This is a genomic window from Polaribacter butkevichii (genome assembly GCF_038024105.1).
Lineage (GTDB): Bacteria > Bacteroidota > Bacteroidia > Flavobacteriales > Flavobacteriaceae > Polaribacter > Polaribacter butkevichii.
The window spans coordinates 2,288,430-2,346,100 of the sequence record NZ_CP150661.1 but is presented as its reverse complement, the minus strand read 5'-3'; the positions used below and the strand labels follow the sequence as shown (position 1 = coordinate 2,346,100).

The 57,671-nt window shown below is 30.5% G+C and carries 58 protein-coding genes (2 of these 58 cut by a window edge); 46 read left to right on the top strand and 12 right to left on the bottom strand.

Annotated elements, in window-relative coordinates:
• Both pflA and pflB read right to left on the bottom strand, forming a co-directional pair.
• A protein-coding gene (pflA, locus tag WG951_RS09960; protein ID WP_245893540.1) for a pyruvate formate-lyase-activating protein crosses the window boundary here: on the bottom strand, positions 1 to 383 show its 5' portion. Its footprint begins 340 nt before the window's first position; 383 of the gene's 723 nt are visible here — the first part of the coding sequence; it begins with the start codon at positions 381 to 383; the stop codon falls past the left edge of the window.
• Between the two features lie 111 nt (positions 384 to 494).
• The gene (gene pflB, locus WG951_RS09955; RefSeq protein WP_105049947.1) at positions 495 to 2,750 is read right to left on the bottom strand and encodes a formate C-acetyltransferase; all 2,256 of its coding nucleotides are present in this window, start codon (positions 2,748 to 2,750) and stop codon (positions 495 to 497) included.
• Positions 2,751 to 2,974: 224 nt separating this feature from the next.
• On the opposite strand from pflB, the gene WG951_RS09950 reads away from it, so the two are divergent.
• The 16 genes from WG951_RS09950 (at position 2,975) to WG951_RS09875 (ending at position 16,438) form a co-directional block, all read left to right on the top strand.
• Positions 2,975 to 4,006 (top strand): rhodanese-related sulfurtransferase, encoded by a 1,032-nt coding sequence (locus WG951_RS09950; protein WP_105049948.1) that lies wholly within the window; start codon positions 2,975 to 2,977, stop codon positions 4,004 to 4,006.
• A gap of 46 nt (positions 4,007 to 4,052) precedes the next feature.
• Positions 4,053 to 4,301, top strand: coding sequence for a type II toxin-antitoxin system Phd/YefM family antitoxin (locus tag WG951_RS09945; protein ID WP_105049949.1), 249 nt, complete (start codon positions 4,053 to 4,055; stop codon positions 4,299 to 4,301).
• On the top strand, positions 4,302 to 4,562 hold the full coding sequence (locus WG951_RS09940; protein ID WP_105049950.1) for a Txe/YoeB family addiction module toxin: 261 nt from the start codon (positions 4,302 to 4,304) through the stop codon (positions 4,560 to 4,562).
• Between the two features lie 51 nt (positions 4,563 to 4,613).
• Positions 4,614 to 5,861 (top strand): peptidase U32 family protein, encoded by a 1,248-nt coding sequence (locus WG951_RS09935; protein WP_105049951.1) that lies wholly within the window; start codon positions 4,614 to 4,616, stop codon positions 5,859 to 5,861.
• A complete protein-coding gene (locus WG951_RS09930) occupies positions 5,861 to 6,091 on the top strand; it encodes a ferredoxin (RefSeq protein ID WP_105049952.1) in 231 nt (76 codons plus the stop codon). Before WG951_RS09935 ends, WG951_RS09930 begins: the two co-directional genes overlap by 1 nt.
• Positions 6,092 to 6,504: 413 nt before the next feature.
• Positions 6,505 to 8,019 (top strand): PSP1 domain-containing protein, encoded by a 1,515-nt coding sequence (locus WG951_RS09925; protein WP_105049953.1) that lies wholly within the window; start codon positions 6,505 to 6,507, stop codon positions 8,017 to 8,019.
• Positions 7,994 to 8,488: a gliding motility lipoprotein GldH gene (locus tag WG951_RS09920; RefSeq protein WP_105049954.1), complete on the top strand. Its 495-nt coding sequence runs from the start codon at positions 7,994 to 7,996 to the stop codon at positions 8,486 to 8,488. Before WG951_RS09925 ends, WG951_RS09920 begins: the two co-directional genes overlap by 26 nt.
• Positions 8,489 to 8,559: 71 nt before the next feature.
• Entirely contained in the window at positions 8,560 to 10,827 is a 2,268-nt protein-coding gene (locus WG951_RS09915; RefSeq protein WP_105049955.1) for a penicillin-binding protein 1A, read from the top strand.
• A gap of 147 nt (positions 10,828 to 10,974) precedes the next feature.
• Positions 10,975 to 11,676: a CoA transferase subunit A gene (locus WG951_RS09910; protein ID WP_105049956.1), complete on the top strand. Its 702-nt coding sequence runs from the start codon at positions 10,975 to 10,977 to the stop codon at positions 11,674 to 11,676.
• A 117-nt stretch (positions 11,677 to 11,793) separates the two neighbouring features.
• Positions 11,794 to 11,976 carry a four helix bundle protein gene (locus WG951_RS09905; protein WP_340916166.1) on the top strand — a complete coding sequence of 61 codons (183 nt, stop codon included), beginning with the start codon at positions 11,794 to 11,796 and terminating at the stop codon, positions 11,974 to 11,976.
• 111 nt (positions 11,977 to 12,087) lie between these two features.
• On the top strand, positions 12,088 to 12,741 hold the full coding sequence (locus WG951_RS09900) for a 3-oxoacid CoA-transferase subunit B (RefSeq protein ID WP_105049957.1): 654 nt from the start codon (positions 12,088 to 12,090) through the stop codon (positions 12,739 to 12,741).
• 1 nt (position 12,742) lies between these two features.
• Positions 12,743 to 12,970 (top strand): hypothetical protein, encoded by a 228-nt coding sequence (locus WG951_RS09895; RefSeq protein WP_105049958.1) that lies wholly within the window; start codon positions 12,743 to 12,745, stop codon positions 12,968 to 12,970.
• A gap of 15 nt (positions 12,971 to 12,985) precedes the next feature.
• Entirely contained in the window at positions 12,986 to 13,216 is a 231-nt protein-coding gene (locus WG951_RS09890; RefSeq protein WP_105049959.1) for a hypothetical protein, read from the top strand.
• 45 nt (positions 13,217 to 13,261) lie between these two features.
• Complete coding sequence (locus WG951_RS09885) at positions 13,262 to 14,023, top strand: exodeoxyribonuclease III (protein WP_105049960.1); 762 nt, start codon at positions 13,262 to 13,264, stop codon at positions 14,021 to 14,023.
• An 8-nt stretch (positions 14,024 to 14,031) separates the two neighbouring features.
• The gene (locus WG951_RS09880; protein ID WP_105049961.1) at positions 14,032 to 15,348 is read left to right on the top strand and encodes a lytic transglycosylase domain-containing protein; all 1,317 of its coding nucleotides are present in this window, start codon (positions 14,032 to 14,034) and stop codon (positions 15,346 to 15,348) included.
• 106 nt (positions 15,349 to 15,454) lie between these two features.
• The gene (locus WG951_RS09875) at positions 15,455 to 16,438 is read left to right on the top strand and encodes a DUF4837 family protein (RefSeq protein ID WP_105049962.1); all 984 of its coding nucleotides are present in this window, start codon (positions 15,455 to 15,457) and stop codon (positions 16,436 to 16,438) included.
• Between the two features lie 64 nt (positions 16,439 to 16,502).
• On the opposite strand, the gene trpS is transcribed toward WG951_RS09875, so the two are convergent.
• The gene (gene trpS / locus WG951_RS09870; RefSeq protein WP_105049963.1) at positions 16,503 to 17,471 is read right to left on the bottom strand and encodes a tryptophan--tRNA ligase; all 969 of its coding nucleotides are present in this window, start codon (positions 17,469 to 17,471) and stop codon (positions 16,503 to 16,505) included.
• A gap of 315 nt (positions 17,472 to 17,786) precedes the next feature.
• On the opposite strand from trpS, the gene WG951_RS09865 reads away from it, so the two are divergent.
• Together WG951_RS09865 and trhA are read left to right on the top strand one after the other, a co-directional pair.
• Positions 17,787 to 18,473 (top strand): lysophospholipid acyltransferase family protein, encoded by a 687-nt coding sequence (locus tag WG951_RS09865; RefSeq protein ID WP_211296746.1) that lies wholly within the window; start codon positions 17,787 to 17,789, stop codon positions 18,471 to 18,473.
• On the top strand, positions 18,470 to 19,108 hold the full coding sequence (gene trhA / locus WG951_RS09860) for a PAQR family membrane homeostasis protein TrhA (RefSeq protein ID WP_105049964.1): 639 nt from the start codon (positions 18,470 to 18,472) through the stop codon (positions 19,106 to 19,108). The genes WG951_RS09865 and trhA overlap by 4 nt, the downstream gene beginning before the upstream one ends.
• Before the next feature lie 4 nt (positions 19,109 to 19,112).
• On the opposite strand, the gene WG951_RS09855 is transcribed toward trhA, so the two are convergent.
• The gene (locus WG951_RS09855; RefSeq protein WP_105049965.1) at positions 19,113 to 19,586 is read right to left on the bottom strand and encodes a CYTH domain-containing protein; all 474 of its coding nucleotides are present in this window, start codon (positions 19,584 to 19,586) and stop codon (positions 19,113 to 19,115) included.
• Between the two features lie 48 nt (positions 19,587 to 19,634).
• Positions 19,635 to 20,612, bottom strand: coding sequence for a class I SAM-dependent methyltransferase (locus tag WG951_RS09850; RefSeq protein ID WP_105049966.1), 978 nt, complete (start codon positions 20,610 to 20,612; stop codon positions 19,635 to 19,637).
• 246 nt (positions 20,613 to 20,858) lie between these two features.
• Here WG951_RS09850 and WG951_RS09845 point away from each other — a divergent pair, with 246 nt between their 5' ends.
• The gene (locus WG951_RS09845; RefSeq protein ID WP_105050618.1) at positions 20,859 to 23,219 is read left to right on the top strand and encodes a hypothetical protein; all 2,361 of its coding nucleotides are present in this window, start codon (positions 20,859 to 20,861) and stop codon (positions 23,217 to 23,219) included.
• Position 23,220: 1 nt separating this feature from the next.
• Positions 23,221 to 23,943 carry a DNA repair protein RecO gene (gene recO / locus WG951_RS09840; protein WP_105049967.1) on the top strand — a complete coding sequence of 241 codons (723 nt, stop codon included), beginning with the start codon at positions 23,221 to 23,223 and terminating at the stop codon, positions 23,941 to 23,943.
• Here recO and WG951_RS09835 read toward each other — a convergent pair whose 3' ends face one another.
• The 3 genes from WG951_RS09835 to WG951_RS09825 are packed head-to-tail and all read right to left on the bottom strand — an operon-like array spanning position 23,944 to position 26,384.
• Complete coding sequence (locus WG951_RS09835) at positions 23,944 to 24,297, bottom strand: SdpI family protein (protein WP_105049968.1); 354 nt, start codon at positions 24,295 to 24,297, stop codon at positions 23,944 to 23,946.
• A 44-nt stretch (positions 24,298 to 24,341) separates the two neighbouring features.
• Complete coding sequence (locus tag WG951_RS09830) at positions 24,342 to 25,208, bottom strand: acyl-CoA thioesterase (RefSeq protein WP_105049969.1); 867 nt, start codon at positions 25,206 to 25,208, stop codon at positions 24,342 to 24,344.
• A 9-nt stretch (positions 25,209 to 25,217) separates the two neighbouring features.
• Positions 25,218 to 26,384, bottom strand: a complete 1,167-nt coding sequence (locus WG951_RS09825) for a peptidogalycan biosysnthesis protein (RefSeq protein WP_245893541.1) — start codon at positions 26,382 to 26,384, stop codon at positions 25,218 to 25,220.
• Positions 26,385 to 26,860: 476 nt separating this feature from the next.
• On the opposite strand from WG951_RS09825, the gene WG951_RS09820 reads away from it, so the two are divergent.
• The 7 genes from WG951_RS09820 (at position 26,861) to trxA (ending at position 34,795) form a co-directional block, all read left to right on the top strand.
• Positions 26,861 to 27,973 carry an efflux RND transporter periplasmic adaptor subunit gene (locus tag WG951_RS09820; protein WP_105049970.1) on the top strand — a complete coding sequence of 371 codons (1,113 nt, stop codon included), beginning with the start codon at positions 26,861 to 26,863 and terminating at the stop codon, positions 27,971 to 27,973.
• A 4-nt stretch (positions 27,974 to 27,977) separates the two neighbouring features.
• Positions 27,978 to 31,178: an efflux RND transporter permease subunit gene (locus WG951_RS09815; RefSeq protein WP_105049971.1), complete on the top strand. Its 3,201-nt coding sequence runs from the start codon at positions 27,978 to 27,980 to the stop codon at positions 31,176 to 31,178.
• Entirely contained in the window at positions 31,165 to 32,484 is a 1,320-nt protein-coding gene (locus tag WG951_RS09810) for a TolC family protein (RefSeq protein ID WP_105049972.1), read from the top strand. Before WG951_RS09815 ends, WG951_RS09810 begins: the two co-directional genes overlap by 14 nt.
• A 66-nt stretch (positions 32,485 to 32,550) precedes the next feature.
• Positions 32,551 to 32,682 carry a hypothetical protein gene (locus WG951_RS09805; protein WP_262510187.1) on the top strand — a complete coding sequence of 44 codons (132 nt, stop codon included), beginning with the start codon at positions 32,551 to 32,553 and terminating at the stop codon, positions 32,680 to 32,682.
• Positions 32,683 to 32,779: 97 nt separating this feature from the next.
• Positions 32,780 to 33,412, top strand: coding sequence for a Crp/Fnr family transcriptional regulator (locus WG951_RS09800; RefSeq protein ID WP_105049973.1), 633 nt, complete (start codon positions 32,780 to 32,782; stop codon positions 33,410 to 33,412).
• A 52-nt stretch (positions 33,413 to 33,464) separates the two neighbouring features.
• The gene (locus tag WG951_RS09795; protein ID WP_105049974.1) at positions 33,465 to 34,484 is read left to right on the top strand and encodes a c-type heme family protein; all 1,020 of its coding nucleotides are present in this window, start codon (positions 33,465 to 33,467) and stop codon (positions 34,482 to 34,484) included.
• A gap of 11 nt (positions 34,485 to 34,495) precedes the next feature.
• On the top strand, positions 34,496 to 34,795 hold the full coding sequence (trxA, locus tag WG951_RS09790) for a thioredoxin (protein WP_105049975.1): 300 nt from the start codon (positions 34,496 to 34,498) through the stop codon (positions 34,793 to 34,795).
• Positions 34,796 to 34,846: 51 nt separating this feature from the next.
• Here the strand turns inward: trxA and nadB are convergent, their stop codons facing one another.
• Both nadB and nadA read right to left on the bottom strand, forming a co-directional pair.
• A complete protein-coding gene (nadB, locus tag WG951_RS09785) occupies positions 34,847 to 36,436 on the bottom strand; it encodes an L-aspartate oxidase (RefSeq protein WP_105049976.1) in 1,590 nt (529 codons plus the stop codon).
• 9 nt (positions 36,437 to 36,445) lie between these two features.
• Positions 36,446 to 37,441: a quinolinate synthase NadA gene (gene nadA, locus WG951_RS09780; protein ID WP_105049977.1), complete on the bottom strand. Its 996-nt coding sequence runs from the start codon at positions 37,439 to 37,441 to the stop codon at positions 36,446 to 36,448.
• A 105-nt stretch (positions 37,442 to 37,546) separates the two neighbouring features.
• Here nadA and WG951_RS09775 point away from each other — a divergent pair, with 105 nt between their 5' ends.
• Positions 37,547 to 38,128, top strand: coding sequence for a methyltransferase domain-containing protein (locus WG951_RS09775; RefSeq protein ID WP_105049978.1), 582 nt, complete (start codon positions 37,547 to 37,549; stop codon positions 38,126 to 38,128).
• A 73-nt stretch (positions 38,129 to 38,201) separates the two neighbouring features.
• Here WG951_RS09775 and WG951_RS09770 read toward each other — a convergent pair whose 3' ends face one another.
• Both WG951_RS09770 and WG951_RS09765 read right to left on the bottom strand, forming a co-directional pair.
• Positions 38,202 to 40,304: a TonB-dependent receptor domain-containing protein gene (locus WG951_RS09770; protein ID WP_105049979.1), complete on the bottom strand. Its 2,103-nt coding sequence runs from the start codon at positions 40,302 to 40,304 to the stop codon at positions 38,202 to 38,204.
• A 66-nt stretch (positions 40,305 to 40,370) separates the two neighbouring features.
• Positions 40,371 to 40,745 (bottom strand): hypothetical protein, encoded by a 375-nt coding sequence (locus tag WG951_RS09765; protein WP_105049980.1) that lies wholly within the window; start codon positions 40,743 to 40,745, stop codon positions 40,371 to 40,373.
• Between the two features lie 188 nt (positions 40,746 to 40,933).
• Here WG951_RS09765 and WG951_RS09760 point away from each other — a divergent pair, with 188 nt between their 5' ends.
• From WG951_RS09760 to WG951_RS09675, 18 genes are all read left to right on the top strand, one after another.
• Positions 40,934 to 41,656, top strand: a complete 723-nt coding sequence (locus WG951_RS09760) for a peroxiredoxin (protein ID WP_105049981.1) — start codon at positions 40,934 to 40,936, stop codon at positions 41,654 to 41,656.
• A 116-nt stretch (positions 41,657 to 41,772) separates the two neighbouring features.
• Entirely contained in the window at positions 41,773 to 42,216 is a 444-nt protein-coding gene (locus WG951_RS09755; protein ID WP_105049982.1) for an OsmC family protein, read from the top strand.
• 97 nt (positions 42,217 to 42,313) lie between these two features.
• Positions 42,314 to 43,645, top strand: coding sequence for a cytochrome ubiquinol oxidase subunit I (locus WG951_RS09750; protein WP_105049983.1), 1,332 nt, complete (start codon positions 42,314 to 42,316; stop codon positions 43,643 to 43,645).
• 3 nt (positions 43,646 to 43,648) lie between these two features.
• Positions 43,649 to 44,722: a cytochrome d ubiquinol oxidase subunit II gene (cydB, locus tag WG951_RS09745; protein WP_105049984.1), complete on the top strand. Its 1,074-nt coding sequence runs from the start codon at positions 43,649 to 43,651 to the stop codon at positions 44,720 to 44,722.
• A gap of 18 nt (positions 44,723 to 44,740) precedes the next feature.
• Positions 44,741 to 45,052 (top strand): hypothetical protein, encoded by a 312-nt coding sequence (locus WG951_RS09740; RefSeq protein ID WP_105049985.1) that lies wholly within the window; start codon positions 44,741 to 44,743, stop codon positions 45,050 to 45,052.
• Between the two features lie 83 nt (positions 45,053 to 45,135).
• Complete coding sequence (locus WG951_RS09735) at positions 45,136 to 45,747, top strand: TetR/AcrR family transcriptional regulator (protein WP_105050620.1); 612 nt, start codon at positions 45,136 to 45,138, stop codon at positions 45,745 to 45,747.
• A gap of 1 nt (position 45,748) precedes the next feature.
• The gene (locus WG951_RS09730; RefSeq protein ID WP_105049986.1) at positions 45,749 to 46,999 is read left to right on the top strand and encodes a TolC family protein; all 1,251 of its coding nucleotides are present in this window, start codon (positions 45,749 to 45,751) and stop codon (positions 46,997 to 46,999) included.
• A 102-nt stretch (positions 47,000 to 47,101) separates the two neighbouring features.
• Positions 47,102 to 47,995, top strand: coding sequence for an HlyD family secretion protein (locus WG951_RS09725; RefSeq protein ID WP_105050621.1), 894 nt, complete (start codon positions 47,102 to 47,104; stop codon positions 47,993 to 47,995).
• Positions 47,996 to 48,898, top strand: coding sequence for an ABC transporter ATP-binding protein (locus WG951_RS09720; protein ID WP_105049987.1), 903 nt, complete (start codon positions 47,996 to 47,998; stop codon positions 48,896 to 48,898). It begins immediately after the preceding gene.
• A gap of 74 nt (positions 48,899 to 48,972) precedes the next feature.
• Positions 48,973 to 49,701: an ABC transporter ATP-binding protein gene (locus tag WG951_RS09715; RefSeq protein WP_105049988.1), complete on the top strand. Its 729-nt coding sequence runs from the start codon at positions 48,973 to 48,975 to the stop codon at positions 49,699 to 49,701.
• Positions 49,702 to 49,908: 207 nt separating this feature from the next.
• Positions 49,909 to 50,295 (top strand): GxxExxY protein, encoded by a 387-nt coding sequence (locus tag WG951_RS09710; RefSeq protein WP_105049989.1) that lies wholly within the window; start codon positions 49,909 to 49,911, stop codon positions 50,293 to 50,295.
• A 184-nt stretch (positions 50,296 to 50,479) separates the two neighbouring features.
• Positions 50,480 to 51,586, top strand: coding sequence for an ABC transporter permease (locus WG951_RS09705; RefSeq protein WP_105049990.1), 1,107 nt, complete (start codon positions 50,480 to 50,482; stop codon positions 51,584 to 51,586).
• Between the two features lie 39 nt (positions 51,587 to 51,625).
• Positions 51,626 to 52,747 (top strand): ABC transporter permease, encoded by a 1,122-nt coding sequence (locus WG951_RS09700; protein ID WP_105049991.1) that lies wholly within the window; start codon positions 51,626 to 51,628, stop codon positions 52,745 to 52,747.
• 68 nt (positions 52,748 to 52,815) lie between these two features.
• Positions 52,816 to 54,273 (top strand): NAD(P)/FAD-dependent oxidoreductase, encoded by a 1,458-nt coding sequence (locus WG951_RS09695; RefSeq protein ID WP_105050622.1) that lies wholly within the window; start codon positions 52,816 to 52,818, stop codon positions 54,271 to 54,273.
• Positions 54,274 to 54,328: 55 nt separating this feature from the next.
• Positions 54,329 to 54,466 (top strand): hypothetical protein, encoded by a 138-nt coding sequence (locus WG951_RS09690; protein WP_170062922.1) that lies wholly within the window; start codon positions 54,329 to 54,331, stop codon positions 54,464 to 54,466.
• Positions 54,467 to 54,627: 161 nt separating this feature from the next.
• A complete protein-coding gene (locus WG951_RS09685; RefSeq protein ID WP_105049992.1) occupies positions 54,628 to 55,263 on the top strand; it encodes a DUF2202 domain-containing protein in 636 nt (211 codons plus the stop codon).
• A gap of 135 nt (positions 55,264 to 55,398) precedes the next feature.
• Positions 55,399 to 56,709: a TolC family protein gene (locus WG951_RS09680; RefSeq protein WP_105049993.1), complete on the top strand. Its 1,311-nt coding sequence runs from the start codon at positions 55,399 to 55,401 to the stop codon at positions 56,707 to 56,709.
• Between the two features lie 131 nt (positions 56,710 to 56,840).
• On the top strand, positions 56,841 to 57,671 hold the 5' portion of the coding sequence (locus tag WG951_RS09675; protein ID WP_105049994.1) for an efflux RND transporter periplasmic adaptor subunit. The gene runs 249 nt beyond the window's last position; 831 of the gene's 1,080 nt are visible here — the first part of the coding sequence; it begins with the start codon at positions 56,841 to 56,843; the stop codon falls past the right edge of the window.

Sequence of the window (57,671 nt, the reverse complement as noted above, 5' to 3'; positions counted from 1 at the left end):
TCGGTCATATGCTTAATATCTAGCATTACCAAATCTGCATACTCATCAATTAATTCTATGGTAGGATGATTTAATAAGCGTCCATTAGTATCTATATTGGTATGAATACCTTCTTCTTTTAATCTTTTAAAGAAAGGAATAAGATTATGTGCTTGTAATAAAGGTTCTCCTCCAGAAACAGTAACTCCACCTGTTTTACCAAAGTAAGATTTCATTTTGATGGCTCTTTGTACTAAATCTTCTATAGGATATTCTTCTCCTCCATGGGTGTCTATTGTGTCTGGATTATGACAGTAAAGGCATTTTAATTTACAACCTTGTAAAAAAACAACCATTCTTATCCCTGGGCCATCATGAGTACCAAAAGACTCAATCGAGTGCACGTTTAATATGTTTTCTAAAGTTTTGATTGTTTTGAAATTTAAGTGAATAAAAAAAAGGGGATTCAAAAAATATGGTTACTTTTTTAAATCCCCTGTAAATACATAAAAATACTACATAGATTCGTGGAATGAACGCGAAATAACTTCCATTTGTTGTTCTCTAGTTAATCTTATAAAATTAACAGCATATCCAGAAACTCTAATTGTTAATTGGGGGTGATTTTCTGGGTGTTCCATTGCATCTAATAAAGTTTCTTTGTCTAAAACATTTACATTAAGATGTTGTGCTCCATGATCAAAATATCCAGTTAATGTAGCGGCTAAATTGTCTATTCTTTCTTCTTCAGTAGCTCCCAAAGATTTAGGAACAATAGAAAATGTATTTGAAATTCCGTCTTGAGAATCTTTATAGTCTATTTTAGCTACAGAGTTTAAAGAAGCAATTGCGCCATTAGTATCTCGTCCGTGCATTGGGTTTGCACCTGGTGCAAAAGGAACACCTAAAGCTCTACCATCTGGTGTTGCACCTGTTTTTTTACCATAAACTACATTAGAGGTAATTGTTAATACAGACATTGTTGGATCTGCATCTTTATAAACTTTTAACTTTTTAAGTTCATTATTAAAATCCTCTACACCATTATGTGCAAAAATATCTACTCTGTCATCATCATTTCCATATTTAGGAAATTCTCCTTCTATTTTAAAATCTACAGTTAAACCCGCTTCATTTCTTATTGGTTTTACTTTTGCGTATTTAATAGCTGATAAAGAATCTGCTACAATAGATAAACCTGCAATACCGTAAGCAATATTAATTTGAGGATTTGTATCAATTAAAGCCATTTGAGCTTTTTCGTAGTAATATTTATCATGCATGTAATGAATAATATTCATAGCATCATTATAAACACGAGCAACTTGTTTCATTGCTATTTTAAAGTTTGCCATTACTTTGTCGAAATCTAAAAACTCATCTGTAGATGGTTCAATACCATCAACCATTTGAGTTCCTGTAATTTCACATTTCCCTCCGTTAATTGCTAATAGTAACGTTTTAGCCAAGTTTGTTCTTGCACCGAAAAACTGAATTTGTTTTCCAATTTCTTGATAAGAAACACAACAAGCAATTCCGTAATCATCAGATCCTCTTAAAGTTCTCATTAAATCATCATTTTCAAACTGAATAGATGACGTATCGATAGCTACCTTAGAACAAAATTTTCTAAAATTTTCTGGTAATAAAGGAGACCATAAAACGGTAATATTTGGCTCTGGTGATGGGCCTAAATTGTATAAAGTGTGTAAGAAACGGAAAGCTGTTTTTGTAACTTTAGATCTTCCATCGTTTAACATACCACCAATTGCTTCTGTTACCCAAGTTGGGTCTCCAGCAAAAATTTCATCATAAGCAGCCATTCTTAAGTGACGTACCATTCTCAATTTCATAACAAATTGATCGATGTATTCTTGTGCTTCTACTTCTGTAATTGTTCCGTTTTGTAAATCTCTTTCAATATAAATATCTAAAAAAGTAGAAACATTACCCAAAGACATTGCAGCTCCGTCTTGCTCTTTTACAGCAGCTAAATAAGCCATGTATGTCCATTGTACTGCTTCTTGTGCAGTTTCTGCAGGTCTATTTAATTCTAAATTGTAATGATTACCCATTACAATCATATCTTTTAATGCTTTAATTTGTTCAGAAACTTCTTCTCTTAAACGAATTACAGCATCTGTCATTGGCCCTTCAATATTAGCTAAATCGTATTTTTTAACGGCAATTAACTTATCAATTCCGTACAAAGCAACACGTCTATAATCACCAATTATTCTACCACGAGCATAATTATCTGGCAAACCAGTTAAAAAGCCTAAAGATCTAAACTTTTTAATTTCTGCGTTGTAAGCAGAAAAAACACCATCATTATGAGTTTTTACATATTTGGTAAATAATGTATTAATATCTTCACTAGGTTTTAAACCTTGTTCTTCTAATGCTTTTTGAACAACTTTGTAACCTCCAAAAGGTTTCATTGCTCTTTTTAGTAATGTATCTGTTTGTAAACCAACAATTACTTCATTTTCTTTATCGATGTAACCTGCTTCAAAGTTAGAAATCCCAGAAATAGTTTCTGTGTCTACAGAGTGAACTCCCCCGTTTTTTCTTTCAATTTGAGTTTCTTTTTTACAACGATCCCAAAGTTTTTGAGTTTTTTTACTGGCACCAACCAAAAATCGGTCATCTCCATAATAAGATACAATGTTTTTTAGAACAAAATCTCTAACGTTAATAGAGGTGTTCCATACACCTTCATTAAAGGCAACTTTTTGCGGTTTTTCTAAGATTAATTCTTGTACTGCCATATTAATTATTTTATATTTTTATGTATTTCTTAATAATATTGCAAATTTAGCTTTGATGTTAATTTTAAAACATGATAAAAGTTAGTTTTTAGTTTTACTTAAGAAAACGATGTAGTTTTTGTTGCTTGAAAATCAGCTGTCTGAAAGATTTTGTTTTTGTATAAATCAATTTTAAAAATTAACTACATTTGCAAAAATATTTAGTTTAACCTAATTCGTATAGCATGCAACTGTACAATAAGTTAAGCGCCATAGAACGCGCTGCATTAATAGATGAGGCAGGCAAAGACCGCCTCACAATTTCTTTTTATCAATATTATAAGATAGAAAACCCACAATTATTTAGAGATAAATTATTCTTAGAATGGAATGCTTTAGATGTACTTGGTAGAATTTATGTTTCTTACGAAGGCATTAACGCTCAATTATCTGTTCCGTCAGAAAACTTTTATGCATTAAAAGATCAATTAGATAGCATTTCTTTTTTAAAGGATATTCGTCTAAATGTTGCTATAGAGCACGATAATAAATCGTTTTTAAAGCTAAAAGTAAAAGTTAGAAACAAAATTGTTGCTGATGGTTTAAATGACGAAACTTTTGATGTAACTGCAAAAGGTGTTCATTTAAATGCAAAGGAGTTTAACGAAATGTTGGCAAACCCAGATACTGTTTGTGTAGATATGCGTAATCATTATGAAAGTGAAATAGGTCATTTTGATGGTGCTGTAACTCCTGATGTAGATACCTTTAGAGATTCTTTAGACATTATAGAAGAAGATTTAAAAGACAACAAAGAAGACAAAAACTTGTTGATGTATTGTACAGGTGGTATTCGTTGCGAAAAAGCATCTGCTTATTATAAACACAAAGGTTTTAAGAATGTTTTTCAATTAGAAGGCGGAATTATAGAGTACACGAGGCAAGTAAAAGAAGAAGGTATCGAAAATAAATTTATTGGTAAAAATTTTGTGTTCGATCATAGAAGAGCAGAACGTATTACAGATGATGTGGTTGCTAACTGTCATCAATGTGGTAAACCTTGCGACACACATACAAACTGTGCCAATGAGGCGTGTCATTTATTATTTATTCAATGTGATGAATGCGCAGAAAAAACAGAAAACACTTGTTCTACTGATTGCCAAGAAATAATCCATTTGCCTTTTGAGGACCAAAAAGAGTTAAGAAAAGGCAAAGGAAATAGCAATAAGATTTTTAAAAAAGGAAGATCGGAAGTTTTAAAATTTAAAAAGTAAATTTAAAACGTACTTAAATAAGTTCTTTTTTTAATATCTTTGTATTATGGAAACAGTAAATTACACAGATTTTCGTTCTAATTTAAAACATTGGTTCGATAAAGTTTTTAATGATGTAAGTGATATTGTCATTAAAAGAAAAGGAGGTAAAGATTTAGTTCTAATTTCATTAGATGAATATAATTCATTAAAAGAAACTACTTATTTACTTACAGGTAAAAATAGAGATGTTTTGTTAAATTCTATCAAAGAACTAGAAGCAGGTAAAGGAGTTGAAAAGGAAATAATAGACTAAATGAAATTAATTTGGTCTACATCTTCTTGGAATGATTATATCTATTGGCAAAAGGTAGATAAGAAAATTCTTAAAAGAATTAATGAACTTATAAAAATTTGTACTAGAACACCTTTTGAAGGTATTGGAAAACCAGAAGCTTTAAAAGGAGATTTACAAGGCTATTGGTCTAGAAGAATAACATCTGAACATAGGTTGGTTTATAAATATGAGAATGAAGAGTTGTTAATTGCTGCTTGTCGTTATCATTATGGCCAGTAAAATTTATAAAATAAAATTACATATAGTAATAAAAAAAATAAAAAATAAGACATGCAAAAAATCGAATTAATGGCGCCTGCTGGTAATTTTGAATCTATGCAGGCTGCTTTAGATAATGGTTGCGATTCTATTTATTTTGGAGTAGAGCAACTAAATATGCGTGCAAGAGCATCTATCAATTTTACTTTAGATGATTTGGAAGAGATTGCAAGAAGATGTTCAGAGAAAAATGTTAGAACGTATTTAACCTTAAATACAATTATTTATGATCATGATTTATCAATTGTAAAAACATTGATAAAACGTGCCAAAGAAGCTAATATTACAGCTGTAATTGCCATGGATCAGGCAGTGATTTCTATGGCAAGAGAACAGGAAATGGAGGTTCATATATCTACACAAATCAATATTACAAATATTGAAACTGTTAAGTTTTATGCACTTTTTGCAGATACTATTGTGTTGAGTAGAGAATTGAGTTTGCGTCAAGTAAAAAAAATTACAGAACAAATAGAAAAAGACCAAATAAAAGGGCCTTCAGGCAAATTAATTGAAATTGAAATTTTTGGTCATGGAGCTTTGTGTATGGCTGTTTCTGGTAAATGTTATATGAGTTTGCATTCTTATAATTCATCAGCAAATAGAGGTGCTTGTAAACAAAATTGCAGAAAAAAATATACTGTAATCGATCAAGAAACTGGTTTTGAAATGGAACTTGATAATGAGTATATTATGTCTCCAAAAGATTTATGTACTATCGATTTTTTAGATCAGGTTGCAGATGCAGGAATCAAAGTTTTAAAGATTGAAGGTAGGGGAAGAGCGCCAGAATATGTTGCCAAAGTAATAAAATGTTACAGAGATGCTATAGATAGTTTGGCTAACGGAACATATGATAAAGAGAAAGTAATTTCTTGGATGCAAGAATTAGAAAAAGTCTACAATCGTGGTTTTTGGAATGGCTATTATTTAGGTCAGAAATTAGGAGAGTGGAGTAAAGAATCGGGTTCTCATGCAACGCAAAAGAAAGTGTATTTGGGTAAAGGAGAACACTACTTTGATAAAGCAAAAATTGGTCAATTTAAAATTGATGCCTATGATGTTGCTATTGGAGACACTATTTTAATTACCGGTCCCACAACAGGTGCACAAGAAATGGAAGTAAAACAAATGTATGTAAATGATGCTTCTGCCCAAAAAGCAACAAAAGGAGACGAAGTTACCATGAAGTTAGATTTTAAAATTAGACGATCTGACAGGTTATATAAAATTGTAAAAACAGAATTCGCAGAAAACTAATGGTGGTAATTACATTACAAAGAAACAAATGTATTGGTTGTAATTACTGTGTAGAAGTAGCACCAAATCAGTTTCAGATGTCAAAAAAAGATGGTAAAACAGTGCTGTTACATTCCGTAGAAAAGAAAGGCTTTTTTACCATAAAATCTTTTGATGAATCTATTTTTGATTGTTCTAACGAAGCAAAAAAAGCTTGTCCTGTTAAAATTATAGAAGTAAAACAGGTTTAATAAGCACATAAATAAAATATAGAAAGACCTCATTTTTTGGGGTCTTTTTTTGTGCCTATTTTTTAATAGAAGTAAATTAAAATTATTTGTTATGCAACAAACAAATAGCTACACGAATTCTAATTTAATCGTTACAAATTCTAAAACGAATAAAAGTTACACAAACGTTCAAGCTATATTTGAAGTGTAATAAAATAAAAAATTAGTTATAATAACTTTACAGTAACCTATTTTTTCATTCTTCGAGAATGCGTATATTTACGAATTAGTGAAGATTAGGCTGTGTTTATGTATCTGTCTGATAATCAATTTATGAACCAAGAGGTTTTTAGTCTTTCTGGCGTCTTTTTTAGTGGATTTGCTGCTTAAAATAAACCTTAAAGAATATCAACTATAAAAATATATATACTTACATGGCATGTGGAAGTTGTGGTACAACAGAAAATGGAGTACCAAAAGGTTGCAAGAGTAATGGTAATTGTGGGTCTGGAACCTGCGGAAGTGGTAGTAATAAACTAGCTGTTTTTGATTGGTTGGCAAATATGACGTTGCCAAGTGGACAAGAAAGATTTAATATTTTTGAAGTCCGTTTTAAAAACGGAAGAAAACATTTTTATAAAAATCCAGAAAATTTACCCATAACAATGGGGGATATTGTGGCTGTAGAAGGATCTCCAGGACATGATATTGGTACAGTTTCTTTGGCAGGAGAATTGGTAAAAGTGCAAATGAAAAAGCACAAAATTACTGAAGATCATGAAGATGTAAAGAAAATTTACAGAATAGCAAGTCAGAGAGATATTGATATTTGGCAACAAGCAAGAGCAAAAGAAGAAGAAACACAACGAAAAGGAAGAGAAATCTTAGGTCGTTTAGGTTTGCAAATGAAATTATCTGATGTAGAATATCAAGGTGATGGAAACAAAGCTACGTTTTATTATACTGCAGATACAAGAGTAGATTTTAGACAGTTAATTAGAGATTTGGCAAGTGCTTTTTCTATTCGTGTAGAAATGAAGCAAGTAGGAGCAAGACAAGAAGCAGCTCGTTTAGGAGGTGTAGGTTCTTGCGGTAGAGAGTTGTGTTGTTCTACGTGGTTAACAGATTTTAGAAAAGTAACAACTTCTGCGGCACGTTATCAACAATTATCATTAAATCCTTTAAAATTAGCGGGTCAATGTGGTAAATTAAAATGTTGTTTAAATTTTGAATTAGACACCTATTTAGATGCTTTAAAAACGTTTCCTAAACAAGATTTAGTTTTAAAAACAGAAAAAGGAGATGCTGTCTTTGTTAAGATGGATATCTTTAAAAATCACCTTTGGTACACTTATAAAGAAGAGCGTTTTAAGTGGTTTAGACTTACATTAGAACAAGTTTTAGAAATAATAGATCTTAATAAAAATAATGAGAAATCTATTTCGTTAGAAGAGTATGAAGCAGACGTAGAAATTCCTGTAAAAGTAGATTTCGAAGATGCAGTTGGGCAAGATAGTTTAACTCGTTTTGATGCTCCTAAAACAAGTAATCGTAAACGAAATAACAGAAATAGAAATAAGAAAAAACCGGTTGCGGTTGCAAATTCGAATAATAATAGAAGTAAGCCAGCGGCAAAGGTAAATCCTAATCAAAAGGCAAAACCTAACCCGAATCAAAAGCCAAATCCGAATCAAAAAAGAAAGCCACAAGCTAAAAAACAATCAAATACAAACCCAAATCAGAAACCAAAGCCGAACGCTAACCCAAATCAAAAGGTTGCACAGAAGCCAAAGCCTAAACCAAGACCTAAACCAAGACCAAGACCAAAAGCTCAGGGAAATGAAAACAAACCAGAGGGAGAAGTTAAAAAGGTAAACAAACCAAGAAGAAATAATAGAAACCGTAAAAACAACAACCCGAAAAATGATGACAATTCTGAAAAGAAATAATTTTTCAATTGTTTTAGCAACTCTTTTTTTGTTACTTTCTTGTGATGATGTTACTGATTTTAATCAATACAAATCAATAGGATCAGAAGGTTGGAAAGCCAATGAAAAAGTAGTTTTTGAGTTTGATGTAAAAGATACAATATCAAAAAAAAACCTATTTATCAATATTAGAAATAATAACACGTATGCTTATAGTAACTTATATTTAATTACAGAGCTTGTTTTTCCTAACGAAACCAAGGTAATTGATACGTTACAATATGAAATGGCAGATAAAACAGGACGGTTTTTAGGCGCAGGCTTTACTGAAATTAAAGAAAATAAATTATTTTATAAAGAAAAAAAGGCATTTCCTATTTCGGGAAAATACATTTTTAATGTGCGCCATGCAATGAGAAAAAATGGTGATGTAAATCCAATTGAGTTTTTACAAGGAATTCAGGATGTTGGTTTTAGCATCGAAAATTAAATAAGGTTCCCGTTTACACGAGAAAGACAAATTAATGAAATCTCAACCATGTTGGGAAACAGTTTTTTATTATGACACAGAAGAAAACAACAGATTTTAAAAAATATATAAAATGGTTTTGGTTGCTAGTTCTTGGCGGATTTGCAGCAATACTATTATTGTTTTTAATAGCTTCTTGGGGTGGTTTAGGAAAGTTACCAACCTTTGAAGAATTAGAAAATCCAGAAAATAATTTAGCAACAGAAATTATTTCTTCGGATGGTAAAACCTTAGGAAAGTACGCTACAGAAAATAGAACACCCATTAAATTTAAAGACTTGCCAGATAATTTGATAAAGGCATTGGTTGCAACAGAAGACGAACGTTTTTTTGAGCATTCTGGTATCGATTTTAAAGGAACTGCAAGAGCTGTTTTAAAACCAGGAAGTGGTGGTGCAAGTACTATTACACAACAATTGGCTAAAATGCTATTTACGGGTAGAGCTTCTAGAAATATCTTTTTAAGAGTTGGTCAGAAAGTTAAAGAATGGGTAGTTGCTCTTAAATTAGAAAAACAATATACCAAAAACGAAATTCTAACCATGTACTTAAACAAGTACGACTTCTTAAACCAAGCAGTAGGTATTCGTTCTGCAGCACGTATTTATTTTGGTAAAGAACCAAAAGAATTAGAGGTTCAAGAATCTGCTATGCTAATCGGGATGTTAAAAAATTCATCTTTATATAATCCTTTAAGAAGAGCAGAACGTGTAAAAAACCGTAGGGATGTTGTTTTAAAACAAATGAATCGTAGTGAGTTTATTTCAGAACAAGAAAAAGATTCTTTACAACAATTAGACTTAGGTTTAGATATTAATAAAGAAGGCCATAGTGATGGTTCTGCAACTTATTTTAGAACCTATTTACAAAAATATTTAAGAAAATGGGTGCAAGAAAACCCTAAACCAAATGGCGAAGAGTATAATATTTTTAGAGATGGTTTAAAAATTTATGTAACCATAGATTCTCGTATGCAAAAATATGCAGAAGAAGCTATAGATGAGCATATGTCTAATTTACAATCTTACTTTTTTAAAGAACAAGAAAGAAATAAAACAGCACCTTTTTACGATTTAGAGAAAAGTGAAATCGACGGAATTTTAGAAAGAGCTAAGAAAAATTCTGAAAGATATAAACGATTAAAAATAGCAGGAAAATCTAAGAAATATATTGATGAAGTTTTTAAAACAAAAACCAAAATGAGTGTTTTTTCTTGGAAAGGAGATAAAGATACCATTATGTCTCCAATGGATTCTTTAAGATATTACAAGTATTTTTTACGTGCCGGATTGTTATCTATAGAACCTCAGTCTGGGCATATAAAAGCTTGGGTTGGTGGTATTGATAATAAACACTTTAAATATGATGCAGTTGCGCAGCAAAAAAGACAAGTAGGTTCTACTTTTAAACCTTTTGTATATGCTACAGCTATTAATCAATTAAAATTATCTCCTTGTGATGAGTTTCCGAATATTCCATACACAATTCCAGAAGGAAAATATGGAATTCCAAAAGCTTGGACACCAGAAAATGCGAATAAAAAATACGGAGGAATGTTAACTCTAAAAGATGGTTTGGCAGGTTCTGTAAATACAATGTCTGCTAGGTTAGTAGATATGGTTTCTCCAGAAAATGTGGTTCGTTTGGCAAAATCTGCGGGTATAGAAAGTGATATTCCTGCAAATCCATCAATTGCATTAGGTGCAGTAGATTTATCATTATTAGAAATGGTAAGTGCCTACTCTACCTTTGCTAACAAAGGTTTACGAGTTGCACCAATGATTTTAACAAGAATCGAAGATAAAAACGGAACCGTTTTACAAGAATTTACACCAGAAACAAAAGAGGTTTTAAGTGAAGAATCTGCTTATGTAGTTTTAGATTTATTAAAAGGAGTTACCCAATCTGGTTCTGGAGTTCGTTTACGTTTACCTTGGAAAAAAGCAGATTATATTACTGGTCATCCTTATAAATTTACCAATCCTATTGCAGGTAAAACCGGTACCACTCAAAATCAATCGGATGGTTGGTTTATGGGAATTGTACCTAATTTAGCAACTGGTGTTTGGGCTGGTGGAGAAGATAGATCTACCCATTTTGCAGGTATTGCAAAAGGACAAGGAGCAACTATGGCTTTACCTTCTTGGGCGTTGTATATGCAAAAATGTTATGCAGATAAGGCGTTAAATATTAGTAAAGAAGATTTTGAAAAACCAGAAAACTTATCAATCAATATTAATTGTGATGATAAATCTGATGAAAAAGAAATAAAAGAAGAAGAAGAGGATACCGATTTCTAAAAGAAAAATATTTTCGGAGTCTTGTTTTAAACATTGTTGATTTCAATTTTTTTTTTTTTGATAAAATTTCTTGTACTAAATATTTTTTAGTAAATTATTGCATTGTCATTTTTTTGGATAGTTGATATATTATAAAAAAGAAACATTATGATTAATAAAAAGGTAAACAATGTACAAGAAGCACTGCAAGGTGTTAAAAACGGAATGACTTTTATGTTGGGTGGTTTTGGTTTATGTGGTATTCCAGAAAATGCTATTGCAGCATTAGTTAAGCTAGATGTTAGAGAGGTAACTTGTATTTCTAACAATGCAGGAGTAGATGATTTTGGCCTGGGTTTATTGCTTCAAAATAAACAAATCAAAAAAATGATTTCTTCTTATGTAGGAGAAAATGATGAGTTTGAACGTCAAATGTTATCTGGCGAGTTAGAAGTAGAGTTAACTCCGCAAGGAACATTGGCAGAAAAATGTAGAGCTGCACAAGCCGGTTTTCCTGCATTTTATACACCTGCAGGATATGGAACAGAAGTTGCCGAAGGCAAAGAAACCAGAGAGTTTGATGGCAAAATGTATGTCTTAGAACCTGCTTTTAAAGCCGATTTTGCCTTTGTAAAAGCTTGGAAAGGAGATGCCGCAGGTAATTTAATTTTTAAAGGAACATCTAGAAACTTTAATCCTAATATGTGTGGAGCAGCAACCATTACCGTGGCAGAAGTAGAAGAGTTGGTAGAGGTTGGTGAATTAGACCCAAACAATATTCATATTCCAGGAATATTTGTACAACGTATTTTTCAAGGAAAAAATTACGAGAAAAGAATTGAGCAAAGAACGGTTCGTATGAGTAATTAATCAATATAGAAATTTAATAATGTAACAATGAAAAATCCAGTAGTTGACAAATCTATAGAAGTTGCATTATTAATAATTGAGTATTGTGAAATTTTATAAGTTGAAAGAAAATAGGTTATTTCTCGTCAATTATTAAAATCGGGAACAAGTATTGGAGCTAATGTTCATGAAGCTCAAAATGCAGAAAGTAAAGCCGATTTTATTCATAAAATTAAAATTGCAACAAAAGAATTAGAAGAAACAAAATATTGGTTAGTTCTTTGTGAAAGATCAAAAACATATCCTAATAAAAAAAATTAGTTGAAAAAGTTAATGAATTAGGGTTAATTTTATATAAAATTCTAAGTACTGGTATTAAATCTCGTAAACAGAATTGATACATTTTTAAATTGTTTAATTGAAACATTATATATGTTAGATAAAATAGGCATTGCAAAAAGAATTGCGCAGGAAGTTCAAGATGGATTTTACGTAAACTTAGGTATTGGTATTCCAACTTTAGTTGCTAATTACGTTCGTGATGATATAGAGGTTGAATTTCAAAGTGAAAACGGCGTTTTAGGGATGGGCCCCTTTCCTTTTGATGGAGAAGAAGATGCAGATATTATTAATGCAGGTAAACAAACCATAACAACAATGCCTGGAGCAAGTTTTTTTGATTCTTCTATGAGTTTTGCTATGATTCGCGGTAAACATGTAGATTTAACTATTTTAGGGGCTATGGAAGTTGCAGAAAATGGTGATATTGCCAACTGGAAAATTCCGGGTAAAATGGTAAAAGGAATGGGCGGAGCCATGGATTTAGTAGCTTCTGCCGAAAATATTATTGTGGCAATGATGCATACTAATAAACGCGGAGAATCTAAGATTTTAAAAAAATGCTCTTTGCCTTTAACAGGTGTTGGTTGTGTAACTAAAATTGTTACAAACCTAGCCGTTTTAGAAGTAAAAGAGAATGGTTTTCATTTATTAGAAAGAGCTCCAGGAGTTACTATTGATGAAATTAAAAAAGCAACAGAAGGTACTTTGGTGATAAATGGAGAGATTCCGGAAATGAATATTTAAGATGGCATTATTTAAAAAAATATATTGGTTAATTTATCCAATGCTTATTGGATTGTTTATGTTGATTTTTGATCTAGTTTATAAAACAGATAATTTTATTCTAAAAATAGGAGTTTGTAGTGTTATCGCCTTTATTTTATCGCCAAGAAAAAAAATTATACTTACACAAACAGGAAAAATAAAACAAATTACTTGGCTCTTTTTAAAAAAGCCAATTAGTTTAGATTAGAATTTTAAAATTAATATGGATTTTCTTGCCAAAAGACCAAGTTTAGTAATTTTTTTGTTTGTACTTATTTTTATTGCAATTTTAGATTTTGGCTTTAAAATAGACAATTCTATTATGCGCATTGTTATAGCAGCACCTTTGGCAGGATTTTTGTCGCCAAGAAAAAGGAAAATAAGTACACAAACAGGAGATAAAACTCAAATTACTTGGATCTTTTTAAAGAAACCAATTATTATAGATGCATAATTAAAATTAAGAATACGTTCTCTTTTAGAGGATTAAAAAATATAAATGAAGATAATATCATACAACGTAAACGGAATTAGAGCAGCCTTAAAAAAAGGATTTTTAGATTGGTTAGAAGCCGCAAACCCAGATGTAATTTGCATACAAGAAACCAAAGCGCACAAAGAACAATTAGATCTTACTGATTTTGAAAATGCAGGGTATCCGTATCATTATTGGTTTTCTGCTCAGAAAAAAGGGTATTCTTCGGTAGCCATTTTTTGTAAAGAAAAACCAAATCATATTGCATACGGAACCGGAATAGAATCGATGGATTTTGAAGGTAGAAATTTACGTGTAGATTTTGATAATGTTTCTATAATGAGTTTGTATTTACCATCCGGAACAAATTCTGAAAGGTTAAGTTTTAAGTTTAATTATATGGATGAATTTCAAGAATACATCAATACCTTAAAACAAGAGATTCCTAATTTAGTTATTTGTGGCGATTACAATATTTGTCATGAAGAAATAGATATTCACAATCCTAAAATGAAAGGAGTTTCTGGTTTTTTACCTGAAGAAAGAACTTGGATTGGTAATTTTATTAAAAGTGGATTTATAGATAGTTTTCGTTTTCTAAATCAAGAAAAACAAGAATATTCTTGGTGGAGTTACAGAGCAAATTCTAGAGCAAATAATAAAGGTTGGCGTTTAGATTACGCTATGGTTTCTGAGCCCTTAAAAGATCAAATTTCTAGAGCATATATCTTGCCAGAAGCAAAACATTCAGATCATTGTCCAATTGCTGTAGAACTTAAATTTTAAAATTAAATATGAAGCAACTAATTATATTCCTCCTAATAACTAGTTCTATTTTTTCTCAAGAGAAAAAAGACACTTTATCTTTAAATACAAAAGCAGATACTGTATTTATTGCCAAAGATTCTATAAAAGAACCTATAGATCAATCGTTTTTTTCTGATAGCGATTTAGATCTTATTGATAGTTTATTAGTAAATGAAAAATTTAACTCATTATTAGTAGATTCTCTTGCTTATGTTATCAATGATAAAGATATTGTAGGGAATACCTCTACGGTTTTAACAACAGATTTATTAAAGTTACGTCTTGCTGCATTAAACAATAAAACGCCTTTTAATTTAGCTTTTAATCCGTCTTTAGAAAATGTAATTAATAGTTATTTATTGTATCGAAAAAAATATTATCCAGCATTGTTTGCAAAAGCAAAGTATTATTTTCCAATGTTTGAGCAATATCTAGATCAATATGATATTCCTTTAGAAATGAAATATTTAGCTATTGTAGAATCTGCTTTAAGACCTAAGATAAAATCGCGTGTTGGTGCAACAGGTTTGTGGCAATTTATGTATGGTACAGGTATAGAGTTTGATTTAAAAGTAAGCTCTTATGTAGATGAGCGTCAAGACCCTGTAAAGGCAACCATTGCAGCATGTAAATATTTAAGTCAGTTATTTACTGTTTTTGGTGATTGGGATTTGGCTTTAGCAGCATACAACTCAGGACCAGGAAACGTAAGAAAAGCCATAAAACGTTCTGGAGGTTATAAAAATTATTGGAATATTAGACCCTATTTACCAAGAGAAACGGCAAGTTATGTGCCTGCTTTTTATGCAACCATGTATATTTTTGAGTATGCAGATGAACATAATATTTATTCTGATTTACCTCAATTCTTTAATTTTCAAACCGATACAATTCAAATAAAAAGAACCATTAGTTTCGATCAAATTTCAGAAAAAATAGATGTTGATGAAGAAGTTTTATCAGAATTAAACCCATCTTATAAGTTAGATATTATTCCGTTTATAAAAGATAGAAAATATGCTTTAAGATTACCTAGCGATAAGATTATAAACTTTTTAGATAAAGAAAAAGAAATTTATGCTTTAGCAGACACAGATGATGCGCAAAGAGAAAAACCTTTGCCTAAATACTTTGAAATGGATCAGCGTATTCGTTATAAAGTAAAAAGTGGCGATTATTTAGGTAAGATTGCAAATAAATTTGGAGTGCGTGTAAGTGATCTTAAACGTTGGAATGGTCTAAAAACAAGCCGATTAAAAATAGGGCAAAGATTATCTGTTTATCCCAAAAAATTAGGTAGTTAACTACTATTTATAAATAAAGAAGGTTTCTTTTGATTAAACTTAAAAATGGAACAATATTTGGAGTGCTAGGTTTAAATACCTAGAACGAAATTTAAAAGCTAAACTTATGAAAAATATATTTACCCTATTTGCAATTGTACTTTTATTAACTTCTTGCGGAGGCAATGAAAAAATTACACTACGATCATCTGTAGGTAAAGTAAACAAAGTAATGGTAGTTACCAAAGCCAGTGATTGGAATGGTGATATTGGTAAAGAAATAAGAAACTCTTTTGGCGAATTGATGGTGGGTTTACCGCAACCAGAATCTCTTTTATCTGTGTCTCAAGTGGCTCCAAATGGATTTGGAAACATGATGAAAGTGGGTAGAAATATTATGATTATTGGGGTTGGTGACGAAGAGCAATACTATGTAAAAAAGGATGTGTACGCTCAACCACAAACAATTGTTTATGTATATGCAAAAGACAGAGCAGGTGTTGTAAAAATGTTTAAAAAGCACGAAAAAGAAATCATCAAAACATTTATAGAATCTGATATTAGTATGGTTCAGCATTTATTTGCAAAACATAAATTAGATGATTCTCAATTTAAAACATTGCAAAATTTAGGAATTTCATTAACCATCAACAAGAATTTTAATACGGTAGATGATACAGGTGATTTCTTATGGTTACGTCAACATTTATCTAGCGGAATTGCAAAAACAGGAAGTAATAATATTTTAGTGTATTCTGTTCCTTTAGAAGACGAAACAAAAGTGGCAGACAGTATTGTGGCTGTTAGAAATAGAATTGGTAAAAAATACATTCCGGGTTCAGACCCAGAAACCATGCACATGATTACAGAAAAAGCATATACACCTTTTACTTTTGATGCGGTTATAGATGGCAAAAAAGCTTATGAAACTCGTGGTAAATGGGAGGTAAAAAACGATTTTATGGCGGGGCCTTTTTTAAATTATACCGTGGTTGATAAGAAAAATAATAGACTCGTTATTTTTGAAGGATTTACATATGCTCCTTCGGTAAACAAAAGAGCCTTTTTGTTTGAATTAGAGGCTATTGCTAAATCTATGAAGATTAAATAAAAGAAATAAAAGCATAAAAAAACCGAAAGAATTTACTTTCGGTTTTTTTTATGCTTTTATTTTACTAGTAACCAATTTTGGTTCTTACTCTTTTTAAAACTCCTTTAGCAACTTCAGATGCTTTTTCTGCTCCAATTTCTAAAGCAGCATCAATTTCATGCTTGTTTTCCATAAAATGATTGTAACGTTCTCTTATAGGAGAAAATTGTTCTAAAATCAATTCGTACAAAGCTTGTTTAGCGTGTCCGTAACCATAATTACCACCTTCGTAATTAGCTCTCATTTCTGCAATTTGAGCCTCAGAAGCTAATAATTTATACAAGCCAAAAACATTATCTGTATCAGGATTTTTAGGATCTTCTAAACCTAAACTATCCGTTTTAATAGACATTATTTGTTTCCTTAATTTTTTGTCTGGTAAAAAAATATTGATAATATTATTTCTAGATTTACTCATTTTTTCTCCATCAGTTCCAGGAACTAATTTGGTGCCTTCTTTAATTTCTGCTTTTGGTGGTACCAATGTTTCGCCAACAATATGATTAAACCTATTGGCAACATCTCTTGTCATTTCTAAATGTTGCAATTGATCTTTACCTACAGGAACAATTTCTGCATCATATAATAAAATATCTGCCGCCATTAACATTGGGTATGTAAATAAACCTGCGTTTACATCACCTAACCTATCTGCTTTGTCTTTAAAACCATGTGCTAAAGTTAGCCTTTGGTACGGAAAAAAACAGCTTAAGTACCAAGTTAATTCTGTAGTTTGTGGTATATCACTTTGTCTGTAAAATAGTGTTTTATCAATATTTAAACCACAAGCAAGCCAAGTAGCAGCAACACTATAAGTGTTTTCTCTTAATAGATTTCCATCTTTAATCTGTGTTAAAGAATGCATATCTGCTATAAATATAAAAGATTCATTTTCTGGGCTATTTGCCATTTCTATAGCAGGTAAAATAGCTCCTAATAAATTTCCTAAATGTGGTGTTCCTGTACTTTGTACACCTGTTAAAATTCTTGACATTATGCTGTGTTTATTTTATTTTTAAAAAAAGGTATCTGAAACTTATCAAAAAAATAAATAATATTTGAGTGAGATACAAAAACCATTTCGGATAGCAAAAATAAGGTTTTGTTTAAGAAAACCAATCAAACAAAAGAATATTAGTATTTTTGTTTTTAGAGAGCTCTTTGCGGTCTCATTTTTTATTCTTTTTTAATGATAGATACTTAAAGATACTATTAAACGTTTATGAATATTGTGAAGTATATTAAAATTCCTTTTCTTTTAATTTGGCGCTTGTGGTTCTACATTTTAATGTTTACAACGGTTATATTAATGTCTCCTTTATTATTTATTTTTACAATAAAGGAAGATTCTTATCACTTATTATGGAAACTAATTAGAATTTGGTCTAAAGTACTTATTTACGGTATGGGTTTTCGGTTAGACATTCAATTAGATGAAGAAATTGAGCCTAACAAAAGTTATATGTTTTGTCCCAATCATACTTCTTTAATGGACCCGTTTGTGTTGGTTGTTTTAAGTAAAAACCCAATTGTTTTTGTGGGTAAACACGAGTTGGCTAAAATACCTGTTTTTGGTTTTTTTTACAAAAGAGCAGTTATTATGGTAGATAGAACAAACCCAGAAAGTAGAAGAAGGGTGTATAGAATGGCTAAAAAAAGACTGCAAAACGGAGTAAGTATGGCTATTTTTCCGGAAGGATTAGTACCTGAGGAAGAGGTAGTTTTAGCACCTTTTAAAAAAGGAGCTTTTAGTTTGGCAATAGAATTTGAGATGCCAATTGTGCCTCAGGTTTATTACGATTGCAAACGTTTTTTTTCTTGGGATGTTTTTAAAGGAGGTATCGGAACAATTAGAGTACATCAACATTCGTTTATTTCAACAACGGGATTGTCTATACGTGATATGAATACTTTAAAAGATAAAACATTTGATATTATTTACAATGATTTGGTAAATGATAAAAAATATATGAAAGACACAAATAGCAAAAAATGAGCGAAAAATTAAATCATGGATATTCTGAGACCGAAGAACGATTAAATGTTTGGTCTCATGGTTTAGGTTTGTTTGCAAGTATTTTGGTTTTTCCTTTTTTAATTATAAAAGCGAGTACATATGCTAACTTTTGGAATATTACTAGTTTTGTAATTTATGGGATGAGTTTAATAATCTTGTACGCAGCTTCTACGTTTTATCACGCAGCAAAAAATCCGAAGAAAAGAAGACGGTTAAATATTTTTGATCATGCAGCTATTTATGTGCTAATTGCGGGTAGTTATACTCCTTTTTGTTTGGTTGCTTTACACTCTAATTTAGGTTGGTATATGTTTATTGCTGTTTGGGTTTTTGCTTTAACAGGTGTTATTTTAAAGTTGTTTTTTACAGGAAGGTTTGATAAACTTTCTACAGCAATGTATCTTTTAATGGGGTGGCAAGTGGTGTTTTTTATAAAACCTTTAATGGGTGCGTTAACCAGTTTTGGTTTTAATTTATTAATTGCAGGAGGTGTTTTTTATACAATAGGCGCCATTTTATATTCTATTAAGAAAATGCCTTACAACCATGCTATTTTTCATGTGTTTGTATTGTTGGGCAGCTTAAGTCATTTTTTGGCAATCTATTATTTGTAGATTTTTATGCCCAATCTTTAAAAGGTTTTTTGCTAATACTAGAATTATAGTATTTTACATTACCAGTTACTTCTTTGTCTAGCCAATTTGGTTTGGTAAATTCTTCAGATTCAGAATTTAATTCTACTTCTGCAACCACTAAACCCTTGTTATCACCATAAAATTCATCAACCTCAAAAGTATGCGGACCAACTTTTATCAAATACCTGGTTTTATCAATAATACTAGGTTCGCACAATAAAAGTAAATTTTCTGCTTCGTTTTTGTCAATTTCTTTTTCCCACTCAAAACGTGTTGTGCCAGAAATATTAGATTGTCCTTTAATTGTTATATAAGCTTTATCGTCGGCAATTCTAATGCGTACTGTTCTGCTTTTATCAGAATTTAAATAGCCTTGTTTAATGCTTTTTTGTGCGTAACTATCACTTTTAAAATCATCGTTTTTTACTAAAAATTTTCTTTCTATTTCTACACTCATACATTCTAATTATTAGTTCTTTAAAGTAAGCTTTAGCAATTAAATAAGTTATTTTTTATTGTTATAAACTCCAAATACAAAATCAGATTGATTTGTTTTTAAATAAGCATCTTCTAAGGTAAAAAGGTTTTTTAAAACTTTTTCTTTTTCTGAGTCTAGATCAAAAAAATGATGAGAAATATCTCTTAATGCACTCATCAATAAGTTTCCACCGTACGGTTTTTCTACAGTGATATTATATTGTTTGTGTATGGCCGGAAGAATGCTTTGAGAATCGATACATTCTGATGGATCTGCCATTATCATTCTAAGCACACCAACACCTCTGTATTTGTTTTTATGTAGTTTACTTTTAAACCGTGTTCTAAATTTTTTAGGAATTAAATTTAAAGCTTCATTAATTGCTTTTATTTGGTTTTTAGTAAATTGATGCCTTGTGGCACCTACAAACTCATTTATTATTAAAAAACCATTAGGCTTTAAGGCTGTTTTTATTCTACCAGACAATAGCGATTCTATTTTATCGAAATGATGCAAAGACGATTTAAAGAATACAATATCAAAATCATTTTCTTTAAACTCAAAATCGTCAATATTTTTAGCAACAAACGTAATATTTTTTACATTGTTTTTTGCTGCTTTTTTTGCTGCAATTTCTAATAGATTATCAGCAATATCTACACAAACAACTTCTTTAAAAATGGAGTTATTTTTAGCCAATTCAATTTCTGGATTGCAAATTCCAGAACCAAGAGAAAGCAATCTTAAGTTCGTTTTTTCTTTTAATACATCTTCTAATATATAATCGATGTAATCTTTATTTTTATCACCAGAAATTAATAAATTCCATCTTTCCCTTATTTTAGGAATAGACCAAAAGTTAGAAGAAACAAAAGAAGTATTATCAAAAGCACTTTTAGTTCTATTTTCTTTATTAAACGTAAATTTTGAAAAGAAAAATTTATGGCCTCTTTGTACTGCTTTAAAGTATGTGTCTATAAAGTCATCTAAAGTAATTATTTTCATTTTTTTTTTTGATGTAATATGCTTTTTTTAGAACTTTAGAAGGCCAATTTTTTATTAAGAAAATACTAATTGTTACAAAAGTACTTTTTTTTATTAAAAGGAAATGTAAAAAGAATTCTTTCTCTAGTTTTTAGGCTGCTATTAAAAAAAGAGTTGGTTTAAAAATAAAATTAAACATGTACTAATAGTGGCATGTTTACGTTTTATGATAAAAAAGAAATATCTTTGAAATATCAAATTAAAACAATGAGAAAACTCTTTTCACTCTATATTTTATTTTTTACAGTATTCTATTCTGCACAAACAGATTATAGCGATTCTTGGGAAGACTTTTATTCTTATAACAATGTAAAAGATTTTGTTAAGGTAGACGATGTTATTTATGCCTTGGTAGATAATGCTGTTTTTACCTATGATATAGTGTCAGAGGAACTTAACAAGTTGTCTTCTGTACAAGGTTTGTCTGGAGAAACAACAAGTTCCATTCATTATAGCAGTGCCTTTAAAAGGCTTGTAATTGGTTATGAGAATGGATTGGTAGAAGTTGTAGATAATGACGGGCAAATAACGATTTCATCGGATATTGTAAGTTTTAATCAATTTGGAGAAAAAAGTATAAATGATATTACAGAATTTAATAACAATTTATACTTGTCAACCCCTTTTGGTATAGTTGTTTATGATATTGATAAATTAGAATTTGGAGACACTTATTTTATTGGTAATGGCTCTAGCTCTTTATTAGTGCACCAAACAGAAGTTTTTAATGGGTTTATTTACGCAGCTACAGACAGAGGAATTTATAAGGCAGATGTAACCAGTAATTTATTGATTGATTTTAACAATTGGCAAGAGCAGTTTTCTGGTAGAGACTTTACCCAAATTACATTGTTAAGCAATCAATTATACGTAGTAGAAAATTATTTAGTAGGTAGCCAAAAAAACACCACATTATTTGGTTTAAATGGAAGTGTGTTAACGCCAAAACAAACATTTGCTGGTGATATTATTTCAACCATAAAAGCATCGGAAGCTAATTTAGCTTTAACTTTAAATAATACGGCTATTATTTTAGATTTAACAATGAATGAAATCTTTAGGGTTAGTGCAAATACAGAAACTAACTTTACCTTAAATACTTCCTATTTTGAAAATGATACCGTTTTTTTAGGAACCAAAGAGTTTGGTATTTTAAATACAACTTCTGGTCAATTAACAAGTTTTAAAGAAGTGCATCCAGAAGGGCCGTTGTTTAATGATGTCTTTTCTATAGCTGCTAGTAATGATAATGTTTGGGTAGTTTATGGAGGGTATAGTAGTGTCTACGGTCCAATTCAAAATAGAAAAGGGTTTAGCCATTTTAATGGAGAAAATTGGATAAACACTAAATTTAATCCAAATTTTCCTGTAATAGATTTAAACCATGTTTCTATAGATCCTAATGCGGAAAATAGAGTGTATATTAGTTCTTTTGGAGATACAAATGATGTTAATAGTGTTTCTACAGGAGGTTTGTTAGTGGTAGAAAACGATGAAATTAAAACATTCTATAATCATTTAAATAGTCCTTTAGAAGATATTGAAGCAACAGATCCAAATAGGGTTACCGTAAGGGTTAGTACATCTGTTTTTGATGCTCAAGGAAATTTATGGGTTACAAATATTGGTTTTGGTAACGAATTAAAGAAACTTTCTACAACTGGTCAATGGTCTAGTTTTGATATGAAACCTGTAGAAACTAGTGCTGGATTTGGTTTAAGTGAGATTGTTATAGACAGAAACAATAGTCTTTGGTATGGCTCTAGAGCAAACGGTGTGTATGTTTTTAATGAAAACGGAAATAGAAAAAAAGCGCTAATTGCAACACCTAACTTAGGAAACCTTCCAGATATAAATGTAAGAACGGTTGCTGTTGATGGTAATAATAGGGTTTGGTTGGGTACTAAATCTGGCTTGGTAATGTATAATAATGCGTCTGGAGTTTTTGATGATGCAACGCCAAATGCCAATGCAGTAGTTATTAATGGAAATGATGAAGGTTTTGGAGAAAGACTTTTAGGGGACCAAACCATTAATTCTATTGTGGTTGATGGTGCAGAAAATAAATGGTTTGGTACAGACAACGGAGGGGTTATTTATACAAACCCTAATGGACAAACAACTTTGGCTAATTTTAGCATGCAAAACTCGCCATTACCCTCTAATAAAATTGTAAAAATAGCGGTAGATAATAGTACAGGTAAAGTATACTTTGCCACCAATAAAGGTGTTGTTGTTTACAATAGTAAAGTTGCCCCTTTTGGGGATGTTTTAGGAGCCGTATATGCGTACCCAAACCCTGTATTAAAAAATCATGAGACAGTTACAATTGATGGTAGAAACGGAACACATTTACCCAAAGGAACAAACGTAAAAATAATAGATGTTGCAGGCAATTTAGTGTATGAATCTAATGTTGTAGAAGGACAAGAATTACAAGGAGGAAAAGTGGTTTGGGATAAAAAAAATCTTGCAGGTACCAAAGTTGCTTCTGGTATTTATATTGTTTTACTTTCTAATGATGATGCTTCTGAAACAGCGGTTACAAAAATTGCAATTGTAAATTAAAATGGCAGTTGTAACAACTAAAGCAATTATTTTAAGCTCTTTAAAATATGGCGATTCTAGTTTAATAGTAAAATGTTATACGGAAGAAGAAGGTGTAAAATCGTATTTAATTAGAGGAATTTTAAAAGCAAAAAAAGGTGGGCTAAAAGCGGCTTATTTTCAACCTCTAACACAGTTAATTATTGTTGCAAGCCATAACAATAAAGGAAATTTAAATTCTATTAAAGAGGTTCAAATTTCTAATCCATATCAAACCATTTATAAAGATATTGTAAAACAATCTGTAGTTATGTTTTTATCTGAAGTTTTATCTTATGCGATAAAAGAAGAAGAAAAAAATGAAGAACTTTTTGAGTATTTAGAATCTGGACTTATCTGGTTAGATCTACATGATAAAATTTCAAATTTTCACTTGTTATTTTTATTGAATTTAACTCGTTTTTTAGGCTTTTATCCAGACTTGTCTGAAAGTGATAAATTAGGGTTTGATTTGGTTGAAGGAAGTTTTACAGATTTAACTCCATATAAAAATATTATTTCTGGAAACAGTTATTATCAATTTAAAAAGCTGTTAGACATCAATTTTGATGCAATAGAAAACGTGTCTTTTGGTAAACAAGAAAGACAAATAGTATTAAAAATAATAATTCAATATTTCGAGTTGCATTTAGATGGTTTTAGGAAACCGAAATCATTACAAATTTTAGAAACCGTTTTTAGTTAATTATTTAAGTTTCTTCTTTTTTCCTTCTTCGGTAAAATGATCGTTTAATGCTCTTTCTGTTTTTATAACACTTACTAAAACAGATAAAAGTACCAGAACCATTGGTTGCCAAGTTAATTCTTTGGTAGCAAAATTAGCAAAAACCAAACCACCTAGAAAAGAAATTCCTGCGTAAATAACCAATTTTTTATTAAATATGCTATTTGCAAAATCCCAAATTTGTTGGTTTAGCATTGCTTTAGGAGTTCTGTAACCGTACCAATTGTTTATTTTTTTTGGTGGAAATTTCCAAAAAATAATACTCAATATAAAAAGTAATCCGTTTGTGGTTAAAATATAAATAATAGGACTCATTTGTTATAGTTTTTTAATTTTGCTTACTGCTTACTGCTTACTGCTTACTTTTTAATCGGTCTTAACAGGCCTTCTTGTGTTACAGAAGCTATTAATTTACCATCTCTTGTAAATATATTTCCTTTAGATAAGCCTCTTGCTCCAAAAGCATTTGGAGATTCTACTGTATATAACATCCAATCGTCAAAGTCAAAATCTCTAAAAAACCACATAGAATGATCTAAACTAGCAGTTTGAGTGTTTCCAAAATTATGATTACTTGCATTGGGGTTAAAGGCAGGATTTAGTATGTTATAATCAGAAATATAAGTAAGAATTTCTTGTTTTGTTCTAAAATCTAAATCTTGTTTTTCTCCTTTTAAACGAAACCAAACTTGTTCTGTTGGTGGTAAATCTTCTGGTTGTAAAGGATTGGGGATTCTTACGGGTTTAAACTCTATGGGTCTTTCTATACTTAAAAAATATTTCATAGATTTTGGTAAAAAATCACCAAACTTTTCTAATATATTGTCCCAACTTAACAACTTTTCGGGTTGTTTTATTGTTGCATCAAAAGCTACCTGATGCTCAAAGCCTTCTTCTTTTTTATGAAATGAAGCGGCTAGAATAAAGATTGTTTTATCATTCTGACTAGCTGTAACTCTTCTTGTAGAAAAACTACCTCCGTTTCTAACTTCTTTTACAAGGTAATTTATAGGAATTGTTAAATCTCCTGCTTCTAAAAAATAAGAATGTAAAGAGTGTAAAATTCTATCTTGTGGTATTGTTTTGTAGGCAGCATTTACTGCTTGTGCTAATACTTGTCCGCCAAAAACATGTGGACTTCCAATGGTTACACTGTTTCCACTAAAATTATGATTTCCTAAATCTTTTAAGTTTAACAGGGCAATTAATTCTTTAGTGTTTTTCATGCTTCGTTTCTACAGTTTAAAAGGAAATTTTTGTTGAAATGGAGTTGGTTGAACTCTTTGCAAAAATAACTTTAAAATTTTGTTTTTTATAGTTTTCTTGTGACGAAGATACATGGTTAAATCTTGAGGAACTGCACCTACAGAACTTTTTATCTCGCTAGCAGTTCTACCAAAATTTAAATTTTTTAGTTTTTTACTGATGGCAATTTCTATATAATTATATAGCATTCGTTGATAAATAGCATGTTCTCTATTTAGCTGATAATCGATACCTACAAAATGTGCGTCTAAAGAATCTTTATTGATGATGCCAGAGATAAAACCTACTACTTTATCTTCTAGATGATAAGATTTTAGAATATAATTTTCTCCGAATTTTTCTTTTAAATCTCTGTATGTTTCTAAGTTAAAAATTCCTAAATTAAAACCAGCATTTAAAGCCACTTTTTCATATAAAGCAGTCATTTTAGGTAACACTTCATCGATGTTTTCTAAAGTAACTTCTTTAATTTTAATTTTTGCGCTTTGCTTAAAAGCTTTTTTAGCTTTAACCCTAAATTTTGTTTTCATCGAGGCTAAATAATCATCAAAGTTTTGCCAATTTTCATCAATTTCTAGTTTCATGTTTGGTTCTACAGAAAACGGATGGTAGCTAAAGTCTTTTAACTCATCAGAAATAAATAAAGACTCTTTGGCAAAGTCTTTTAATAAAAAGGCATCAATTTGTTTTTTTAGCTTTTTATCAGAATTTACAAAATGATTAATGCTTTCTGCCAATTCTTTTATGATGGCTTTTTTATCTTGATTTTCCTTTATAAAAACACCATGTTCTCCACTTACAAAAGTGTTGCCGCAAATTAAGAGTTTTAAGGGTTTTTTATCTGGAAATACATGTAGTTTTCTACCAATATTTTTTAAAAGTTCAAAATCATTTTTAATGGAATTTAATTCGAAATCAATAATTTTTAAACTAGCAAAAGCAGTTGGTTCTTTTTTATCATCCACTAAAACAATATAAGAAAAGGTTATTTCTGGATGATTTTTTTCTAACGATTTTAAAAAATTTGGATGAAAGTAACTATTGTTTGTGCAGCCTAGTGTTTTCCATATTTTAGAAGGAATTTCATCTAAAGTAGCGTAAAATTGTGCGGTATTTGTGTTGGTGCAGCAAATCAAATTAATTGGTGTTTTGTAGTAAGCTTTTTAATATTTATAAAAGTGGTTTCTTTATTTGCAAAGTTCCGTTTTTTTAAGGTTATAATAAGGTGTTTTGTGTAAAATTGTTGTGGCTATGCTATTTTAAAGGTTTTATATAAACGTTTTGATATTAGATTAAAATCATTTAAAAATTAATTTATACCTAACAAGAAAAGTTGCTAAGTACAAGTGTAGATAGTGCATTAAAACAAAATGTTTTCTAACTTTTTAAAATTGATTGCTATTCTAAAACGAGCGTATAGTTTTATTATTTTACATAGATTTAAAGATGTAAAAAAGAGTAATCCTATCAGTTTTAGAGCCAAAATCATCAATTATAACGTTTCTTTAACATTCTTAAATGTTAACTCTTTAAGGTACTGTGCGTCATAAAACTATATTTGCAAAAACGCAATACTTTTTAAGTATCAATATAAAAGTACAATTAACCAATTATGAGAAAAACAATTCTAGCCATTCTAGGACTTTTAACAATTGTAGGAGCCATCTTTTTAGGTAAATATCTTGTTGATAAAAATCAAAAACCAAAACCAAAGTTTAAGAAACAGATTAAAACTGTTTTTGTAGAAAATGTAGAAAATAAAGAGATTCCTATTGTGTTAACTGCAAGTGGAAACTTAACGGCTAAAAATAAAATTGAAATTTTTTCTGAAGTTTCTGGTATTTTAAAACCTTCTAATAAGTTATTTAAAGCAGGTACAAATTATAGCAAAGGCACCACGTTATTAAGTATTAATAGCGATGAATTTTACGCAAGTTTACAATCTCAAAAAAGTAATTTAAACAACCTAATTACTGCAATTTTACCAGATTTACGGTTAGATTATCCTGTGGCTTTTACAAAATGGGAAACTTATGTTAAAGGTTTTGATATGAATAAAACAACGCCTAAACTACCTGATTTTTCTACCGATAAAGAAAAATATTTTATTTCTGGAAGAGGAATCTTAACAGCATATTACAATGTTAAGAATTTAGAGGTTCGTTTGTCTAAATACCAGATTAGAGCTCCTTTTACAGGGATTTTAACAGAAGCTTTGGTAAGCCCTGGCTCTTTAGTAAGAGTAGGTCAGAAATTAGGAGAATTTATAGACCCAAGTGTTTATGAAATGGAAGTTTCTGTAAATTCTAAGTTTGCAGATTTATTAAAAGTTGGTAATGCTGTAGCACTTTCTAATTTAGAAAAAACAAAGAAATATACAGGTAAAGTAGTTCGTGTAAACGGTAAAGTAGACCAAGTATCGCAAACCATAAAAGCCTTTGTAGATGTTTCTGATAAAGATTTAAAAGAAGGTATGTTTTTAGAAGCAGACTTGGTTGCTAAATCAGAAAAAGACGCCATTGAAATTTCTAGAAAATTATTGGTAGATAATACTGCTATTTATACTGTTAAAAACGATAGTATTTTATCTTTAGTAAACGTTAATCCTGTTTATTTTGGTGATGAAAAAGTGGTGATAAAAGGATTAGAAAACAACCAGAAAATTTTAACACAAGTGTTACCTGGTGCTTTTGACGGTATGATTGTAAAAATTAATAAGAAGTAATTAGATGAAAAAAATAATTACTTATTTTATAAAATATCCTGTTGCTGTAAATGTATTTATTATTGCATTTGTAGCCTTTGGTTTAGTGGGGGCTTTTAGTATGAAATCGTCTTTCTTTCCATTAACAGATTCAGAATTAATAAACATTTCTTTAGCATATCCAGGAGCATCTCCTACAGAAATGGAAGAAGGTGTGGTCTTAAAAATTGAAGACAACCTAAAAGGAATTGTTGGTGTAGAACGTGTAACGTCTGTTTCTAGAGAAAACGCTGCAACGGTAAGAATAGAGGTAGAAAAAGGTAAAGATATAGATGTTGTTTTAACAGATGTAAAAAATGCGGTAGATAGAGTTCCGTCTTTTCCTTCTGGTATGGAGCCGGCTGTAATAGCTAAAGTAGAAAGTATAAGACCAACTATTAGTTTTACCGTTAGTGGAGATAATATTCCGCTAAAATCTTTAAAACAATATGCTAGAAATATAGAAAACGATATTAGAGGTATCGAAGGAATTTCTCAAGTTACTATTTCTGGTTTTCCAGACGAAGAAATAGAAATAGCGGTTAAAGAAAACGATTTACGTGCTTTTAATTTATCCTTCGCAGAAGTAGCAAAAGCAATCCAAAACTCTAATCTTTTAATTACGGGTGGTAATATTAAAACGGCTCAAGAAGATTATTTAATTAGAGCAAGTAATCGTTCTTATTACGGAGTAGAATTGCAAAACTTAATTGTAAGAACAGAAACAAACGGACATATTATCCGTTTAAAAGACATTGCAGAGGTTAAAGATACGTGGTCGGAAACTCCAGATAGATTGTATTACAACGGTAATTTAGCAATTGATATTTCTATTAGTAATACCAATAATGAAGATTTGCTTTCATCAGCAGATAAAATTAAGGATTATATTGATAAATTTAATCAGCAAAACCAAAACATACACTTAGATATTACAGATGATAGAAGTGTAACATTACAAGGAAGAACCATGCTTCTAATAGAAAACGGAATCGTGGGTATTTTATTGGTTTTATTTTTTCTAGCACTCTTTTTAAACTTACGTTTGGCAATTTGGGTAGCCTTTGGTTTGCCTGTTGCATTTTTAGGAATGTTTATTTTAGCGGCTCAGTTTGATGTTACCATTAATATTTTATCTCTTTTTGGGATGATTATCGTTATCGGTATTTTGGTGGATGATGGAATTGTAATTGGAGAAAACATTTATCACCATTATTACGATTTAGGAAAAACCAAAATTCAGGCAGCAATAGACGGAACGATGGAGGTAATTCCGCCAATTGTTTCTGCAATTCTAACAACTATTATTGCTTTTTCTACCTTGTTTTTTGTTGATGGAAGAATTGGTAATTTTTTTAGTGAAGTATCTACAATTGTACTTTTAACATTAACCGTTTCCTTAATAGAAGCATTGGTTATTTTACCTGCGCATATTGCACATTCTAAAGCTTTAGATAGAAAACGTTTAGAAGAAGGTGCAGCAGCTAAAATGAATGGAGTTGATGCTTTTTTTAATAAGATAAATAGGTTTGCAGATGGAGCTTTGACTAAAGTAAATGAAAAATTTTATGTTCCTTTTTTAAAGTTTTCTTTAAAAAATAAAGTATTTGCTTTTGCCATGCCAATTGCCTTGTTAATTTTTAGTTTAACCTCTATTGGTGGTGGTATTGTTAGAACTTCTTTTTTCCCTTCTGTAGCAAGTGATAAAATTCAGGTAACTTTAAACATGCCACAAGGTACCAACGAAACAATTACAGATTCTATAATTTCATCTATAGAAGAAAAGGTTTGGTTGATAAATAAAGAATACACTGCAAAGCAATCTGGAGACGAACAAGTTGTTCAGAATGTAATAAAAAGGGTTGGTCCAGGAAGTGCAAATGCAACTTTAAGTATTAATTTATTAGCAGGAGAAAGTAGAGAGTTTTCATCACCAGAAATAACAAATTCTATTAGAGAAAAAGTAGGAAAAGTATATGGTGTAGAAAGTCTAATTTTTGGTTCTGGAGGAAATTTTGGAGGAAGTCCTGTTGCGGTTTCTTTGTTAGGAAATAATATTGAAGAGCTAAAAGCAGCAAAAGAAGAACTGAAATTAGTGTTAGAAAATAATCCGCTTTTAAAGGATATTTCAGATAATGATCCTGCAGGGATAAAAGAGGTAAGTATTACATTAAAAGATAACGCATATTTACTCGGGCTTAATTTACAGTCTGTGATGGCGCAAATACGTAATGGTTTCTTTGGGTTTCAGGCACAACGTTTTCAGCGTGGACAAGATGAAATTAAAGTTTGGGTGCGTTACAAAAAAGAAGATAGATCTTCTATTAAAGATTTAGATGATATGCGTATTGTGGCTCCAAACGGAACAAGAATTCCGTTTTCTGAAATAGGAACTTACGAAATTAGAAGAGGCGATATTGCTATTAATCATTTAAATGGTAAAAGAGAAATACAAGTTTCTGCAGATTTAAAAGATGCTAAAGAAAGTGCAACAGAAATTTTAGATGATATTAAAACGCGTGTAATGCCGCTAATTCTTTCTAAATATCATTCTGTAACACCACTTTACGAAGGTCAAAATAGAGAGGCTAAAAAGACAACAGATTCTTTAGTTTGGTTAAAATGGATCATTTTAGCCTTAATCTATATTGTAATTGCGTTTACATTTAGATCTTACAGTCAGCCAATTTTATTGCTTTTAATGATTCCTTTTAGTATGATTGGTGTTGTTTGGGGGCATTTTATTCACGATTTTTCTATCAATATTTTATCTTGGTTAGGTATTATTGCTTTGGTGGGTATTATGGTAAATGATGGCTTGGTTTTAATAGGGAAGTTTAACAGTTATTTAAAAGAAGGTATGTTGTTTGACGATGCATTAATTATGGCAGGTCAATCTCGTTTTAGAGCCATTTTCTTAACATCTTTAACTACAGTTGCAGGTTTAGCGCCTTTAATGTTAGAGAAGAGTAGGCAAGCTCAATTTTTAATTCCGATGGCAATTTCTATTTCTTACGGAATAGCGGTTGCAACTATTTTAACCTTGGTAATGTTGCCACTGTTACTATCTGTTTCTAATTCGATAAAAGTGGGCATAAAGTGGTTAAAAACAGGAGAAAAAGTAACTAAAGAAGAAGTAGAAAGAGCTATTATAGAATCTAAATTTGACGAAAATGAAGGTCATTAGAAATACACTATTAGTAGTCGGTTTTTTATCGACTTTACAAGGAATTTCGCAAGAAATTCTAACAAAGAAGGAAGCACTAGAAATTACGTTAGAAAATAATTTTGGGATTAAAATAGCCAACAATAATTTAGACGTTGCAAAAAACAATAAAAGTATTTATAATACAGGTTTTTTACCAACCGCTACGGTTACTTCTGGTGCAAATTATAGTAATAATAACCAAACTATTTCTCGTCAAGATGGTACTTCTACGAGTGTAGATGGCGCTGTAACAAAATCGTATAATGCTTCTGTAGGTTTAAATTATATCCTTTTTGATGGATTGGGCAGAAAGTACAATTATCAACAATTAAAAGAGACGTATAATTTAACAGAATTACAAGCTAGAGAAACGATAGAGAATACCTATTTACAATTGTTTACAACGTATTTTCAAATTGCAAGATTCTCTGAAAATAAAGAGAATTTAAAAGAAGCCTTGTCTATTTCTAAACAAAGGTTACAAAGAGCAAAATATCAATATGAATATGGGCAATCTACTAGGTTAGAGTTGCTAAATGCAGAAGTTGATGTAAATAATGATAGCATTACTTTAATAAACGCCAATCAGCAATTAAGCAATGTTAAACGTGGTTTAAATATTATTTTAGGGATAGAAAAAGAAGTGAATTTTGAGGTGGAAACCGAAGTTGTATTTAGCAAAATGATGAATTTTGAGGAACTTCAGCAAAAAACAATCGCCAATAATTCTACCTTAAAACAAAACGAAAAAAACATTGCCATTAGTGAGTTTAACATCAAAATAAACAAAGCAAACTATTTACCCTCTTTAGGTTTAAATACTTCTTATGGATGGAACAAAAGCGAAAACCCTGCAACTTCTTTTTTAGCGGCTTCTACTTCTAATGGATTAAATGCAGGTTTAAGTTTGTCTTGGAGTTTGTTTGATGGAGGAAGCACAAAAACAAGAGTTGACAATGCTAAAATTGCTTTAGAAAATCAACAAATATTATTAGCACAACAAAAAGTTACAATAGAGAATAATTTAAAAAATACTTGGGAGAATTATCAAAATCAATTATTTATTTTAAAGGCGCAAGAAAAAAATGTTTTAACTACTCAAAATAATTTTGATAGAACCAAAGAACGTTACAAATTAGGGCAAGTTACTTCTATAGAATTTAGGCAAGCTCAGATTAATTTTATCAACTCTAAAACAGCGTTTAACAATGCAAAATTTGATGCTAAATTAATAGAATTACAGTTGTTACAGTTAAGCGGAGATATTCTAAATGAGCAGTTTTAAAAACTGATTTTAATCATATGTTAAAATATTTTTATATATTAATTTTGAATTCAAAATTAGAAGAATATGAATTTTTTAACCATACCACAGGTCTCTTGGGTAAATGGCACAATTATGATTGGTATTTTTGCACTGGTTGTAGTAGGCTTAGTTGTAGCTGTTTACTTATTAATGAGCACAGATAAAAAAGCAAAATAGATATCTCTATTTTTATTGATGCCTGAGTTTAACTCGGGCTTTTGTTGTTCTATTAAAATCTATTTCACTATTTTTATAGATGAAAAAATAAGGAATAATGATAAGTAAACTAGAAAGCAATTTTGGGTATCTTTTAGAGAAAGATTTAATTTTAGAAATTCAAGAATTAGGTGTTTCTAAAGAGTTTAAAGAAGATACCACAATTATTGAGGTTGGAGATTATATAAAATCGATGCCTTTATTAATTTCTGGAGCTATTAAAATTCTTAGAGAAGATGAAGATGGTGATGAAATAGTTTTATATTACTTAGAAAAAGGAGACACTTGCGCCATGACCCTTTCTTGTTGTATGGGGCAAACCAAAAGTAAAATTAGAGCCGTTGCAGAAACAAATGTTGAGTTAATTATGTTGCCTAAAGAAAAAATGGCAGAATGGTTAGGGAAATATAAAACGTGGCAAGCCTATATTTTACAAACATATCATCTTAGAATGGATGAGCTTTTAGAGGCTTTAGATACCATCGCTTTCTTAAAAATGGATGAACGCATTTTTAAATATTTAAAAGACAAAGCAATGGTTACTCATAATGATCTTTTACATGTTACCCACAAACAAATTTCTGAAGATTTACATACGTCTAGAGTTGTAGTATCTCGATTATTAAAAAAATTAGAAAACGAGCGTAAAATAGAACTTTTTAGAAATAGTATTAAAGTTTTAGAACTGTAACATTAGTTACTGAATAATAATAAAATACATCCTATTTTTGTAATAAAAATAGATGAAATTTTTCAGTTTATTTATAGCACTGGCTTTTATATTTGGATGTAAAGATGCCAAAAAGACTCCTTCTTATTCTAAAAAGGCGGTTTCAGAAACACAAGAACATGTTGGTAAAAAGTTAATGGAAACAAACTGTTATGTTTGCCATAATGCTACCACACCAGAAGATAACCGAATTGCACCACCAATGATTGCTATTAAAAAAAGGTATTTAATGGGAAATTCTACAAAAGCTTCATTTATAGCATCGATGCAAAACTGGATTAAAAACCCAACCAAAGAAAATGCTATAATGTATGGCGCTGTTCAACGTTTTGGTTTGATGCCTAAACAGGCTTTTCCTGAAGAAACGATTCAGCAGATTGCAGATTATATGTTTGAGTCTGAAATAGAAAAACCAGCATGGTTTGACGAGCATTACAATCAACAACACGGAAACGGAAACGGAAATGGCAGAGGTAATGGAATGGGCAGAGGTAATGGAAACGGAATGCAAAGACAGCAGCAAGGTGCTAATTTTAAAAACCTATCTTACAGTGAAAAGGGGTTAAAATATGCACTAGGTACCAAAGCTGTTTTAGGAAAAAACTTAATGGGAACAATTCAAAAAAAAGGAACCTTGGCAGCATTAAAATTTTGTAATGTAAAAGCATATCCTCTAACAGATAGTATGTCTGTAGTATATAAAACAAGTATAAAAAGAGTTTCAGACAAACCAAGAAATGCAAGTAATGCCGCTAATAATTTAGAGAAAGAATATATTACTGTTTTTAAAAAAGACGCCCAATTAAATAAAGAGTCAGAACCGATTGTTGTTGAATCTGCAGAAAATGTAAAATTTTATTATCCAATTAAAACAAATAGTATGTGTTTGCAATGTCATGGTAAACCAAACCTAGATATTAAAAGCAATACTTTAGCTGAAATAAATAAGTTATACCCAAAAGATTTAGCTGTTGGCTATACAGAAAATCAAGTAAGAGGAATTTGGAGTATTACCTTTCATAAACAATTATAAAATTCTTAGGCATGAGCAATTTTTTAGACGTTATTAATCAAGACAAACCTGTTTTAGTAGATTTTTTTGCAGAATGGTGTGGGCCTTGTAAAACAATGAGTCCTATTTTAAAAGAAGTAAAAGATGCTTTAGGAGATAAAGTATCTATAATTAAAATTGATGTTGATAAAAATCAATCTTTAGCAGCTAAATATCAGGTTAGAGGTGTACCAACGTTTATTTTATATAAGTCTGGTAAACAGGTTTGGAGACAGTCTGGAGCCGTACAAAAAACAGCATTAATTACTGTTATAAATAATCTGGGGGGATAATTATTATAATAGTAATAGTTGAAAAGCATCTGATTAAAGTCAGGTGCTTTTCTACTTAGAAATACAATCTAAACTGTAAAAACCACCACAATTAACAGTTCTCTTTTTAGAGAATTGGGTAATTAAATATGCGGTTGTAATTAAATTTCTTAACTCGCATAAATCTACAGAAAGTTCTGAGTGATCATATAAACGTTTGTTATCTTCATACAATACTCTTAGTTTTTTTTCAGCACGTTTTATGCGCTCGTTAGAACGTACAATACCCACATAATTGGTCATAATCGTTTTTACTTCATTTCGATCGTGCGCAATTAATATTTTTTCCATGTTTTTAATAACGCCATTGTCATTCCAAACAGGAATATCTGTTGGCATTTTAGCGTTATCATATTTTTTAGAAATATTTAAAAAGGCATTGTGTGCGTAAACCAAGCCTTCTAATAAAGAGTTAGACGCCAATCTATTTCCGCCATGTAACCCCGTTCTAGTTACTTCGCCACAAGCATATAATTTTTTAATAGAAGTCTTTGCTTTTTTATTAACATTTACACCACCGCAAATATAATGAGAGGCTGGTACAACCGGAATATAATCTTTGGTAACATCTATATTTAAAGAAGCACATTTTTCTGTGATATTAGGAAAATGCTCTTTAAATTTATCCATATCTAAATTAGTACAATCTAAATATACATGTGGTTTTCCACTTTTCTTTAATTCGTTATCTATAGCTCTAGCAACAATATCTCTAGAGGCTAATTCTTGTCTTTCATCATATTTATGCATAAAGAAATCACCATTGTAATTTCTTAATCTAGCACCAAAACCTCTTACGGCTTCAGAAATTAAAAAAGCAGGGTATTCTCCTGGGTTGTACAACGCTGTTGGGTGAAACTGAATAAACTCCATTTCAGAAATTTCGGCTTTTGCACGGTATGCAATTCCTATTCCGTCTCCAGTAGCAACCACAGGGTTTGTTGTGGTTTCATATACTTGGCCATTACCACCAGAAGCTAAAACAGTAAATTTACTTACAAAAGTTTTTACTTTTGCGTTTTTTTCATCTAACACATAAGCACCGTAACAAGAAATTTTTCCGTTTCGTTTTGTCTTTCTCTTTTTTGTTTGATGTTCGGTAATTAAATCAATTGCATAATGATGCGTTAAAAAATCAATATTTTTAAGCGCATTTACTTGCGCTAATAAAGCACGTTCTACTTCTGCACCTGTTATATCTGTATGATGTAAAATTCTATTCTGAGAATGTCCTCCTTCACGACCTAAATCGTAATCACCATTTTCATTTTCATCAAATTGTGTTCCCCAATCAATTAATTCTTGTAGTCTATCTGGGGCATCACCTACCACCATTTTTACCACCTCTTCATCGCATAAACCATCACCTGCAACTAAAGTATCATTGATGTGTTGTTCAAAACTATCAACGGTTCTGTTGTAAACAGTGGCAATACCACCTTGTGCATACTTAGTGTTAGACTCACTTTGTTCGTCTTTAGTAACTATTGTAATTTTAGCGTCTTTAAACTTAGTGGCTGTTTTTAGCGCAAAAGTTAATCCAGAAATTCCAGAACCAATTACTAAAAAGTCTGTAGAAATTATTTTTTTATCAGGTAACATTTTAAGGCGTTATTTAGAAAGTTCTAACATTCTATTAATAGGAATAATTGCTTTTTTTGCTAATTCTTCTTCAACTTCTATGTTAGGTAATTCGTGTTTTAAACATAAATACAATTTTTTCATTGTATTCATTTTCATGTAAGCACACTCGCTACAAGCACAAGTATTATCTTCTTTAGCAGGAGCAGGAATAATTATTTTATCTGGGTTTTCTTTTAACATTTGGTATAAAATACCGGCTTCTGTAGCTACAATAAATTTTTTCTTTTTACTGTTTTTTACATGATTTAAAAGACCAGAAGTAGAACCAATATATTTAGCAACCTTAAGCATGTGTGCTTCAGATTCTGGATGCGCAATTAATTCGGCATCTGGATGCTCTTTATATAAGTCAATCAGTTTTTCCATAGAAAAAGCTTCGTGTACCATACAAGCGCCATCCCAAAGTAACATTTCTCTACCTGTTTCTTTGTTTAAATAAGCACCTAAATTTCTATCTGGTGCAAAAATTATAGGCTGATCTAAAGGAATTGCATCAATTATTTTTTTAGCGTTAGATGATGTACAAACGTAATCACTTAAGGCTTTAATTTCTGCAGAACAATTTATATAGGTAACAACAATGTGATCTGGATGTTGTTTTTTAAATTCTGAAAATTTTTCTGGCGGACAAGAATCTGCCAATGAACAACCCGCTAATAAATCTGGTAAAAGAACCTTTTTAGTTGGGTTTAATATTTTTGCAGTTTCTGCCATAAAATGAACTCCTGCAAAAATAATCATATCTGCATCTGTTTTGGCAGCTTGTTGTGCCAAAGCTAAACTATCACCAACAAAATCTGCAATTTCTTGAATTTCATCAATTTGATAATAGTGTGCTAAAAGAACTGCATTTTTTTCTTTTTTTAGCTTTAAAATCTCCTCGACATAATTTATATCAGGAGTTTCTATATCTAAAAATCCTTTTTTAGTAAGATTTTTCTTTGCAGTTTCTAAAGTTTCCATAAAAAGTGTTTATTTTGAACTATAGTGCAAATATAAACTCTATTTTGTTGGTAAGAAAATGATTGACCTCATTCTATTAAATAATAGATTATAATTTACTAAAAAATGAACTTATCGGAAGAATTTTGGGATAAAAAGTATCTAAATAATAAGGTTGGTTGGGATTTAGGAGTTGTTTCTCCTCCTTTAAAAATGTATTTTGATCAACTTATTAATAAGGATTTAAAAATACTCATACCAGGTGGTGGAAATTCTTACGAAGCAGAATATCTTTTTAACCGTGGTTTTAAGAATGTTTTTGTGGTAGATCTTTCTAAAACTGCTTTAACAAACCTAAAAAATAGAGTTGTCGGTTTTCCGTCATCACAATTAATTCATGCTAATTTTTTTGATGTCGAAACTACTTTCGATTTGGTGATAGAACAAACTTTCTTTTGTGCTATAGATCCACTTTTAAGAGAAAAGTATGCGTTAAAAATGCATCACTTATTAAGAGCTAAGGGTAAATTGGTGGGTTTGCTTTTTGATGCAAAACTAAATGAAGATCATCCACCTTTTGGTGGAAATAAAAACGAATACATTTCTTATTTTGAACCCTTTTTTACAATGGATGTTTTTACAAAATGTTACAATTCTTATGCAAATAGGCAAGAAATGGAGTTGTTTATGAAGTTTGTAAAAAAATAAAAGATGATGTATAAAAAAACCTCAAAGGGTTTTAAAATCTTTGAGGTTTGTATAGCGTAGGTTTTGGTTTTAACTAGAATACATACTGTAAAAAAGCAGAGAAATTACGTCCTGGTTCTGTAATTGGCGTTCTTCCAAAATCTGCTTGGTTTGTAAATGAAAAATTTAAATGACTATTATAGCCTTTATCAAATACGTTTAAAACAGCAACACCTAAGGTTACATTTTTAAGTGGTTTGCCTCCAAAACGAAGATCTAAAGTTTGATATCCATCTGTACTGGTTTCTCCATAGCTTTCAGAAATATTATCTTGTTTAGAAACTAGATTATATTGTGCGTTTGCCCATAATTTTTCTTTTTCGAAACCAAGTGATAATTTGGTTGTAAAAGGAGGGGTTAAGGGTAAAGATTCATCTAAATCTTTGTTTTTTGTATACACGTAAGAAAATTCTGTTTTAAAATTATAGTTCTCTAAAAAATCTAGTCTAGCCATGGCTTCGAAACCTGTTTTGTAAGCTTCATCTAAATTTTGAAAAACTTTTACATTGGTGGGTTCTGCGGTAGGGTTAAATTTTCTTGTAATGTTTGGGTTTACAATACCAACAATGTAGTTTTCGAAATAAGAATAATAAACAGAAGTTTCGAATTGAAAACTATTAAAGCCATTTTTAAGTGCTTCAAAACCTTTAATCCCTATTTCGAACTGATTGTTTATTTCTGCTTTTAAATCTGGGTTTCCAATATATTCATACGGATCTTGTCCTACCGTAAAATGATTTATAAAACGCTCAATCATATTTGCAGTTCTGGTTCCACGACCATAAGCGACTTCTAATATATAGTTGTCAGAAATTATTTTTTTAACCGAAACAGTTCCGCTAAAAGTGTGTTCTGTGCGTTTTTTTAAATTATACATGGCTGCAAAATCTGCTTCTGGATCTTTAATATCAGAAGTTACATTGTCATAACGAACACCTGCAGTTAAAATGGTGTTTTCTGCTAAATTGTATCTTGCTTCTGTAAAAACACCAAGATCTGTAATATAAGAATCTTGCCAAACTTTATCATTAAATGTTTTTGGAGTAGCTAGTTTGTTGCCATTCATTATTTTTACAATTCTGGTTCTTCCACCATCTCTTGCAATATTCATAATATCAACTCCAGAAAATATATCTAGGTTTTTAGAAGGTTTCCAATTCATTTCAATTTTACCACCAATAGTTGTTGCCTCTACGGCAGAAGCGGCTTCCATCATCATAAAAGAAGGTCTGTTGTTATTGGTCATTAAATGATCTACATAACTATGGTATCCCTTTACGGTAATAGATTTTATTATTTCTGCAATATTGTCTATTTTGTAATCTACAGATAAAATGCTACTGTTATCATAATCAGTATCCATAGGCAAAGCGGCATGTAAAACATCTCGTCCAAAAGATTGTCTCCAGTCTACTTTTAAACGCTGATTTTGTGTAAAGTTATAGCCAACTTTAATTCCGTAATCAGAGCTTCTAAAAGATGACGGAATTGTGGTTCCAAATCCATCTTTATAATTACCAAAATCACGATAACCAACATTGGTAACAATATCAAATTTTTCATTGATATATTTTAGTTCTGCTAAGCTTACAAGAGAATTTCCGTTGCTTTCAAAGCCACCAGATACTTTTCCGTGTAAACCATAATCGTTATAATCTGGTTTTTGTGTAACAAGGTTAATAATTCCACCAAAAGTAGCGCCATATCTAACCGTGTATGGACCTTTAATAATTTCAATTCTCGAAATTTCTTCAGGAATAATGTGTGTTGTTACAGGATCCATTCTGTTAGGGCAGGCATGCATTGCTTTTGTGCCACCGTCATATTGAATGTTTAATTGTTCGTACTGTGCGCCTCTAAAAGAAGGATCTATGGCATAATTACCTCTTTTAATTACAGAGAAACCGTTAATGTTGTTAAACAAATCGGCAACATTTTTTGGTTGTACAATTTTTTTAGCATATTGATTAGTGATAGCGCTAAATACAGGGTCTTTTTTTGTTTTTCCTGTAATTATAACCTCATCTAGTTGTACTGCTTTTTGTTTGGCACTATCTTTTTTTGTGTTCTCTTTTTCTTGACTATAAGACGTAGCCGAAATTAGCGCGCATAAAAGCACTTTATAAAATATTTTCATTGATAATTGTTTTTATTTTTAGGTATTTAATGTTTTATAGAAACTCTATAAAATGAAAAAAAACAATTAAGCGTTTGGTGGATGAAAATAAGTAGTTGCTAATTTAAAATAGTAAAGATTTAAATACTGAAAAGTTGGTTTGTTTTGATAGGTGTTTTTAGTAAAATGAAAAGAAGAAATTTTTTGATTGTAAACCAAAATATCTTTAAAATTGATGAGTTCTACAGGTTGATTTTTTTCTTGATTGGCTGTTTTGTTAATCTTTTTTAAATGGCATTTACCATTACATTGTAGTTCTGGTTTGTCTTTATTTTCGCAAAAAGTCTCAATAAAACCTGTTGTATCTAAATTATAATAGATGTACGTTATAGAAACTCTTAAACTGTTGTAAAGTATAAGAGTACTGAATAATATAGAGAAAATTAGTTTCCAGTTTTTCACAAATACAAAATTAGAAGATATAAGTATCTTTTATTATGACTTTTATCATTTAAAGCTTCTACTGCTTTTAGGTTTGTTAGTGTGATACAATAGTATCGTTATATTTTTAATGTCTTTGCTACTTATGTTACAAAAAAGAAGCCGTATGAAGTGTAATTTTACACTGTAAAAGTTAAAATATTATACTTATGAATACCTTAGAAACAGTAGAACAAGAAGTTTTTAGAATGCCAAGAATTGGAGATAAAGCTCCTCAATTTACAGCAACTACCACGCAAGGAGAAATTAATTTCCCTTCAGATTATAAAGGTAAATGGTCTATATTATTTAGTCATCCTGCAGATTTTACGCCAGTTTGCACTTCAGAGTTTATGACATTTGCGCATTTAGAAGAAAAATTTGAAAAAGCCAATTGTAGTCTTATCGGTTTATCTATTGATGGTTTATACAGTCATATTGCATGGTTAAGAACCATTAAAGATAAAATTGAATTTAACGGAATGAAAAATATAGAAGTGAAGTTTCCTTTAATCGAAGACATTTCTATGAATGTTGCCAAAAAATACGGAATGATTCAACCAGGAGAAAGTAAAACACAAGCCGTTAGAGCAGTATTTTTTGTAGATCCTAATGAAACTGTTAGAGCAATTATTTATTACCCATTAAGTTTAGGGCGTAATTTTGATGAATTATATAGAGCATTAATTGCTATGCAAACATCCGATGAGTTTAATGTAGCAACTCCTGCAGATTGGAATCCTGGAGACGATGTAATTGTATCTCCTGCTGGATCTTGCGGTGTAGCAGAAGAAAGAATGACTTCTACAGAAGAGTTAGATTGTAAAGATTGGTTTTTCTGTACTAAAAAACTAGATAAAGATTTAGTTTTAGATACAATTTTAAAAAAATAATAATTTTATTAATTTCTTACAAAAGAGACTAGTGTTTTAAAACGGTCTCTTTTGTAATATTAGTTACAAATAGCTTCTAATTAAGAACCTAAATTTGTGCATTAAATATCAATAAAATGGGTAAAGAACATTTTTATCAAGTTAACGTAAATTGGAAAGAGAACAGAAAAGGAGTGTTAAGTTCTAACGTTTTAGATGAAAAAATAGCAATAGCTACACCTCCAGAATTTCCTAAAGGAGAAGCAAATATTTGGACACCAGAACATTATTTTGTAGCCGCAATTAATGGTTGTTTAATGACGACCTTTTTAGCTGTGGCAGAAAATTTTAAACTCAATTTTGTGAATTTTGAATCGAATGCGGTAGGAAAACTAGAAATGGTAGACCGCAAATTTATGATGAGCGAAGTAGTTTTAAAACCAATTGTTACAATTTCTAATGAAGCCGATATTGATTTAGCTAAAAAAGTGGTAGAAAAATCAGAAAATGCATGTTTAATTTCTAATTCTGTAAATTCTACGATTAAATTAGAAATAACAATTAAAGTAAAAAAAGACTAAAAACTTATGTAAAAACAAGATAAGATAAGGTCTAAAATACTTATTTTTATTGTGTTTTTCATTCACAAAAATAATCGTACAATTAATAAGATTTTCTATGGAGGATATGCTCTTTTATGATCGATTGCAATTTGCATTTACCATTACGTTTCACTACATTTTTCCGCAATTAACAATGGGTTTATCTTTGTTAATTGTTTTTTTTAAGTGGAGGTATTTAAGGAACAGTAATGAACAATATAACAATGCTGCTAAATTTTTAATGAAGATTTTTGCCATTAATTTTACAATGGGTGTTGTAACAGGAATTCCGATGGAGTTTCAATTTGGTACCAATTGGGCAAAATTTTCTGAATTAACAGGAGGTATTATTGGTCAGACTTTGGCAATGGAAGGGATGTTTTCTTTCTTCTTAGAGTCTTCCTTTTTAGCGCTCTTTATTTTTGGTGAAAAACTAATGGGGCAAAAACTTCATTTACTAACAGGTTTTCTTGTGTTTTTAGGCTCTTGGGCAAGTGGTTGGTTTATTTTGGCAACCAATGCTTGGATGCAACATCCTGTAGGTTATGAAATTTTAGAAAACGGTAAATTTGTGTTGCAAAACTTTTCCGCATTATTTAGTAATCCTTGGCTTTTACCTGCTTTTTTACACAATCAATTGGCATCTGTGGTAACTTCATCTTTTGTGGTAGCAAGTATAGGGGCTTTTTATGTGTTAAGAAACAAACAAGTAGAATACGGTAAGTTGTTTTTAAAAGTGGGTGTTACCTTTGGTCTGGTTTCTAGTTTACTAGTTGCTTTTCCTACGGGAGATTGGAATGCTAAAAACGTAGCTAAACATCAACCTGCAGCTTTTGCTGCCATGGAGGGGATCTTTGAAACCGAAGAAGCTGGAGCAGAAATTGTTTTAATTGGTCAGCCAAATATGGTTGAGAAAAAACTAGATAACAAAATAGCAGTACCCAACATTTTAAGTTTTTTAACGCACCAAGATTGGAATAAGCAAATTCCGGGAATGGACCAATTTAAAAAAGAAGAATTACCAGATAATATTCCTGCACTTTATTATTCTTATCATATAATGGTTGGTTTAGGTACTATTTTTATAGGGGTTATGGCGCTTGCCCTTTTCTTTTTATGGCGAAAAAAACTGTTTACTTTAAAACCATTACTTTGGGTAATTATGTTTTTGGTTCCGTTTCCATACATTGCAAATCTTACAGGTTGGTATGTAGCGGAATTAGGTAGACAACCGTATTTGGTGTATGGTTTATTAAAAACAAGTGACGGTATTTCTCCAACAGTTTCATCGGGTAATACATTATTTACATTGTTAGGCTTTGTTGCTCTGTATATGCTGCTAGGTTTATTATTTTTAGTATTAGTTGGTAAAACCATTAACGTAGGTCCAAAACCGCAAACACATTAAACTATGGAAGTATTTTGGTATATAATGATTGCTATTGTTTTAGCTGTATTTTTTATTTTAGATGGATATGATTTTGGAGCAGGAATCATTCATCTGTTTTTTGCAAAAAAAGAAAAAGACAAAGTAGTAATTGCAAAATCTGCAGGTTTATTCTGGGATTCTAATGAGGTTTGGTTAGTTGCAGGTGGTGGAATGCTTTTTATGGCTTTTCCAACATTTTATGCGTCTGTTTTTAGTGGTTTTTATTTACCTTTAATTATTGTTTTATGGTTAATTATTTTTAGAGCAATTGGCTTAGAGTTTAGAAACCAATTTAAATATCAAATGTGGAAAGATATTTGGGATACTTCATTTGGTGTTTCTAGTTTATTATTAGCCTTATTTTTTGGGATCGCTTTAGGTAATATTGTTAGAGGTGTAAATTTAGGTGGTGTAGAAAACGGAATTTCGGCTCATGAAGGACATTATTTTTTCTTACCCCTGTGGGATAGTAGTTTTAGTCCTTTAAGTGAAACCCCTGGAATTATAGACTGGTTTACCATTATTATTGGTGTTATTTCTGTAATTACTTTGGCTATTCATGGTGCCAATTGGGTGGTTTTAAAAACAAATTCATCTATTAATCAAAAACTAAAAAGTGTTGTTTTTAAGCTGAACATTGTTTTAGCGATACTTACTGTTTTTTCATTATTTGTGTGGCAAATTGTAAACCCTAATTCGTTAAATAATTTTATAGATAAACCTTATCTAATTGTGTTTCCTATTATTTATTTTATAGGATTGGTTGGTTTGTTTTTTATCAAAAAACTTAAAAGAGATATTCATGCCTTTTGGTTATCAACCTTGTTAATTGTTGGCGGAATTACATCGTCTCTTGCGTCTTTATTTCCAGTAATTCTACCTTCTATAAATGATACCCATGAGTCTCTAACAATCTATAATACATCTGCGCCAGAGTATGGTTTATCCGTAGCGTTAACTTGGGGTGTTATTGGGGTTATTTTACTTGTAATTTACGCTATTGTTCAAAAAAGATTATTGGGCGGTAAAGTTGATAAAATGGATTACGGACATTAATGTAAAAATGTTGCTATTATGACAGAAACTTTAATTTCTTTAATTAGTATTTTAATAGGAATCATAGGTGCTATTAGCGCAGGTGTTGCTTTTAAAAAGTACTCATTTGGCATTGTAGGAAATACCATTTCTGGAGTTTTTGGAAGTATCTTTTTAATAAAAACTTTTGGTAGATTGGGCTTTAACCCACAATCGATAGTGCAAAATGGTACATTTAATAGTGGGCTATTTATAATTAATTGTATGGCGTCATTTATAGGAGGGATTCTTGGTTTGGTGGTTATTAAGTTGATAAAAAGAAAGTTAAATAAAGAAAAGTATATAAAATAATAAGATAGAAATAATCAAACATAACTAGGTTTGATTATTTTTTGTACATTTGTTAACCAAATGGTTAAACTATGCAGTTAATAATGAAAAATAAGAAAAACGAAAATACCGAAAGTTTAATTTTAGAAGCAGCAAAGTCTATTTTTCAAACAAAAGGAATGGATGGTGCTCGTATGCAAGAAATTGCAGATAAAGCGGGTATTAATAAAGCGATGTTGCATTATTACTATAGAAATAAGCAGTTGTTGTTTGAGGCAGTTTTTAAAAATGCCTTTTCATTATTAGCGCCTCAATTAAACACCATTTTAAATGATGATTCTACTATTGAAGAAAAAGTGATAAATTTTTCATCAAACTATATTTCATTTATAGCAGAGCATCCATACTTACCTAATTTTATTATTCAAGAATTAAATAGAAATCCAGATTTTATTTTAAAAATGAAGGAAAGTAACGGATTTCCAAACCTTGAAAAATTTAAAAAACAAGTAGCCGTTGAGGTTGAAAAAGGTGCTATCAGAAAGGTAAAAGCTGCCCAATTATTTATAAATATTTTAGCTCTAAATGTATTTCCTTTTATAGGGAAACCATTAATTAAGAGCTTAATTTCGGTTGATGAAGAAGGTTTTCAGCAACTCATAGAAGAGCGTAAAACAGCTGTTGCCGATTTTATCATTAATTCAATAAAAATATAAGATGAAAAAAATAGTATTCATTTTAATTGTAAGCATTAGTGTTTCTGCATTTTCGCAAGAGCGTTTTACGCTTACGGATTGTTATCAACTATTAGAAACAAATTATCCTTTGGTAAAACAACATCAATTATTAGAAAATCAGCATCAAAAAGATGCAGAAATTATTTCTAATTCTAAATTACCTCAATTTAATATTGATGCACAAGCAACGTATCAATCAGATGTAATAGAACTTCCTGTTGCAATGTCTAGTATTGAGCCTCAAAATAAAGATCAATATCGTGCTACATTTTCTATAAATCAACTTATTTATAACGGAGGTGTAACAAATGCCAATTTAAAAATAAAACAAGGTCAACTTAAAACCAAGCAAAAACAAATTGATGCAAATATATATCAGTTAAAAACACAAATTAATCAACTGTATTTTTCAATTTTATTAACGCAAGAATCTTTAAAATTATTAGAGGTAAAAGAACTTCAGTTACAAACTAAATTAAAAGAAGTAAAATCAGGAATTAAATATGGCTCATTATTACCTGCTGCAGATAGTGTTTTAGAAGCAGAATTGTTAAAAATTAAACAGCAATTTATAGAGGTTGAAAGCAGTAAATTATCTTTCATAGAAACGTTATCTAGTTTGGTAGGGAAACCTTTTAGCAGTTTAACAATATTTGAAACTCCTTTAATTTTTACGCAATTGCAAAACGAAATAAACAGACCCGAATTAGAATTATTTAGGTTAAAAAAAGAAGAAGTAAATAATTATAAATCGCTTATTTCTAAACAAAATTTACCAAAAGTAAATGGTTTTGCAACTGGCGGTTACGGTAACCCAGGATTAAATATGTTAGATAATTCTTTTCAAACTTTTTACACTGTTGGTATTAAATTACATTGGAATGTTTTTGACTGGAACACTAATAAAAAACAGCAAAAAGTGGTTGCTATCAATAAAGATTTTATAGAAAATGAAACAGAAATTTTTAAATTAAATACCCGTATAGCATTGAATAAGCAGCAAAAGGAAATTGAAAAAATTACTGCATTTATAAATTCTGATTTAGAGATTATAGCACTTCGTAAAAAGGTATTGAAAACGTTAGACTCTCAACTTAAAAACGGGGTCATTACATCATCAATTTACACAACAGAATTCACCAATTTATTTGAAGCAGAAAACACTTTGTTAAAACATAAAATACAAATAGAATTAGCAAAAGCAAATTACAATACTATAAAAGGAGAGTAAATACGCCGCAAATTTCGCAAATGTACGAAGATAAAAAGTTTGCAAAAAAAATCAGCGATAATCTGTGAAATCAGCGGGAAAAAAATTAAAAAACGAACTAAAATGAAAAAATACACTCACATATTAATAGTAAGCATTATTGCTACAACATTATTTTCTTGCGGAAAAGACAATGGAAAAGCAGATGGTTATGGAAATTTTGAAGCAACAGAAGTAACCATTTCTGCAGAAAATAACGGAAAACTGATTCAGTTTACTATTGATGAAGGCGATCAACTTAAAAAAGACCAATTTGTTGGTTTTATAGATACTGTGCAATTGGCTTTAAAACGAGAACAATTAATGGTTTCAAAATCTGTAATTAGTTCAAAATCTAGAGGGGTTTTATCACAAATTTCTGTGTTAAATTCCAAATTAAAAACAGCCAAAATTAATAAAGCCAGAACAGAAAACTTAATTAAAGACAACGCAGGTACGCAGAAACAACTAGATGACGTTTCCGGAGAAATAGATGTTATTAAAAGTCAAATTAGAAGTGTAGAAATTCAGAATGCACCTGTTGTAAATGAGTTAAAAAATATAGATGTTCAATTGAAACAACTTGATGATCAAATTCATAAAAGTAAAATAATTAATCCCGTAAACGGAACCGTTTTAACTAAATATGCAGAGCCAAATGAAATTACTGCTTTTGGAAAACCACTTTATAAAATTGCAGATTTAAGTACCATGGAATTGCGCGTTTATGTGAGTGAAACACAATTAGCAAACATTAAAATAGGACAAAAAGTTGATGTTAAAATTGATGTTGCAGATGCGATGGAAACGTATCAAGGAATTGTTAGTTGGATTGCTTCGGAAGCAGAGTTTACGCCTAAAATTATTCAAACTAAAGAAGAACGAGTTGCGTTAGTGTATGCTGTAAAAATGAATGTTGTAAACGATGGAAGTTTAAAAATAGGGATGCCTGCAGAAATGTGGATAACACAAGAATAAATGGGTATTACAATTAATAACATATCAAAATCTTATAAAAAAGTAAAAGCCTTAGAAAACATTTCTTTTACAGTGAAACCGGGTGAACTTTTTGGATTAATTGGTCCTGATGGAGCAGGTAAAACAACCTTGTTTAGAGTTTTAACCACGCTACTAATTGCCAATGAAGGCACAGCAAGTGTTGCGGGTTTTGATGTAATTAGAGATTATAAAAGTATCAGGAAGAATGTGGGTTATATGCCTGGGAAATTTTCTCTGTATCAAGATTTAACCGTTGAAGAAAACTTAGATTTTTTTGCAACTATTTTTGGAACAACCATCGAAGAAAATTACGATTTAATTAAAGATATTTATATTCAAATAGCACCTTTTAAAAATAGAAGAGCGGGTAAGCTTTCTGGAGGGATGAAACAGAAATTGGCTTTGTGTTGTGCTTTAATTCACAAGCCTAAAGTCTTGTTTTTAGATGAACCTACAACGGGAGTTGACCCAGTTTCTAGAAAAGAATTTTGGGAAATGTTAAAACGTTTACAGCAAAAGGAGATTACTATTTTGGTTTCTACACCCTACATGGATGAAGCTGCTTTGTGTGATAGAATTGCATTAATTGAGAGTGGTAAAATTTTAGAAATTGATACACCACAAGCCATTGTAAAACAGTATCCAAAACAAATTTACAATGTAGGTGCCAATAATATGTATCAGCTTATTAATAGTTTAAAGGAGTATAAACACAATCATAGTGTGTATCCTTTTGGTGAATTTGTGCATTATACAGATGCTAGGTCAGATTTTAATCCAACGGAGTTGGAAACGTTTTTAAAGTCTAAAAACCTAACCAATATCAGTATAGAAAAAACTGCCGCAACGATTGAAGATACTTTTATGGAATTGGCAAAATAAGTATCAGTTAGAGCGTTGTTGGGAACTATTTTTAATGTCAAGACTGTGTTTAATGATAGAAAAGAGAGAAAATAATGAGTAGTAACAATGTTATAGAAGTAGAAGGGTTAACCAAAACATTTGGAGATTTTACTGCTGTAAATGCTATTTCTTTTGATGTTAAAAGAGGTGAGATTTTTGGTTTTTTAGGTGCAAATGGAGCAGGTAAAACAACGGCTATGAAAATGCTGATTGGTATTTCTAAGCCAACTTCTGGAGCTGCAAAAGTTGCTGGTTTTGATGTATACACACATGCCGAAGATATTAAGAAAAACATTGGTTATATGAGTCAGAAATTTGCATTGTATGACGATTTAACGGTGAAAGAAAACATTACTTTTTTTGGAGGAATTTATGGTTTGTCTAGAAAAAGTATCAAAGAAAAATCTTCTATGTTAATTGAAGAATTAGGCTTAGAAAGTGTTGCCACAAAATTAGTAGGTTCTTTGCCATTAGGTTGGAAACAAAAATTATCGTTTTCGGTATCTTTACTTCACGACCCTAAAATTGTGTTTTTAGATGAACCCACAGGTGGCGTAGATCCGATTACAAGGCGTCAGTTTTGGGAATTGATTTACAAAGCCGCCCATCAAGGAACCACTGTTTTTGTAACTACACATTATATGGATGAAGCAGAATATTGCGATCGTGTTTCTATTATGGTAAATGGAAAAATAGAAGCTTTAGATACTCCGAAAAAAATGAAAGAACAGTTTAAAGTTGATAATATGAATGATGTGTTTTTAAAATTAGCGAGAGGTTAAATACTATCCCACAGATTTCGTAGAAAAAGTATAAGTAACTCTAGAAAAAATCAGCGTTAATCGGCGTAATTAGAGGGAGAAAAACTAGAAAATGAGAATGTTGGGTTTTAAAATTAGAGTGAGAATGAGAAAAAAATTACGGCTGAGCGAAAATAAAAAGTGTCTCGCAGATAACGCAGATTTACGCGAATAAAATAAAAAACAGTTATGGAAGAGAAAACAGAAAATGAAATATCTTATATAATTAGAGGAGCAATTTTTAAAGTCTATAATGAATTAGGTCCAGGTTTGTTAGAATCTGTTTACGAATCTATTTTGCTTTATGAACTAGAAAAAGAAGGGTTATCTGTTAAGAGGCAAGTTGTGTTACCAATATTTTATGATGACATCATACTAGATAATGGTTATAGGTTAGACTTATTAGTAAATAATAAAGTAATTATAGAGATAAAATCTGTAGAAAAATTAGCGAAGTTACATCATAAGCAAGTACTTACTTATTTAAGTCTGTCAAAATTGAAATTAGGAATATTAGTCAATTTTAATGAAGATAATATAACAAAAGGTATTTTTAGAAAAGTAAATGGATTGTAAAACGTTTCCCGCAGATAACGCAGATGTTCGCAGAAAAAGTATATGTAACTCTAGAAAAAATCAGCGTTAATCATCGTAATCAGCGGGAGAAAAATTAGAAAATAAGAATGTTGGGTTTTAAAATTATAAAAAAATCTGCGCTAATCTGTGAAATCAGCGGGAAATCAGCTAGAGAAATAAAATAATGAAAAGATTTATAGGCTTCATAAAAAAAGAATTTTACCATATTTTTAGAGATAAACGCTCGTTGTTTATCCTCTTCGGGATGCCAATTGCTCAAATTATGCTATTTGGTTTTGCAATTACCAACGAAATTAATAATGTAGATATTGCTATTTTAGATCACTCAAAAGATGCTACTACAGAAGAAATTATTCATAAAATTGCTGCTTCAAAATACTTTAGTATCAAACAAATTATAGAAAAAGAAGCTGATATAGAACCTATCTTTAAAAAAGGACATGTAAAAGCTGTTTTAAACTTTGAAAAAGACTTTAGCAAAAATCTTCGTAAAGAAAACAAAGCAACTATTCAGATTATTACAGACGCCACAGATCCTAACACTGCCAATACCATCAGCAATTTTGTAAATGCAATACTTCAAAAATATCAAAAGGAGTTAAATAAAGACATTACAATTGCCTATCAAATTGTACCTGAAACACGCATGGTGTACAATCCGGAATTAAAAAGTGTGTATATGTTTGTTCCTGGAGTTATGACTATTATTTTAATGCTAGTTTCTGCAATGATGACATCCATTTCTATTACCAAAGAAAAGGAATTAGGAACCATGGAAATACTCTTGGTATCACCTTTAAAACCATTTCAAGTAATTATTGGTAAGGTGTTTCCTTATATTTTTCTATCTATAATTAATGCTATTGTAATTGTCTTGCTGAGTATTTTTATATTTAAAATGCCTGTTCAGGGAAGCTTTTTGCTCTTAGGTTTAGAAAGTGTTTTATTTATTATTTCAGCCTTGGCTTTAGGTATTTTAATTTCAACAATTTCGGCCACACAACAAACTGCAATGATGATTTCTTTAATGGGGTTAATGCTACCCGTAATTTTATTATCTGGTTTTATTTTTCCTATTACAAGCATGCCTTTACCGCTACAAATTATTAGTAACATTATTCCTGCAAAATGGTTTATCATCATCATAAAAGGCATTATGCTTAAAGGTGTTGGAATTGAATATGTATGGAAAGAAACTTTAATTTTATTAGGAATGACAGTGTTTTTTATTGCATTAAGTGTTAAGAAATATAAAATTAGGTTAGAGTAAAATAGATAACAATATTCAGTTCTCAGTAAGCAGTAAAAAATGAAAACAATTCTATACATTATACAAAAAGAGTTTAAGCAAATCTTTAGAAATAAAGGAATGCTTCCTATCATTTTTGTTTTACCATTATTGCAATTGGTTATTTTATCTAATGCGGCTACTTTTGAAGTAAAGAATATTAAATTTGGCTATATAGATAATGATCATACATCAACTTCAAGAGCATTAATAGAAAAATTTAATGCTTCTACCTATTTTAATGTATTAACAGATTTTCCATCAGAAGCATTGGCAAGTTCTGCAATGTTAAAAGGAGATGTTGATGTACTATTACAAATACCACATTATTTCGAACGCAATTTACAAAAAGAAAAATACAATAAATTAGGGGTTACACTTAATGCTATTGATGGTGCGGCGGCTGGAGTGGAAAATGTGTATGTAACTCAGGTTGTGCAACGGTTTAATCAACATTTAAAAATAGAATTGATACAAACTTCAGACCAACAAATACAACCTACTATCATAGAAACCATTCCTTTATTTTGGTATAATAAAACATTAAACTACAAAACATTTATGGTTCCAGGAATCCTTGTTTTATTAGTAACAATGATAACGTTGTTTTTATCAGGAATGAATGTTGTTCGTGAAAAAGAGATAGGTACTTTAGAGCAAATAAATGTAACTCCAATTAAAAAAAGTCAGTTTATAATTGGGAAACTTTTTCCGTTTTGGGTAATCGGTATGGGGTTATTAACGGTGGGTTTAACTTTAGCAAAAGTTATTTTTAACGTTCCTATGATTGGTAGTTTGCCACTGATGTACTTATACACGTCTATTTATATTTTAGTAATTTTAGGCATTGGGCTATTCATTTCTAATTTTACAGACACACAGCAACAAGCAATGTTTATTGCGTGGTTTTTTACTGTTATTTTTATTTTAATGAGCGGCTTGTTTACTCCTATTGAAAGTATGCCAAAATGGGCTCAAGTGGTTACTGAATTTAACCCTATAAAATATTTTGTTGAAGTAATGCGTATGGTCATGTTAAAAGGTTCTGGTTTTACAGATATTTTTCCGCAATTAATGAAAACTTTTTTTTATGCTTTAATTATGAATGGTTTAGCTGTTTGGAGTTATAAGAAAACAAACTAAATTTTTTGTGTAACATAAGTTACTGTGTAGGTTTTAAGTTGAAATTACCTTTACTTAAAATTAAAAGAATGTCTAAAATTGTGATCTTAGGGGCAGGTATTTCTGGTCATGTTGCTGCGGCTCATTTACGCAGAAAGCTATCTAAAAAACACGAAGTTGTTGTGGTTTCTCCTAATAGTAACTATCAATGGGTTCCTTCTAATATTTGGGTAGGAATTGGTAGAATGAAATCAGAAAAAATCTATTTTCCTTTAGCACCTTTATATAAAAAGAAAGGCATAGGTTTTAAACAAGCAAAAGCAATTTCTTTTTTTCCTGAAGGCGATAAAACAGAAGATAAACCATATGTTTTAGCAGAATATGTAGTTGGAGAAAACAAAGGTAAGCAAGAAAAAGTAACCTACGATTATTTGATTAATGCCACAGGACCTAAATTAAATTTTGAAGCTACAGAAGGCTTAATCCCCGGAAAAAACAAAACTTTTTCGGTTTGTACTTATACACATGCAGATCATGCTTGGGCAGGGTTAGAAGCCTTAATTCAAGAAATGAAAAAAGGTAAAAAAGCTAAAATTTTAATTGGTACAGGTCACGGAAAATCTACTTGTCAAGGAGCTGCTTTCGAATATATTTTAAATGTAGAGCGAGAATTACACAAACATAATGTACGTGATTTGGCAGAAATTACATGGATTTCTAATGAATATCAATTAGGTGATTTTGGGATGGATGGTATGTTGTTAAGCTACGGAGGGATGACCATGAAATCTCATGAAATGGTTGAAATGATTTTTGAAGACAGAGACATTAAATGGATACTTGGCGCAGGTGTAAATAAAATTGAAGACGGTATAGCACATTATGAAAATTTAGATGGAGAATTTAAGTCAGAAACGTATGATTTTGCCATGCTAATTCCTTCATTTTCGGGGCATGGGTTTAAAGCTTATGATAAAAATAATAAAGAGATAACAGAAAAACTCTTTAAAGGCTTTATGTTAGTAGATGCAGATTATACACCAAAGCCTTATGAAGAATGGTCTGTAAAAGATTGGCCAGAAACGTATCAAAACCCAAGTTATAAAAATATTTTTGCACCCGGAATTGCCTTTGCACCTCCGCATGCAATTTCTAAACCAAGAACAAGTAAAAACGGAACGGTTATTTCTCCTGCACCACCAAGAACAGGTATGCCTTCTGGTATTACAGCAATAATAGTAGCAGATAATATTATAGATTCAATAAAGAAAGGAAAAGAAGTACTTTCTCATAAAGGATCTATGGGCAATATGGGTGCAGCTTGTATTGCATCTGCTGGTTACGGACTTACATCCGGAAGTGGTGTAAGCATTACAACGTTTCCAATTGTGCCAGATTATGAAAAGTATCCAAAAACAAAAGGAAGACAATTAGGTAAAACTTTTGGAGAAATAGGTTTAGCAGGGCATTGGTTAAAATTAGCATTGCATTATGCCTTTATTTATAAAGCTAAAATGCGTCCGTTTTGGTGGTTGATTCCAGAATAATATTTAGTTCACCTTGGCAATCATCAGTTTTTATAAAAAACAAAACACAAACAAAATGACACAAAGAATATCAAGATATCAAAGATTTAAAATGATGAATCCTATCATTCAGTTTTTCAAATTTATTTATTTAAGTATAAAAATAATGCTTGTTGTAGCTGGAGGGCACGGAGGAACTAGAAAAGTAAATTGATGTGGTTATCAGTTTTAGTTGGTTAAAGATGTTGGTTGGTTTCAATATCTTGAAAAAAAAGAGAGCTTTATGCTCTCTTTTTTGTTTAACTATGTAACATTTGTGGCTTTACAATTGTTTTTTATTGTTGAAATTTAATAATTAATTTTAAATGAGACAAGATGAAAAATTTTAATCAAAAGCACCAATTACCTATTGTAATAACAATAATAGTGCTTACTTTTTTTTACGCATGTAATGATAACGATACTATTAATACTGTTAATGAAGATGCTACAGAGCAAGTTTTAATTGATGCAGACAAAGCTTCTTTATTATTTATGTTAGAAGAAGAAAAATTAGCAAGAGATACCTATATCTATTTAAATGATGTTTGGACTATAAATCAATTTGCTAATATTAAAGATAGTGAGCAAACTCATATGGATGCTATTCAGAAACTATTAGTTGAGTATCACATTGAGTTTACTATTTTGCCTATTGGTGAATTTAAAAACAAAGGTCTTCAAGATTATTATAATCAATTTAAAGTAGATGGAGCTATAAGTGCATCTCATGCCTATCAAATTGGGGCTACTATTGAAGATTTAGATATTGTAGATTTACAAGAGTATATTGATGCTACTAATAATTCATCTTTAATAACTGTTTTCGAAAATTTAAAATGTGGTTCTAGAAACCATTTAAGAAGCTTTATTAAAGGTATTGATAAAGCAGGAGATTCTTATACTCCTCAGTTTTTATCTCAAAATGAATATGAGAGTATAATTTTAGGTAGTCAAGAACAATGTAATTAAAGTTTTACTTCGATTATACCAAAAAGCACTCTTTTTAGAGTGCTTTTTTAATGGAAAAGGTTTTATAGCATGTAACATAAGTTACAGACCACCATGTATTCTAAACTTACTTTTGTACTAGATAATAGAACATACATGAAAAATACACTATACATAACCCTACTTTCTTTGTTTGCAAATGCATTGTTTGTGCAAGCGCAAGAAATAAAACCAATTTCTAAAAAAGAAATCTTATCTATTGTTGCAGAAAAAAATACAACAATTAAAATTTCTGAAGAAGCATTTAATGCTGCAAAGGGAGATTATAAGCAAACAAATGCGGTGTTTTTACCAAACATAACAGCAAGTCATACTGGTATTTCAACAACAAATCCATTAATGGCTTTTGGGTCTAAATTAAATCAGGAAATACTAACACAAAACGATTTTAATCCTGCTTTATTAAATGATCCAACAACAACTAGAAATTTTGCAACCAAGATAGAAATTCAGCAACCATTAATTAATTTAGATGGCTTTTATCAAAGAAAAGCAGCGAAATCTAAAATGGAAGCCATGTCTTTGCAGACAAAACGTACACAAGATTATTTGGTTTTTGAAGTAGAAAAAGCCTACATGCAATTGCAACTAGCTTATAAAGGTGTTGCCGTTTTAGAAAAAGCCTTAGAGGCTGCAAATGCAAATAAAGAAATGGCAGATAATAGTTTTAAACAAGGTTTTTTACAGCGAGCTGATGTTTTAAATGTAGAGATAAGAGTTACAGAGGTTAAAAACCAATTGCAAACAGCAAAAAGTAATGTGCAAAATGCATCTAATTATCTATCATTTTTAATGAATGATAAAAGTGATGTTTTATATGAACCCACAGAAAGTTTAGCGGTTGCTAATTTTACTGTTGATAGTAAAATAATTTCAGAAAACAGAGCAGATATTAAAGCAATGCACTTAGCGTCTAAAGGATATGAAGCAATGAATAAAGCTGATAAAATGGCTTTTTTACCTCGTTTAAATGCCTTTGGAAGTTATGAAATGTATGACAATAAAGTGTTTCAAGGAAGTGCCAATGGTTATTTAATTGGCGCTCAGTTAAGTTGGGATATTTTTAAGGGTTCTAAACGTTTTGGTAAAGCACAGAAAAGTAAAGCCGAATTTGAAAAATCGAAGTTAGAATACAACCAATATGTGTCTAAAAGTAATTTAGAATTGAATAAAGTAAAGCGCCAATTAGTAGATGCAAAAAACAGATTAGAATTAACCAATTTAGCTGTAGAACAATCTGAAGAGTCTTTAAGAATTAGAAAAAATAGATTTAAAGAAGGTTTAGAAAAAACGTCTGATTTATTAATGGCAGAAACTCAATTTGCACAAAAGCAATTAGAATATTACCAAACTATTTTCGAATATAATTTTACACAAACCTATCTAGAGTTTTTAACGAAAGAATAAAAAGAGAAACAAGAATTAAGAACCAAGAATCAAGACAACTGTTTGTGTATTTCTGGTTGAAAAAAAAGTAAATATAATTATCCTACAAGGTTTCAAAAATTTTGTAAGTATTAAATAAAAACCAAATTCAAATGAAAAAATACATACACATAATAGCATTATTTGCAGCTTCATTAATAATAACGAGTTGTGGAAGTGAAGAAAAAAAAGAAGCAGTAGACAATACACCTGCAATTAAGGTTGCAGTAAGTAAAGTTGCTATAAACAATAACAGTCCGTTTTTATCTGCAAGTGGCAAAATACAAGCAACTAACAGTGCAGATTTAAGTACAAGAATGATGGGGTATGTGAAGAATGTACACGTAAATGTTGGCGATAAAGTTAGAAAAGGTCAGTTGTTAGTGTCTATTAATAATACTGATTTACAAGCAAAAAAAGGACAAGTGAACGCTGGTATTACACAGGCTAAAACTGCTTTTACAAATGCAGAAAAAAATTACAATCGTTTTAAAAATTTGTATGAAAGTAAGAGTGTTACCCAAAAAGAAATGGATGACATGACGGCTAACTACCAGATGGCAAAAGCAGGTTTAGAAGCTGCCAATCAAATGAAAAATGAAATTAATGCACAGTTTGCATATTCTAATATTACAGCGCCTTTTAGTGGTGTTATTACTAGTAAAAATATTGAAATAGGAGATATGGCAAACCCAGGAATGCCGTTAATTAGTTTGGAAGCTCCTGGTGAGTTTGAAGTAATTGCAATGGTTCCTGAAACTGAGATTTCGCAAATTAAAAAAGGAACAACTGTAAATGTTTTGGTAAAATCTATGGATAAAATATTAAAAGGTAACGTTACGGAAGTGAGTATTTCTGCTAAAAATACAGGCGGACAATATTTAGTGAAAATAAATTTAGAGAAAACTGCGGTACCTATTTTATCTGGCATGTTTGCTACGGTT

Excerpts from the sequence above, each read along its gene's own strand:
- WG951_RS09835 (WP_105049968.1), bottom strand. The coding sequence starts at position 24,297 with ATGAGTCCTATTATTTATATTTTAACCACAAACGGATTACTTTTTATA.
- WG951_RS09805 (WP_262510187.1), top strand. The coding sequence starts at position 32,551 with ATGAATTTTTTAACCATACCACAGGTCTCTTGGGTAAATGGCACAATT.
- recO (WP_105049967.1), top strand. The coding sequence starts at position 23,221 with ATGGCAGTTGTAACAACTAAAGCAATTATTTTAAGCTCTTTAAAATAT.
- WG951_RS09720 (WP_105049987.1), top strand. The coding sequence starts at position 47,996 with ATGGGTATTACAATTAATAACATATCAAAATCTTATAAAAAAGTAAAA.
- WG951_RS09900 (WP_105049957.1), top strand. The coding sequence starts at position 12,088 with ATGTTAGATAAAATAGGCATTGCAAAAAGAATTGCGCAGGAAGTTCAA.
- WG951_RS09880 (WP_105049961.1), top strand. The coding sequence starts at position 14,032 with ATGAAGCAACTAATTATATTCCTCCTAATAACTAGTTCTATTTTTTCT.
- WG951_RS09775 (WP_105049978.1), top strand. The coding sequence starts at position 37,547 with ATGAACTTATCGGAAGAATTTTGGGATAAAAAGTATCTAAATAATAAG.
- WG951_RS09735 (WP_105050620.1), top strand. The coding sequence starts at position 45,136 with ATGAAAAATAAGAAAAACGAAAATACCGAAAGTTTAATTTTAGAAGCA.
- WG951_RS09875 (WP_105049962.1), top strand. The coding sequence starts at position 15,455 with ATGAAAAATATATTTACCCTATTTGCAATTGTACTTTTATTAACTTCT.
- WG951_RS09915 (WP_105049955.1), top strand. The coding sequence starts at position 8,560 with ATGACACAGAAGAAAACAACAGATTTTAAAAAATATATAAAATGGTTT.
- WG951_RS09865 (WP_211296746.1), top strand. The coding sequence starts at position 17,787 with ATGTCTCCTTTATTATTTATTTTTACAATAAAGGAAGATTCTTATCAC.
- WG951_RS09895 (WP_105049958.1), top strand. The coding sequence starts at position 12,743 with ATGGCATTATTTAAAAAAATATATTGGTTAATTTATCCAATGCTTATT.
- WG951_RS09950 (WP_105049948.1), top strand. The coding sequence starts at position 2,975 with ATGCAACTGTACAATAAGTTAAGCGCCATAGAACGCGCTGCATTAATA.
- WG951_RS09820 (WP_105049970.1), top strand. The coding sequence starts at position 26,861 with ATGAGAAAAACAATTCTAGCCATTCTAGGACTTTTAACAATTGTAGGA.
- WG951_RS09725 (WP_105050621.1), top strand. The coding sequence starts at position 47,102 with ATGAAAAAATACACTCACATATTAATAGTAAGCATTATTGCTACAACA.
- WG951_RS09750 (WP_105049983.1), top strand. The coding sequence starts at position 42,314 with ATGGAGGATATGCTCTTTTATGATCGATTGCAATTTGCATTTACCATT.
- WG951_RS09755 (WP_105049982.1), top strand. The coding sequence starts at position 41,773 with ATGGGTAAAGAACATTTTTATCAAGTTAACGTAAATTGGAAAGAGAAC.
- WG951_RS09945 (WP_105049949.1), top strand. The coding sequence starts at position 4,053 with ATGGAAACAGTAAATTACACAGATTTTCGTTCTAATTTAAAACATTGG.
- WG951_RS09715 (WP_105049988.1), top strand. The coding sequence starts at position 48,973 with ATGAGTAGTAACAATGTTATAGAAGTAGAAGGGTTAACCAAAACATTT.
- trpS (WP_105049963.1), bottom strand. The coding sequence starts at position 17,471 with ATGTCAAGAATTTTAACAGGTGTACAAAGTACAGGAACACCACATTTA.
- WG951_RS09695 (WP_105050622.1), top strand. The coding sequence starts at position 52,816 with ATGTCTAAAATTGTGATCTTAGGGGCAGGTATTTCTGGTCATGTTGCT.
- trhA (WP_105049964.1), top strand. The coding sequence starts at position 18,470 with ATGAGCGAAAAATTAAATCATGGATATTCTGAGACCGAAGAACGATTA.
- WG951_RS09920 (WP_105049954.1), top strand. The coding sequence starts at position 7,994 with ATGATGACAATTCTGAAAAGAAATAATTTTTCAATTGTTTTAGCAACT.
- WG951_RS09815 (WP_105049971.1), top strand. The coding sequence starts at position 27,978 with ATGAAAAAAATAATTACTTATTTTATAAAATATCCTGTTGCTGTAAAT.
- WG951_RS09940 (WP_105049950.1), top strand. The coding sequence starts at position 4,302 with ATGAAATTAATTTGGTCTACATCTTCTTGGAATGATTATATCTATTGG.
- WG951_RS09685 (WP_105049992.1), top strand. The coding sequence starts at position 54,628 with ATGAAAAATTTTAATCAAAAGCACCAATTACCTATTGTAATAACAATA.
- WG951_RS09710 (WP_105049989.1), top strand. The coding sequence starts at position 49,909 with ATGGAAGAGAAAACAGAAAATGAAATATCTTATATAATTAGAGGAGCA.
- WG951_RS09810 (WP_105049972.1), top strand. The coding sequence starts at position 31,165 with ATGAAGGTCATTAGAAATACACTATTAGTAGTCGGTTTTTTATCGACT.
- WG951_RS09800 (WP_105049973.1), top strand. The coding sequence starts at position 32,780 with ATGATAAGTAAACTAGAAAGCAATTTTGGGTATCTTTTAGAGAAAGAT.
- nadB (WP_105049976.1), bottom strand. The coding sequence starts at position 36,436 with ATGTTACCTGATAAAAAAATAATTTCTACAGACTTTTTAGTAATTGGT.
- WG951_RS09680 (WP_105049993.1), top strand. The coding sequence starts at position 55,399 with ATGAAAAATACACTATACATAACCCTACTTTCTTTGTTTGCAAATGCA.
- WG951_RS09770 (WP_105049979.1), bottom strand. The coding sequence starts at position 40,304 with ATGAAAATATTTTATAAAGTGCTTTTATGCGCGCTAATTTCGGCTACG.
- nadA (WP_105049977.1), bottom strand. The coding sequence starts at position 37,441 with ATGGAAACTTTAGAAACTGCAAAGAAAAATCTTACTAAAAAAGGATTT.
- WG951_RS09935 (WP_105049951.1), top strand. The coding sequence starts at position 4,614 with ATGCAAAAAATCGAATTAATGGCGCCTGCTGGTAATTTTGAATCTATG.
- trxA (WP_105049975.1), top strand. The coding sequence starts at position 34,496 with ATGAGCAATTTTTTAGACGTTATTAATCAAGACAAACCTGTTTTAGTA.
- WG951_RS09930 (WP_105049952.1), top strand. The coding sequence starts at position 5,861 with ATGGTGGTAATTACATTACAAAGAAACAAATGTATTGGTTGTAATTAC.
- WG951_RS09730 (WP_105049986.1), top strand. The coding sequence starts at position 45,749 with ATGAAAAAAATAGTATTCATTTTAATTGTAAGCATTAGTGTTTCTGCA.
- WG951_RS09690 (WP_170062922.1), top strand. The coding sequence starts at position 54,329 with ATGACACAAAGAATATCAAGATATCAAAGATTTAAAATGATGAATCCT.
- WG951_RS09740 (WP_105049985.1), top strand. The coding sequence starts at position 44,741 with ATGACAGAAACTTTAATTTCTTTAATTAGTATTTTAATAGGAATCATA.
- WG951_RS09795 (WP_105049974.1), top strand. The coding sequence starts at position 33,465 with ATGAAATTTTTCAGTTTATTTATAGCACTGGCTTTTATATTTGGATGT.
- WG951_RS09850 (WP_105049966.1), bottom strand. The coding sequence starts at position 20,612 with ATGAAAATAATTACTTTAGATGACTTTATAGACACATACTTTAAAGCA.
- WG951_RS09890 (WP_105049959.1), top strand. The coding sequence starts at position 12,986 with ATGGATTTTCTTGCCAAAAGACCAAGTTTAGTAATTTTTTTGTTTGTA.
- WG951_RS09705 (WP_105049990.1), top strand. The coding sequence starts at position 50,480 with ATGAAAAGATTTATAGGCTTCATAAAAAAAGAATTTTACCATATTTTT.
- WG951_RS09855 (WP_105049965.1), bottom strand. The coding sequence starts at position 19,586 with ATGAGTGTAGAAATAGAAAGAAAATTTTTAGTAAAAAACGATGATTTT.
- WG951_RS09925 (WP_105049953.1), top strand. The coding sequence starts at position 6,505 with ATGGCATGTGGAAGTTGTGGTACAACAGAAAATGGAGTACCAAAAGGT.
- WG951_RS09700 (WP_105049991.1), top strand. The coding sequence starts at position 51,626 with ATGAAAACAATTCTATACATTATACAAAAAGAGTTTAAGCAAATCTTT.
- pflB (WP_105049947.1), bottom strand. The coding sequence starts at position 2,750 with ATGGCAGTACAAGAATTAATCTTAGAAAAACCGCAAAAAGTTGCCTTT.
- WG951_RS09885 (WP_105049960.1), top strand. The coding sequence starts at position 13,262 with ATGAAGATAATATCATACAACGTAAACGGAATTAGAGCAGCCTTAAAA.
- WG951_RS09830 (WP_105049969.1), bottom strand. The coding sequence starts at position 25,208 with ATGAAAAACACTAAAGAATTAATTGCCCTGTTAAACTTAAAAGATTTA.
- WG951_RS09845 (WP_105050618.1), top strand. The coding sequence starts at position 20,859 with ATGAGAAAACTCTTTTCACTCTATATTTTATTTTTTACAGTATTCTAT.
- WG951_RS09760 (WP_105049981.1), top strand. The coding sequence starts at position 40,934 with ATGAATACCTTAGAAACAGTAGAACAAGAAGTTTTTAGAATGCCAAGA.
- WG951_RS09910 (WP_105049956.1), top strand. The coding sequence starts at position 10,975 with ATGATTAATAAAAAGGTAAACAATGTACAAGAAGCACTGCAAGGTGTT.
- cydB (WP_105049984.1), top strand. The coding sequence starts at position 43,649 with ATGGAAGTATTTTGGTATATAATGATTGCTATTGTTTTAGCTGTATTT.